48 protein-coding genes and 1 pseudogene (1 of these 49 cut by a window edge) are annotated in these 57,671 nt (G+C 36.9%); 30 read left to right on the top strand and 19 right to left on the bottom strand.

The window, feature by feature from the left end; translation table 11 throughout:
• On the top strand, positions 1–641 hold the 3' portion of the coding sequence (gene recF / locus HMPREF9083_RS03405) for a DNA replication/repair protein RecF (RefSeq protein ID WP_007556007.1). Its footprint begins 430 nt before the window's first position; the window shows 641 of its 1,071 coding nt (coding positions 431–1,071); its start codon lies off the left edge, out of view; it ends in the stop codon at positions 639–641.
• A 30-nt stretch (positions 642–671) separates the two neighbouring features.
• Here the strand turns inward: recF and HMPREF9083_RS03400 are convergent, their stop codons facing one another.
• Entirely contained in the window at positions 672–1,538 is an 867-nt protein-coding gene (locus HMPREF9083_RS03400; protein ID WP_155800595.1) for a DciA family protein, read from the bottom strand.
• A 119-nt stretch (positions 1,539–1,657) separates the two neighbouring features.
• On the opposite strand from HMPREF9083_RS03400, the gene HMPREF9083_RS03395 reads away from it, so the two are divergent.
• Entirely contained in the window at positions 1,658–1,960 is a 303-nt protein-coding gene (locus HMPREF9083_RS03395; protein ID WP_035062648.1) for a TM2 domain-containing protein, read from the top strand.
• Between the two features lie 81 nt (positions 1,961–2,041).
• Here the strand turns inward: HMPREF9083_RS03395 and HMPREF9083_RS03390 are convergent, their stop codons facing one another.
• From HMPREF9083_RS03390 to HMPREF9083_RS03380, 3 genes are read right to left on the bottom strand one after another with little or no spacing between them, the layout of a single operon-like run.
• Positions 2,042–2,485, bottom strand: coding sequence for a low molecular weight protein-tyrosine-phosphatase (locus HMPREF9083_RS03390; RefSeq protein ID WP_007556004.1), 444 nt, complete (start codon positions 2,483–2,485; stop codon positions 2,042–2,044).
• Positions 2,482–2,952 (bottom strand): hypothetical protein, encoded by a 471-nt coding sequence (locus HMPREF9083_RS03385; protein ID WP_007556003.1) that lies wholly within the window; start codon positions 2,950–2,952, stop codon positions 2,482–2,484. Before HMPREF9083_RS03385 ends, HMPREF9083_RS03390 begins: the two co-directional genes overlap by 4 nt.
• Positions 2,953–2,955: 3 nt before the next feature.
• Complete coding sequence (locus tag HMPREF9083_RS03380; protein ID WP_007556002.1) at positions 2,956–3,981, bottom strand: YitT family protein; 1,026 nt, start codon at positions 3,979–3,981, stop codon at positions 2,956–2,958.
• Positions 3,982–4,129: 148 nt separating this feature from the next.
• On the opposite strand from HMPREF9083_RS03380, the gene HMPREF9083_RS03375 reads away from it, so the two are divergent.
• Together HMPREF9083_RS03375 and ispE are read left to right on the top strand one after the other, a co-directional pair.
• Positions 4,130–5,674, top strand: a complete 1,545-nt coding sequence (locus HMPREF9083_RS03375; RefSeq protein ID WP_007556001.1) for a ClC family H(+)/Cl(-) exchange transporter — start codon at positions 4,130–4,132, stop codon at positions 5,672–5,674.
• A gap of 14 nt (positions 5,675–5,688) precedes the next feature.
• Positions 5,689–6,537 carry a 4-(cytidine 5'-diphospho)-2-C-methyl-D-erythritol kinase gene (ispE, locus tag HMPREF9083_RS03370; protein WP_035062805.1) on the top strand — a complete coding sequence of 283 codons (849 nt, stop codon included), beginning with the start codon at positions 5,689–5,691 and terminating at the stop codon, positions 6,535–6,537.
• A gap of 42 nt (positions 6,538–6,579) precedes the next feature.
• Here the strand turns inward: ispE and HMPREF9083_RS06145 are convergent, their stop codons facing one another.
• The 6 genes from HMPREF9083_RS06145 to trkA all read right to left on the bottom strand — a co-directional run bounded on the left by HMPREF9083_RS06145 (position 6,580) and on the right by trkA (position 14,942).
• Entirely contained in the window at positions 6,580–7,614 is a 1,035-nt protein-coding gene (locus HMPREF9083_RS06145; protein WP_007555999.1) for a glycosyltransferase family 2 protein, read from the bottom strand.
• Complete coding sequence (locus HMPREF9083_RS03360) at positions 7,601–8,587, bottom strand: glycosyltransferase family 9 protein (protein WP_035062801.1); 987 nt, start codon at positions 8,585–8,587, stop codon at positions 7,601–7,603. Before HMPREF9083_RS03360 ends, HMPREF9083_RS06145 begins: the two co-directional genes overlap by 14 nt.
• Before the next feature lie 11 nt (positions 8,588–8,598).
• On the bottom strand, positions 8,599–10,596 hold the full coding sequence (locus tag HMPREF9083_RS03355) for an LTA synthase family protein (RefSeq protein WP_007555997.1): 1,998 nt from the start codon (positions 10,594–10,596) through the stop codon (positions 8,599–8,601).
• Positions 10,597–10,701: 105 nt separating this feature from the next.
• Positions 10,702–12,144, bottom strand: a complete 1,443-nt coding sequence (locus HMPREF9083_RS03350) for a TrkH family potassium uptake protein (RefSeq protein ID WP_007555996.1) — start codon at positions 12,142–12,144, stop codon at positions 10,702–10,704.
• A 9-nt stretch (positions 12,145–12,153) separates the two neighbouring features.
• Positions 12,154–13,593: a potassium transporter TrkG gene (locus tag HMPREF9083_RS03345; protein WP_007555995.1), complete on the bottom strand. Its 1,440-nt coding sequence runs from the start codon at positions 13,591–13,593 to the stop codon at positions 12,154–12,156.
• A complete protein-coding gene (trkA, locus tag HMPREF9083_RS03340; RefSeq protein WP_007555994.1) occupies positions 13,593–14,942 on the bottom strand; it encodes a Trk system potassium transporter TrkA in 1,350 nt (449 codons plus the stop codon). Before trkA ends, HMPREF9083_RS03345 begins: the two co-directional genes overlap by 1 nt.
• Positions 14,943–15,067: 125 nt before the next feature.
• Between trkA and HMPREF9083_RS03335 the strand changes: the two genes are divergently transcribed.
• Together HMPREF9083_RS03335 and HMPREF9083_RS03330 are read left to right on the top strand one after the other, a co-directional pair.
• The gene (locus HMPREF9083_RS03335) at positions 15,068–15,874 is read left to right on the top strand and encodes a class I SAM-dependent methyltransferase (protein WP_007555993.1); all 807 of its coding nucleotides are present in this window, start codon (positions 15,068–15,070) and stop codon (positions 15,872–15,874) included.
• Between the two features lie 62 nt (positions 15,875–15,936).
• Complete coding sequence (locus HMPREF9083_RS03330) at positions 15,937–16,821, top strand: DMT family transporter (protein WP_007555992.1); 885 nt, start codon at positions 15,937–15,939, stop codon at positions 16,819–16,821.
• Between the two features lie 139 nt (positions 16,822–16,960).
• Here the strand turns inward: HMPREF9083_RS03330 and HMPREF9083_RS03325 are convergent, their stop codons facing one another.
• Positions 16,961–17,533, bottom strand: coding sequence for a flavin reductase family protein (locus tag HMPREF9083_RS03325; RefSeq protein WP_007555990.1), 573 nt, complete (start codon positions 17,531–17,533; stop codon positions 16,961–16,963).
• A gap of 649 nt (positions 17,534–18,182) precedes the next feature.
• Between HMPREF9083_RS03325 and bcp the strand changes: the two genes are divergently transcribed.
• On the top strand, positions 18,183–18,650 hold the full coding sequence (bcp, locus tag HMPREF9083_RS03320; protein WP_007555989.1) for a thioredoxin-dependent thiol peroxidase: 468 nt from the start codon (positions 18,183–18,185) through the stop codon (positions 18,648–18,650).
• 72 nt (positions 18,651–18,722) lie between these two features.
• On the opposite strand, the gene HMPREF9083_RS03315 is transcribed toward bcp, so the two are convergent.
• Positions 18,723–20,555, bottom strand: a complete 1,833-nt coding sequence (locus tag HMPREF9083_RS03315) for a phosphoethanolamine transferase (protein WP_007555988.1) — start codon at positions 20,553–20,555, stop codon at positions 18,723–18,725.
• A gap of 703 nt (positions 20,556–21,258) precedes the next feature.
• Here HMPREF9083_RS03315 and HMPREF9083_RS03310 point away from each other — a divergent pair.
• The 3 genes from HMPREF9083_RS03310 (at position 21,259) to HMPREF9083_RS03295 (ending at position 24,173) form a co-directional block, all read left to right on the top strand.
• A complete protein-coding gene (locus HMPREF9083_RS03310; protein WP_338084857.1) occupies positions 21,259–22,140 on the top strand; it encodes a DUF2156 domain-containing protein in 882 nt (293 codons plus the stop codon).
• Between the two features lie 26 nt (positions 22,141–22,166).
• Entirely contained in the window at positions 22,167–23,333 is a 1,167-nt protein-coding gene (locus tag HMPREF9083_RS03305; protein ID WP_007555984.1) for a class I SAM-dependent methyltransferase, read from the top strand.
• Positions 23,334–23,642: 309 nt separating this feature from the next.
• Positions 23,643–24,173 (top strand): ECF transporter S component, encoded by a 531-nt coding sequence (locus HMPREF9083_RS03295; protein ID WP_007555982.1) that lies wholly within the window; start codon positions 23,643–23,645, stop codon positions 24,171–24,173.
• Between the two features lie 47 nt (positions 24,174–24,220).
• Here the strand turns inward: HMPREF9083_RS03295 and pdxR are convergent, their stop codons facing one another.
• On the bottom strand, positions 24,221–25,309 hold the full coding sequence (gene pdxR / locus HMPREF9083_RS03290) for a MocR-like pyridoxine biosynthesis transcription factor PdxR (protein ID WP_007555980.1): 1,089 nt from the start codon (positions 25,307–25,309) through the stop codon (positions 24,221–24,223).
• A 205-nt stretch (positions 25,310–25,514) separates the two neighbouring features.
• On the opposite strand from pdxR, the gene HMPREF9083_RS03285 reads away from it, so the two are divergent.
• A complete protein-coding gene (locus HMPREF9083_RS03285) occupies positions 25,515–27,269 on the top strand; it encodes a 1-deoxy-D-xylulose-5-phosphate synthase (RefSeq protein ID WP_007555979.1) in 1,755 nt (584 codons plus the stop codon).
• Between the two features lie 143 nt (positions 27,270–27,412).
• On the opposite strand, the gene nhaA is transcribed toward HMPREF9083_RS03285, so the two are convergent.
• Entirely contained in the window at positions 27,413–28,561 is a 1,149-nt protein-coding gene (gene nhaA / locus HMPREF9083_RS03280) for a Na+/H+ antiporter NhaA (protein WP_035062642.1), read from the bottom strand.
• A 326-nt stretch (positions 28,562–28,887) separates the two neighbouring features.
• Here nhaA and HMPREF9083_RS03275 point away from each other — a divergent pair, with 326 nt between their 5' ends.
• The 5 genes from HMPREF9083_RS03275 to HMPREF9083_RS03255 all read left to right on the top strand — a co-directional run bounded on the left by HMPREF9083_RS03275 (position 28,888) and on the right by HMPREF9083_RS03255 (position 31,665).
• Positions 28,888–30,147 (top strand): GNAT family N-acetyltransferase, encoded by a 1,260-nt coding sequence (locus HMPREF9083_RS03275; protein WP_007555974.1) that lies wholly within the window; start codon positions 28,888–28,890, stop codon positions 30,145–30,147.
• Positions 30,138–30,395 carry a GIY-YIG nuclease family protein gene (locus tag HMPREF9083_RS03270; protein ID WP_007555973.1) on the top strand — a complete coding sequence of 86 codons (258 nt, stop codon included), beginning with the start codon at positions 30,138–30,140 and terminating at the stop codon, positions 30,393–30,395. Before HMPREF9083_RS03275 ends, HMPREF9083_RS03270 begins: the two co-directional genes overlap by 10 nt.
• 22 nt (positions 30,396–30,417) lie before the next feature.
• Positions 30,418–31,041 carry a DUF2232 domain-containing protein gene (locus HMPREF9083_RS03265; protein WP_007555972.1) on the top strand — a complete coding sequence of 208 codons (624 nt, stop codon included), beginning with the start codon at positions 30,418–30,420 and terminating at the stop codon, positions 31,039–31,041.
• Positions 31,042–31,151: 110 nt separating this feature from the next.
• Positions 31,152–31,409 carry a type II toxin-antitoxin system RelB/DinJ family antitoxin gene (locus HMPREF9083_RS03260; protein WP_007555971.1) on the top strand — a complete coding sequence of 86 codons (258 nt, stop codon included), beginning with the start codon at positions 31,152–31,154 and terminating at the stop codon, positions 31,407–31,409.
• On the top strand, positions 31,402–31,665 hold the full coding sequence (locus tag HMPREF9083_RS03255; protein ID WP_007554638.1) for a Txe/YoeB family addiction module toxin: 264 nt from the start codon (positions 31,402–31,404) through the stop codon (positions 31,663–31,665). The genes HMPREF9083_RS03260 and HMPREF9083_RS03255 overlap by 8 nt, the downstream gene beginning before the upstream one ends.
• 72 nt (positions 31,666–31,737) lie before the next feature.
• On the opposite strand, the gene HMPREF9083_RS03250 is transcribed toward HMPREF9083_RS03255, so the two are convergent.
• Positions 31,738–32,076, bottom strand: a complete 339-nt coding sequence (locus tag HMPREF9083_RS03250; RefSeq protein WP_007555970.1) for a branched-chain amino acid transporter permease — start codon at positions 32,074–32,076, stop codon at positions 31,738–31,740.
• Positions 32,073–32,777, bottom strand: coding sequence for an AzlC family ABC transporter permease (locus HMPREF9083_RS03245; protein ID WP_007555969.1), 705 nt, complete (start codon positions 32,775–32,777; stop codon positions 32,073–32,075). The genes HMPREF9083_RS03250 and HMPREF9083_RS03245 overlap by 4 nt, the downstream gene beginning before the upstream one ends.
• A gap of 233 nt (positions 32,778–33,010) precedes the next feature.
• Between HMPREF9083_RS03245 and HMPREF9083_RS03240 the strand changes: the two genes are divergently transcribed.
• The 14 genes from HMPREF9083_RS03240 (at position 33,011) to HMPREF9083_RS06290 (ending at position 56,385) form a co-directional block, all read left to right on the top strand.
• Positions 33,011–34,747 carry an MAG1210 family protein gene (locus tag HMPREF9083_RS03240; protein WP_050784958.1) on the top strand — a complete coding sequence of 579 codons (1,737 nt, stop codon included), beginning with the start codon at positions 33,011–33,013 and terminating at the stop codon, positions 34,745–34,747.
• Positions 34,748–34,751: 4 nt separating this feature from the next.
• Positions 34,752–35,471 (top strand): LemA family protein, encoded by a 720-nt coding sequence (locus HMPREF9083_RS03235; protein WP_007555967.1) that lies wholly within the window; start codon positions 34,752–34,754, stop codon positions 35,469–35,471.
• Positions 35,472–35,663: 192 nt separating this feature from the next.
• Positions 35,664–36,161, top strand: coding sequence for a site-specific DNA-methyltransferase (locus HMPREF9083_RS06585; RefSeq protein ID WP_007555966.1), 498 nt, complete (start codon positions 35,664–35,666; stop codon positions 36,159–36,161).
• On the top strand, positions 36,136–36,504 hold the full coding sequence (locus HMPREF9083_RS06580) for a DNA methyltransferase (RefSeq protein ID WP_035062640.1): 369 nt from the start codon (positions 36,136–36,138) through the stop codon (positions 36,502–36,504). Before HMPREF9083_RS06585 ends, HMPREF9083_RS06580 begins: the two co-directional genes overlap by 26 nt.
• On the top strand, positions 36,491–37,633 hold the full coding sequence (locus HMPREF9083_RS06140) for a DNA methyltransferase (protein WP_007555964.1): 1,143 nt from the start codon (positions 36,491–36,493) through the stop codon (positions 37,631–37,633). The genes HMPREF9083_RS06580 and HMPREF9083_RS06140 overlap by 14 nt, the downstream gene beginning before the upstream one ends.
• Positions 37,633–40,245 carry a DEAD/DEAH box helicase family protein gene (locus HMPREF9083_RS03215; protein WP_035062798.1) on the top strand — a complete coding sequence of 871 codons (2,613 nt, stop codon included), beginning with the start codon at positions 37,633–37,635 and terminating at the stop codon, positions 40,243–40,245. Before HMPREF9083_RS06140 ends, HMPREF9083_RS03215 begins: the two co-directional genes overlap by 1 nt.
• 527 nt (positions 40,246–40,772) lie before the next feature.
• A complete protein-coding gene (rpoB, locus tag HMPREF9083_RS03210; RefSeq protein WP_035062796.1) occupies positions 40,773–44,537 on the top strand; it encodes a DNA-directed RNA polymerase subunit beta in 3,765 nt (1,254 codons plus the stop codon).
• 21 nt (positions 44,538–44,558) lie between these two features.
• The gene (gene rpoC, locus HMPREF9083_RS03205) at positions 44,559–48,545 is read left to right on the top strand and encodes a DNA-directed RNA polymerase subunit beta' (RefSeq protein ID WP_035062639.1); all 3,987 of its coding nucleotides are present in this window, start codon (positions 44,559–44,561) and stop codon (positions 48,543–48,545) included.
• Positions 48,546–48,859: 314 nt separating this feature from the next.
• A complete protein-coding gene (locus tag HMPREF9083_RS03200) occupies positions 48,860–49,537 on the top strand; it encodes a hypothetical protein (protein ID WP_155800592.1) in 678 nt (225 codons plus the stop codon).
• A gap of 20 nt (positions 49,538–49,557) precedes the next feature.
• Positions 49,558–53,295, top strand: coding sequence for a phosphoribosylformylglycinamidine synthase (locus HMPREF9083_RS03195; protein WP_007555955.1), 3,738 nt, complete (start codon positions 49,558–49,560; stop codon positions 53,293–53,295).
• Positions 53,296–53,299: 4 nt separating this feature from the next.
• A complete protein-coding gene (locus tag HMPREF9083_RS03190) occupies positions 53,300–53,809 on the top strand; it encodes a hypothetical protein (protein WP_007555954.1) in 510 nt (169 codons plus the stop codon).
• A 130-nt stretch (positions 53,810–53,939) separates the two neighbouring features.
• Complete coding sequence (locus tag HMPREF9083_RS03185; protein WP_007555953.1) at positions 53,940–54,737, top strand: helix-turn-helix domain-containing protein; 798 nt, start codon at positions 53,940–53,942, stop codon at positions 54,735–54,737.
• A 155-nt stretch (positions 54,738–54,892) separates the two neighbouring features.
• On the top strand, positions 54,893–55,345 hold the full coding sequence (locus HMPREF9083_RS03180; protein WP_007555952.1) for a GNAT family N-acetyltransferase: 453 nt from the start codon (positions 54,893–54,895) through the stop codon (positions 55,343–55,345).
• A gap of 395 nt (positions 55,346–55,740) precedes the next feature.
• Positions 55,741–56,385, top strand: a complete 645-nt coding sequence (locus HMPREF9083_RS06290; protein ID WP_007555950.1) for a zinc-binding metallopeptidase family protein — start codon at positions 55,741–55,743, stop codon at positions 56,383–56,385.
• Here HMPREF9083_RS06290 and tsaA read toward each other — a convergent pair.
• The 3 genes and pseudogenes from tsaA to HMPREF9083_RS06680 form a co-directional block, all read right to left on the bottom strand.
• The gene (gene tsaA, locus HMPREF9083_RS03170; RefSeq protein WP_007555949.1) at positions 56,267–56,668 is read right to left on the bottom strand and encodes a tRNA (N6-threonylcarbamoyladenosine(37)-N6)-methyltransferase TrmO; all 402 of its coding nucleotides are present in this window, start codon (positions 56,666–56,668) and stop codon (positions 56,267–56,269) included. The genes HMPREF9083_RS06290 and tsaA overlap by 119 nt on opposite strands.
• 133 nt (positions 56,669–56,801) lie before the next feature.
• A pseudogene (locus HMPREF9083_RS06785) lies at positions 56,802–56,966 on the bottom strand (IS30 family transposase); the annotation flags it as partial.
• A complete protein-coding gene (locus HMPREF9083_RS06680) occupies positions 56,933–57,208 on the bottom strand; it encodes a helix-turn-helix domain-containing protein (protein WP_007555948.1) in 276 nt (91 codons plus the stop codon). The gene HMPREF9083_RS06680 and the pseudogene HMPREF9083_RS06785, both read right to left, overlap by 34 nt.
• Between the last annotated feature and the right edge of the window lie 463 nt (positions 57,209–57,671).

The raw sequence follows: 57,671 nt of genomic DNA, 5'->3' as shown, positions 1-57,671 counted from the left end.
CGAGATACTACTATGAATGGATAAATTACAAGCGTGCGGTACAACAAAGAAATGCCGAACTTAAAAATGCACAAATAAGAGGAATAAAACCTCAAACCGACCTATGGGACATGCAAATAGCAAAAGGTGCGGCATACATAGTAAGAAAAAGAATTGAAGCAATACAAAAACTTAATGAAAGTATAGAAAAAACTGAAGAAATACTCACAAAAAATCGTGAAAATCTGAAACTTTACTACATACAAAAAGAAAGCAAAAAAAATGAAACAAACTTCGATGTAGAATGGTATATACATAAACTTTTGGAAAAAAGACAAGTAGACATAAAATTCTGTCAAACATCCGTAGGTCCGCACAGAGATGACATACTTTTTCTCTTAAATGGAAAAGACATATCGAAGTACGGATCGCAAGGACAACAAAGAACTGCAATACTTTCCATAAAACTTTCAGAAATGGAATTTATAAAAAAAGAAACCGGAGAATATCCCGTACTTCTCTTGGATGATGTAGGAAGTGAATTGGACAGAGAAAGAAAAAAAGTACTTTTCGAATATGTAAAAGAAAAAGATATACAAACAATTATGACAATGACGGAAAAACCTGCATATATAGAAGGAAAAGAAATACAAATAAAATAAACCCGCAAAAGCGGGTTTTTATTATATAAATTAAAATTTACTTCTCGGAATATACTTCAAAGCATTATTTACTTCAAAATCGCTGATATTTTGCAAAGGCTTATGAATAAGCAAAGAAAGTAAAAATTTCTTTTCATCAACGGTATCATGATTTTTAAAAATTTTATCTTTGTAACGTGAAATCAACATATTTCTTGCATCGCTGAAAGACTCGAAAGAACAAGGAAAAATTTCATTTACCTCATTGTAATTAAGATGAGGTTTTTTCTTTAAAATAATAACAATTGCATGCTTTTTCTTTCGTTCCAAAACATTTTCGCACAAAACGCAAATTTTTTTACTCGGAGGACAAAGAGCGGAACATAAAAAACAAGGAGTATATGAAGATAAAAGCTCTCCCTTTCTTATTTTGAAAAGCCCCAACATAAAATCTTTAAAAGGTTCTTTCAAATCATCATTTTTTATATGACTGTCAATCCATCTTAAAATTTGATTTTTTTCTTTTTCATCCAAATCTGCGGAATGAATGTTTTTCAATAAATTATTATTTTTATTTACTTTGTCTATTGAAAGAAAAGGTTTTCTTTTTACAAAATTTGAACCTACCACAAAACGCAAATCCGTAAAATTGAAATTATAGGGAAGAGCATTTATTTTTGAAAGTAAATCTTTTTTCAGCATGTGTAACTGATTTTTCCAAACGGAATTTGTAACCTGAATGAAAAGAACGGAATTTACGAATTTCAAAACAAAAGACTCTTTTGCAAGGAGAGAACCTGCAATATTTTCCCAAGACTTTTGTAAAATAAAAAGTTTGTAATTTTCATTATTTTTAAAAAGGGAATCCAATAAAGAAGTTTCAAAAATTTTAGAAACTTCGACTAATTTTCTATCCATAAATCCCCCTTTATGTTTCATGTGAAACTTTTATATATTTTAACATAAAAAATCATAATTCTGTTATAATGAAAGAAAGGATATTAAAAAAAAGGATATTAAAAAAAAAGGAGACAAATATGAATGAACGTATGATAAATCTCATAAACAGTTTACCGAATGAACAGAAAAAATATGTACTTGACAATTTTGCAAATAAAGAAAAAAGTTTGTTTATAGGATATTTATTATGGTTTTTCTTCGGATGTCACTATTTCTATGTAGGTAAACCTTTTGTAAATATACTTTATATTATAACAGGCGGCGGATTTTTAATATGGGCATTTTTTGATTTGTTCAGAATGAAAAGTATAATACAAAAGAAAAATGAAGAAATAATTTTAAATTTAATTTACGAATCAAAAATGTTTTACAATACTTAAACAGTTGTAAATTTTAAAAAGTGAAAAAATCGGATAAAAAAAGAATGAAAACAATAATTTCAGCGCTTTCATTCTTTTTTTTTATAAAATTTTCAAAATTTCTTTACATGCTCTTTCTATATCATTATATGTAGATTCAAAATCTCTTGTAAACCACGGATCGGCGACATTTTTATCTTCACCGACAAAAGACAGCAACTTACGTATTTTTTTATCGGGGTCACCATTTGTTATTTTCTTTACCTGATTTACATTATTTTCATCCATTACTATTAAAATATCCGCATTGTTGTAATCATCCAAAGTCATTTTTCTTGACTGACGTTTTGTATAAGGAATATTTTTTTCATCCAAAACTTCCTTTGTCGCATAATACGTGTCGTTACCTTTTTCATCATTTGTAGCGGCAAGCGAATTTATGCTTACATTTTTTATTCCTGCTTTTTTTGCCATATCTTTCAATACAAATTCAGCCATAGGCGATCTGCAAATGTTTCCATGACAAATAAAAAGTACGTTTTTCATTTAATCTCCATATCTTCAAACTTCAAATTTTGAAAATCTACAGAATTTTTATCTACATGACTTGCATCGGTTTCAACAATTTTCCAATGATTTTCATCATCGCCCTCTTCGATATACAAAGCGTACTGCCCTACTATAATCAAAAAAGATGTTTTATCATTGTTTATTTTTTTTGAAACACGAAAATCTCCGTTACTTACATTGTAAGTTTTTTTCCATACACTTACACCGTTTTGATGGATATTTATCGTCATTTTATTTCCAACACGTTCCATGTCGAATTGTGTAAGTTTATCCATATCGTCTTTCATTATGAAAGTGGAAGTTTCACGATCCGTACTTACATCGGAAATTTTTTTCGATGTGTATGTCATTTCCTTTGAAATATTTATATTTCCGGCTTTCAATGTAAAAGGAATTGTTGTAAGTGCGAGTAAACAAAAAAATATTTTTGTATATTTGTTCATGATTTAATCCTTTTTAGATTTTTCGTTATTTTTTAAAAATTTATAATGAACTGCTTCATCGTGAAGAACATTTTCCCATGAATCAGTTGCGACCATTTCTCCTTCTTCATCTATGAAATATCGTTTCGAAGGGATTAATCTTCCTGTTTTCAAGAAATTCGGAGCGGTAAAACCTTTACCTATAACATCTGTCGCATCAATTATGAAAATAAATGCGTTTTTATCCACATCTTCCACTAATTTACGTAATTTGCTTATCTGTGTCAAGGAAATAATTGAAAAAACGATTTGCTTTTCACGTCCGCTGAACGTACCTTGACCGTAAAGAAGGGTTGCACCGTGATGGATATTTCTCAAAATAGTATCTGAAACTTCAAGAGGATAATCTGAAACTATAAATGCCGCTTTGCGTTTTGCAAAACCTAAAACAACACGATTTGCAAACATTGCATTCAAGTACATTGCAATGAGAGTGCATACCGCCGGTTCGATTTGAAATATGAACATGCTCGATAAAATTATCAAAATATTTATACATAAAACAACATTTCCTATTTCTATATTGTAATATTTTTTTATCATTGCACCGATAATATCAAGTCCGCCTGTAGAACTTCCGTAACGATAAAGAAGACCCATGGACGAACCTATAATAAAAGCACCTGCAATTGCCGAAACTATAGGAGTATGAACAGGAACAATTTTTGAAAGTGAAACCGTAAGATCCAAAAAACCTGAACAAAGAACTGTACTTATAATTGCAAAGAGCGTGTACCTTTTACCCATGTACCTGTAAGATAAAAAAAGCAAAGGTATATTTGCAAGTAAATTAGTAAGACCGATAGGAAAACCTGTAAGATAGTACAAAATCATTGCAATACCGGTAAAACCGCCTGACAAAAATTTATGTGGTAACATAAACGTATTCAAACCGATTGCATAGACAAAAGTACCTATTAAAGTCACTAAAAACTGTATAAAAAAACTTTTTTTATCAAATGTTTTAATTTTTTTTGATCGAGTAGGCATAAATCCTCCTGAAAATAAAAAATTTAAGCAACCTATATTATACAACGTTTAAAATAAAAAATCTTCTTTATGTATTATGTATGTAATATATCCATATGGTAAAATAAAAAGTGTTTTATGAAGAAGTATTAATAAAAGAGGTGAAACCTTGAACTTCGGCAAAATCGGAAAAATTGCAAGCAAAAATAATGATATGTTCAACCATTTAAATACCAAGATAATTATAGAAATGGTTTTGAAAGGTGCAATTGTAGGACTTTTCGGAGGTATCGGAGGAGCAACATTCAGATACGGAATACAATTCATGGATAGTTTCCGTGAAAATTTGATGAGTTATACAGACGTGACATCTGTAATTTTATGGATAATACTCGTTTCATTTTTAGGAATAATTGCATACTTTCTCTTGAAATGGGAACCGATGTCGGGAGGATCCGGAATACCGCAAATCGAAGGTGAAATGATGGGACTTTTCGACATGCGTGCAGTTCCGGTAGCGGTATCGAAATACCTCGGAGGACTTTTCAATGCACTTGCCGGTTTTTCACTCGGACGTGAAGGACCGTCAGTACAACTGGGCGGAGCGATAGGAAAAGGAGTATCCAAATTATTCAAATCCACACTGCGTGAAGAAAGAATTCTGATATCGGCAGGAGCCGCCGCAGGACTTACAGCGGCATTTTCGGCACCTGTATCGGGAGCTGTATTCGTATTTGAAGAAGTACACAAAAGTTTCTATCCTAAACTTGTAATACCGACATTTTCGGCGGTACTTGTATCAAACTTCGTTACAAGTGTAATATTCGACCTTAAACCCTCACTGGGATTTTCCGTAATGAAAGGACTCCCCTTATACTATTTCGGGCACCTTCTGCTTTTAGGAGTATTCGTAGGAATAGTCGGAGTAATATTCAATAAAGTATTACTTGGATACAAAACACTCTACAATAAAATAAAAATACACAATGCAATAAAACTTGTAATAACATTTATAGCAGTATCGGCAATAGGATACTCATACCATGAACTTTTGGGCGGAGGAAACTCGCTTGTAGGAATGCTCGCACAACACAGATATGCCGCAATGTACCTCTTTATGATAATCTGCGGAAAAATTTTTCTTACATCATTCTGTTTCGGCAGCGGAGTACAAGGAGGAATATTTCTTCCGATACTCGTTATAGGAGCATCATCCGGAGCATTCATGCAAGAAATAATGCTTACACTCGGAATGAGCCTTCCGCAATACCTTCCGCAAATAGTAATATGTGCAATGGGCGGAATACTTGCGTCCACAATCAGATCGCCATTGCTTTCGATACTTCTCGTACTTGAAATGACAAACAGCTTCAACAACATATACGCAATAGGAACGGTAACAATAGTATCCTACCTTGTAGCGGAACTCTTGAAAGAACCGCCCGTATACGACTCGCTGCTTTGGAGAATGATAAAAGGAGTAGTACCGACATCACTTGAACAAACATTCTTTGAAACGAAAATACCGGTCACAAGCACAAAAACAGGTAAAAAACTCAAAGAACTCGGTATACCTCAACACATACTCATAGTAAGCATAGAAAGACTCGGAGCACACATAGTACCGGACGCAAATACGACACTGCAAGTAGGAGACTCGCTATCGGTATCATGTCCGAAAAAAAGCACTCAAAGAAACAAAGAAATTTTTTAAAACATAATAGAAAAATGGAAAAAATAACAGAAAAAGCACATGCAAAAATAAATCTTACACTGACGGTAGGAAAAAAACGCAAAGACGGATACCATGAAATAGACACGATAATGCACTCAATAGACCTACATGACACGATAACACTCGAAAAAAGTGAAAACTTGAAACTTACCGTAGAAGAAGGAAAAGCACCCGAAAAAGAAGAAAACCTCATGTGGAAAACGGCGGAAGAATTTTATAAAAAAATAAAAGAAAAACCGCAAGTACACATGAAACTATACAAAAGAATACCCGCACAAGCAGGACTCGGAGGAGGATCGGCAGATGCGGCGGCAGTACTTAGAGGACTGAACAAACTTACAAAAGCAAACCTCACAAAAGAAGAACTATGTGAAATAGGTGTAAAATATGGAGCCGATATACCCTTCTGTATCTATGAAGGAAGTGCAAGATGCAGAGGTATAGGAGAAAAAATAAAACAAATAAAAAAATATGAAAATATACCCCTCATAATAGTACAAAGCGAAACTACAATAAGCACAAAAGAAGCATACGAAGAAATCGACAAAAGCGGAAAAAGAAACATAAATAAAAACGAAACGGTAATACAAGCAATAGAAGAAAGAAATATAAAAAAACTGAAAGAAAAAATATACAACGACTTCGAAAAAGCACTCTTTGAAAAAAACAAAGAACTGAAAGAAATAAAAACAGAACTGAAAAAAATATCGGAAACAGTTCAAATGTCGGGATCGGGATCCGCATTCTTCATAATATGCGAAAAAGAAGAACAAGAAAAAATAATGAAAAAATTGAAAGAAACAAAAAAATTCAAATTCATACAAAAAGCAACGACAATATAAAAAAAAGTAAAAAAAAGAGCCGAAAGGCTCTTTTTGCATGACTTATAAAGTTTTATTTTTTATTGATACGTTCAAACTTCTTTCTACGTAAAAAAGTTCTGAAAAGTAAAACATATTTATTAAAAAAACCAAAAAATTTAAACAAATTTTATTATTATTTAAAATGATATTTCTTTGAAAATTTTTTGCAAAAGGTAATTTTACATCTTTATTTTCTTTTAAATAAGTTATCATTTCGTCACATTTCTTTTGTTCAATTATATGTGTATGGTAATTCATGATTAATGCACGAACTGCGTTTATTGTAACGGAATTACGACAAATTTTTAAAAATGAAGGCATATATTTTTGAGCTAAATTTTCTCTGTCTTTCCATGCAAAGAAATTACCGTATTTTGAATTTACCAATGAAGAAATATTTGCTCCGTTTGCAAGACTGTTTACATTTTCTGCAGTGTAAAAATATAAAGGGTCTGAAATAACGCAAGCACTTTTTGCAATCATAAAAAATCTTGCACAAGCATACATATCTTCTGAAATTATTCCTATCGGAAAACGTAAATTATTCCATAATTTTTTCCGAAACAATTTACCTGCACAAAAATTCGGATATTTATTTAATAAAATTTTTTTACGTATAATTTCAAAATCAGTACTCTTTTTCTCCCAATTTTTTGATTTTACAATATACTTGTTACCATGAACCGAATAATGTCCTGAAGCTACAATATCGTAATTTTCTTCTTTTTGTACATTTATTAATTTTTCAAAAGCATTTAATGATATATAATCGTCCGAGTCGAGAAAATAAATAAACTCTCCTTTTGCAATATCCAATCCTTTATTTCTGGCTGCACTTACACCTTGATTTTCTTGATGAATAACTTTTATACGAGTATCTTTTTTTGCGTACTCATCGCAAATAATTCCGCTTTTATCTTTTGAACCGTCATTTATAAGAATTATTTCCAAATTTTTATATGTTTGATTTATTACACTGTCTACACAACGATGTAAAAAGTTTTCAGCCATGTAAATCGGAATAATTACCGATATTAAAGGATTATAAATTTTCATAAAATCTCCTTTTTATTATTTCTTTTCCTTTTTCCCATATATATATTGAATCTAAAGCTTTTTTATGAGTAACGGATTTTGCATTGTAAATAGATTTGGGTGCCCATCGTTTTAAACGGAATTCTTCATTTCTATAAAAAATATCTATTAAAGGGGTATTTGTTGCAAGTGCTAAATGTGCTGTTCCCGTATCTGCACTTATAAGTAGAGATGAACGTTTAAGTAATGCGGCTAGTTGAGGTATTGTAGTTTTATTGCTGAAATTTAAAAGTTTGTTTTTTGTGAGTTCGGGTAGTGAATTATAATAATCGTTTGATTCTTGTCCGATGCCCGTCATTATTGGTATATATCCGTCTTTATCTATAAGAGTTACTAAATCTGTAATTAATTCTTTTTTGAAATCTTTTATTTTATTTTTTGTAATAGGATTTAAAATTACAAAAGGTTTTTTTATGTTAAACAATAAATTTTCATCTACATATTGAATTGCATTTTTCGGTATATTATATTTAATTTTTAAAATTTCAAAAGGCTTTTTTGAGTATAGTTCTCCCAAGTAAGCAATTCTGTCTTGTATGTGAATATAGTTTTTAAAGTTTGTGTTTTTATTTGATATAAATGGACGACATATTGTTGATTTATATTCTGTATAAATTTTTTCAGCTCCCAAAATTTTTGATATTAATACACCTCTTAAGGGTGCAAAAGTAACGAAAGCCGAATCAAATTTATATTTACCTTTGTATTTTTTTATAAATGAAAATATACCGTTTAAACCTTTATGTTCTCCATGTTTGTCATAAATCCAAACTTCATTTACACCTTCTAAATTAATAGCAACATCGTAAAAGTTCTTGTTTACAATATAAACAATATAACAATTCGGATAAATTTTTTTCAGATTTAGACATAGACTGTTTGTCATTAAGGTGTCTCCGAAGTAGGCAACGGAATAAATTAAAAAATATTTCATAGTATCTCCGTTTATATTAAAACTTCCGGATGTTTTATTATCCATGCCGTAAGTTCGCACCATGCAGCTCTTTCGTCTGTGAATTCTTTTATTCCTTGTTTTGTTTCATTGTTTTTTCCGTTCAAATTTTGTGCCGTTTCATCTCCGTAGTAACCTATCATTTTCTGATTTAACCAGTGGAACGGGGTTACAACTTTTTCTATCGGTGTAAAGAGTGAAGGCATAATCGAGTAGTATTCGAAGTCTTTAGGTGCTATTGCTTCTATTACTGTAGGCATTATGTTCATATGTCCGGCAATATTCAATTGCGGGAACATTTCTTTTTCAAGGTCCGTATGGTGCATTGAAAATGATGTACCGTATTTTTCATGTACTGTGGGTTCTTTTTGAGGGTACATTTCCGTGTTGAAAGGAATTATAAGTCTCGGGTGATCTCCCGTTACTATTATTAAACTGTCCGGATCGAGTTTTTGTACTTTTTTTATGAAGTCGCACATGTAGTAGTCCGCATACCAATACATTCCCAAGTTGTTTACAAGTTTTTTGTTTTTCTTTATGTCGTCGGTTGTTTCTTTTAATATTTCGTCAGGTTTGAATCCGTATTTTTGTACGGGGATAGTGTATGGCGGATGATTGGATGTGGTATATATCAAGTGGAACATCGGTGTTTCTTTGTCGATTTTGAGTATTTCTTTGTACAAACCTTCAAAGAAGAGATGGTCATAGATACCGAGCCATGTTGTTGGTGCGTTTTTGTCGCAGTATTCTACCGCTCCGATTCTCATGTCGAATCCTTGTGCTTTTCCGAATCTGCCCAAGCTTGCCCATGCTGTATTTCCGCCGTACCAATAAGCTGTGGTGTATCCGAGTTTTTTCATTTGAGCGGCAAATGCGGTGGGTACTTGTTTTTGTTGGAATGAAGGCATTTCATTTATTTCGAAGTTTGCATCAAAAATTCCGGAGAAAATACTTGCAAGGGACGGTTGTGAAATCATACCGGCTGCAAGGAAGTTGGATATTGTTATTGTATTTTTTGATGAACGGAATTTTTTACCTTCGTCAACTATGTGAAGTTTTGAGTATTTTTCTTCAAACGGTGCTTGTCCGTAACTTTCTCCGATTATAAGGTAAATATGTTTCGGTTTGCGTATTCTTGCTCCTTGAGCTTTGCGTAAGAACGGTTTCCAGATGTCTTTTCCGTTTTCTTTTATATTTATAAGAGGTTTTAAAATTTCTGCAGATTCTTTTTCGGTGTGTTTAAGTATTTTTTGTTCTTGTTGTTTGAAAACGAGTTCTATTGCTATAAAGTCGTCAATTACCGCTTTTGAGAAAAATATATCATTTTTCAGTATGGTCGGCATATTGTTTCTTGACGGTTTGAAAAGGTGTGAAAGGTGTCCGCCGTAACGTATGAAGTAAAAGAGTAATACAAGTAAAATGAATATAAATGTATTGAATATGTATGCCGCTATGTTTTGTTCGATTTCAGGATATGGAATTGTCGGAGTTTGGAGTAGTATCCATGTCGATATGGCGGTTATTCCTATGTAGGGTATAAGTCCGAGAAGTATCCATATTCCATGGTATTGATTGAAAAATATGTCTGCGAAGTTACCTTTGTCGGCATTTTTTCCAAGTAGCATTGTTTGATTGAATATATCGCGAAATTCTCCGTAAAATATAATTTTTCCCATGAAAACAATATATAGTGCAATTGAGTATCCGACTACCCAGAGTATACGTACAAGGTCGCTTATATCATGGTAAAAGGAAATAAAAGATGCCGGTAAACTTATGAGAAGGAGTGATATAAGGTATACATAGGCATTGAAATCCAGTCCCCAAAGAAATCCGAACCATAATGATGTTTTGTATTTTTTGTCGTATTCCGGAATGCTTTTATCTCCGTATATTTTTATAAATGCTATACGAAGTAATGTGCATATAATCGCAGGAATAATTATCAATTTTAAGTCTTGTTGCGAGCCGATGTAGAAATTTTCAAACATTTTAAACCTCTTATATTTATTTCAGTATTGATTATATAATATATATTTAATCTGTATTTTACAAAAAATTCTCTTGCTTCAGTTGCTAAGCGAGAGAATTTTTGTTTACCATCCGCTTTTTCTCCAGAATGTCGGATAGAAGAGTATTATGAGCGGTAATGCTTCGAGTCTTCCTAAAAGCATTGAGAAGCATACCGATATTTTGCTCAGTGTCGGAAGTGCTGCATAGTTCATTGTCGGACCGAATTGTCCGAATGCCGGTCCCGTGCCGCTCATTGTCGTTATTGAAAGTCCCAGTGCATCCGGTGTCGCTACTCCGTCAAAGAGGAATATGAGTGTAAATATTACGCATAATACCGAGTATACGAAGAAGTATCTGAATACGTTCAAGAGTACGGTGTTGTCGTAGTTTTCCGTATCTGTATGTAGGTGCATTGTGAATTTCGGATTGAGTTTGTATCTTATAAGTGAGTATACGCCTTTCAAGAGTATTATAAGTCGTATTATTTTAAAGCCTCCCGAGGTGGATCCTCCGCTTCCCCCTACAAACATGAGCATGAGGCATATCCATTTCGAGAATGTCGGCCATGTGTCGAAGTCTACCGTTACAAATCCCGTTGTAGAGGATAGTGATGATGCTGTGAAGAATGTGTCGTGAAGTGCTTGCATGAAGGGTACGTCCGCTTGCGTATTGAGGTTTATTGCCATTATAAGTGTTCCGAATGCGAGCATTGCTAAGTATCCTTTGAATTCCGTATCTTTGAATATTGTTTTCCAGCCTTTTTTCCATGCTATTACGTATACGCTGAAGTTTATTGCCGAGATTGCCATAAATATCGCTATGGCGGTTTCGAGTATCGGATTTTTGAAATCCGCTATGCTTCCATTTTTTGTTGAAAATCCTCCGGTTGACGTTGCGGAGAATGCGTGGTTCAGTGCGGTAAGGAAATCCAGTCCGAGTACCATGTATACTGCCGTTGAAAGTAAGGTTGCTATCGTGTATACGATGAAGAGCGCTTTTGTCATTTCTTTTATGCGGGGCATTGCTGTTGATGATACGGGGCCGCTGCTTTCGGTGTAGAGCATTCGTGCCGTTCCTTTTTGGAATTGGGGAAACAGTGCAATAAAGAATACTATTATTCCCAGTCCGCCTATCCAGTGTGTCATGCTGCGAAAGAAGAGCAGACTTTGAGGCATTGCTTCCACGTTGTTTATTATGGTGGCTCCGGTTCCGGTAAGTCCCGATACACTTTCGACTAAACTGTCCAGGAAGGAAATTGAAAAGAATGTGTAGGGTATTGCATATAAAAGTGAGATTACTATCCAACCTAACGATGTGATTGCTATGCCTTCACGTGTTGATATTTCTACGCTTTCACGTCCGTTTTTGTAGAAGAAAAGAAATAAAAGCAGTGATATACCTATTGTTATAAAGTAAGGAGTTGAAGGTTCGTTGTAGAAAAATGCAAGCATGAGTGAGGGGATGAGTGCAAGTCCGCTTGCAAAAAGAAGTCTTGCAAGCATGAAGAAAAGCATTTCTATATTCATAGTCCCTCCTTACCAACGATTGATAATACGATCTTTAATTTTAAAGAATATAATCATTACCGGAAATATTTCACATCTTCCGATAATCATAAGTATAATTGAAAATGTTTTTATAAACGGAGAAAATGTCGAGAATTCGTTTATTCCGTAAATCATTGCTCCGCTTCCCGCACTTGTAAGGCAGCTTATGGAAATTCCAAGTGCTTCTGTCATTGTAAATCCGTCCAAAGACAGTATTGCCGATGATACGAATATTATGAAAATGTACGAAAAGAATAAAACGGGTATGTAGATGAAATCATTTACGGGTATGAGATTTTTACCGAGTCTTATGTCTGAAATTTGATGAGGATGTACCATTTGGCGTATTCCTCTTGATACAGTTTTTAAAAGTACGATAAGTCTGAAAATTCTGAATCCTCCGCCCATCGATCCTATACAACCTCCGAAGAAGAGTAAAAGAAGCATGAGGAATTTATCGAATTCGGGAAAGTTTGCAATGGATTTCGTTGCAAATCCGGTTGTAGACAGGAATGATGCACTGTAGAAAAACGCAACTTTTACTGATTGATTAAGGTCAAAATATTTCGTACTCCACATATGAATAGCAAAGAGTGATGCTATTACAAAGAATGATGCAAGGTAAATATGCAGTTCTTTGTCGTTTTTGAATGAAATATTGTAATTCTTTTTGAATAAAGGATGATAGAACATCAAGTTTGAGCCGCCGATGAGTATTGCGATTATGCAAAGTACGAGTGACGAAAGCGGCAGATTTTGTATAGTCGAGGGCATGATTGCGCCTGCGGTCGAAACTGTTCGAAGTGCAAGTTTTAGTGAACTGTATATCGGAAATCCCGCCAAGTAAAAAAGACAAAATATGATAAGTGAAAGAAGTGAATATATTTTAAAAACGTCAAGACTTATCGAAAGCATGCGGTTATGACTCGGGCGGAAAATTCCTCTTGATGACATTGAAAGTATCGATCCGGCGCGTGGTGAAAGTCTTGAAAAAACCGTCAAAAGCATAATTGCAAAGTAGAGTCCACCGCTCCATTTCAAAAGGTCTCGCCACAAAATCAAGGAACTCGGTGAATTTGTATGGTGAATTATATCCATTCCGGTAGTTGTAAGTGATGAAATGCTTTCAAAAAAAGCGTCCAAAGGTACGAGCATACCGGAAAAAACAAAAGGGAGCATACCGAAAAATGCCATCCAAATCCACAAAGAGGGCAAAAGGTATACTCCTGTCATCAAAGGAAGAGTGTAATTATTTCGTTTGTGAAAATATACACAAATCGAGCCGATTATAAATGTAAATAAAAAAGAGAACACGAAAGGAACGACATTTTCAGATAAATATAAAGCATCTGCAATTGCCGGTAAATGAAGTAGAGATTGGAAAAGGGTAAAAAGACCCAATATGTAGAAATAAACTCTGAAATCCATTACGATTCATTTCCCTTTAAAAAATCCATAATATTGGAAGCATCGGAAGATTTCGTAATAATTATTACACGATCACCGGTCTTGAGAATTGTTTTACCTTTAGGAATAAAAGCTTCTCCGTCACGTACGTAAGCGCCGATAAGGCATTCTTTCGGCATATCTATATCCATAAGAGGTTTGTCGGACACGGGTGAACCTTCCTGAAGAATAAGTTCCAAAGCTTCGACTTTTGCATCTTCGAGGAACGAAACTGAAACAAGTCCTCCTTTACGTATAAAAGCGAGAACTTCTTCCGCCGCAATAAGACGAGTTGAAAGAACGACATCGACACCTATTTTTTCCATTAAATTTACATAATCGCTTTGTGCGACACGTACAACGGTTTTCTTTGCACCGGCATGTTTTGAAATGAGTGCCATCATCATATTCAATCTGTCATCTCCGGTAGTGCAGATAACCGCATCCGCATCGGAAACGCCTTCTTCCATAAGAAGATCCATATCGGTAGCATCGCCGCAAATAACCGCCGAATTGTTTAAAATCTCGGCAGCATCTTTGCAACGATCTTCATTATTGTCAATAAGTTTTACGGAAACACCGTTTTTCTCCAAAAGAGGAGCAAGAGCAAGACCGGTACGACCGGCACCTATAACTATTACACGATTAACCGTGCCCGTATCCATCGGAACGAAAGAGTGACTGAATTTTTCTATTTCCTTGGGATCTCCTATAAAGTAGACACTGTCGAAAGGGCGAATTATATCATTACCGTGAGGAATAATCATCTCATGGTCTCTGAAAATCATGGCGGCAAGAATGGTATCCGGAAGATTCAAATCCTTCAAAGCCATATTTGCAAAATGCGACTTCTTGGGAATATTCGTTTCAAAAAGACGTACTTTCCCATTTGCGAAATCTTCAATATTCAAAGAAAGAGGAGCCATCAAAATACGATTCATCTCGTAAGCGGTAACCTGCTCGGGACTGATTGCAAGATCGATGTCGAAATTTTCACGCATAAATTCATCGGTCTCGTTAATATACTTGCTGTCACGAATGCGTGCGATAGTATGAGAAATACCCATCTTTTTTGCAAGAATACATGCAATGATATTTACCTCGTCATAACGTGTCGTTGCAACCAAAATATCTGCGGAAGAAATATCATTATCACGCAAAGTCAAAGGTGAAGATGCATCCGACTCGATAGTAAGTACATCTAAATTGTTTTTTACAAGATTAAGAGAATCTTCATCATTATCAATAACGATGACATCATGATCCTCATTTGAAAGAAGTTCGGCAATACTGTAACCTAAATCACCGGCTCCCAAAATAACGATACGCATAAAAACCTCCTCTTATACTTTATACATTTTAACATATTTATAAAATTTGGAAACAAATGAAAAAAAATATATGAAAAATAATGTGAAAAATATGATATATTGTAAATAGACAGGAGGGAAAAACTATGAATACAAAGTGGGAAGGAGTTTCGGAAACGGCACTCATCACGTTGTACATGAGAGCAAAAGATCTTGACAGCGAAAGACCTATATTGTTCGATTTCAAAGCAAAAGAAATAGCTGAAAAAATAGAAATAAACGATAAAAAATTGAAAAAAGCATGGGCATCTTACTTGGGCTGCGTAATACGTGCAAGAGTAATGGACAATGAAGCGAAAAAATTCATACAATCATACCCCGATGCAACAATAATATCGGTAGGAGCAGGACTGGATACAAGATTTTATAGAGTAGACAACGGAAAAATACACTGGTACAACATAGACTTTTTACCCGTAATACAAACAAGAGAAAAAATTTTAGGAAAACACGCAAGAGTTAAAAATATAGCAATGTCGGCACTCGATCCCTTTTGGCCCGATAAAATAAACCACAAAAACAGAAAAGTACTCATCATCTCCGAAGGAATGCTCATGTACTTTTCAAAAGAAGAAGTAAAAGAATTTTTGAAAATACTTACGGACAAATTCGACTCTTTTACCGCACAATTCGACCTGCTTTCAAAAAATGCACTGATATTTGCAGGAAAACATGATGTGGTAGATCAGAAAAAAGCACCGTTCAAATTCGGATGCAAAGACGGAAGTGAAATAACAAAAATAAATCCTCTCATAAAACAAATAGGATACACAAATTTCACCGACGAAATGGAAAAACACGTAAAAGGCTGGAAAAAAATGATGATGCCTTTCATAAGATGCGTAAACAACAGATTGGGAATATATACCTATAAAAGAAAAACGAAAGAATAAAAAATAGAGCAAACATAAAAATACCCGTTAATACGGGTATTAAATTTAAGTAGAGGAAAAACATGAGCGACAGAATAAAAGGAATATCAATGGCAGCAACAGGAGCCATATTTTGGGGAAGTTCGGGAATAGCCGGACAATATCTTTTGAATGTAATGGAAATTTCTCCCGAATGGCTCTCAACGTTTCGTATGCTGACGGCAGGCATAATTTTGCTCATTTTCGATATAACGCAAAACAGACAAAACATATTTGAAATATTGAAAAAAACAAAAAATTTAAAAGACCTGGTGATATTCGGAGTGTTCGGCGTACTTGGAGCGCAATACACATACTTCGTAACGATAAAAGCAAGTAATGCGGCAGTAGCGACCGTACTCCAATACCTCATGCCGATAATACTCGTAATATGGGCATGCATCAAAGAAAAAAGAAAACCCGGAAAAATTGAAATGCTGTGTGCAATGCTCGCCACACTCGGAACATTCTTCATAGTTACACACGGAAACTATGAAACATTGCAAGTATCTCCTAAAGCGCTCACATGGGGACTTATATCGGCATTATGTGCGGCAGTCTATACAATGCAGCCGCAAGAAATTTTGAAAAAATACAGAACCTCACTCGTAGTAGGTTGGGCAATGATAATCGGTGGAATATGCCTTTTATGCTATGCGATAACAACACCATTTGTCGGAAAAATAAATACGGAATCGGTAGCGGCATTTATCTACGTAGTCATACTCGGAACGGTAATAGCATTCGGATTGTTTCTTGCAAGCACAAAGTACATAAAACCGCAAGAAGCCGGAATAGTAGGAGCATTGGAACCTCTTTCATCGGTAATATTCTCAATATTAATATTTTCGATATCATTCGGAATATACGAACTTATAGGAATGGCACTGATAATAAGTGCGGTAATATTCGTAACAAGACAAAAATGAAAATAAAAAATAATACTCCGGACATTTTTCAATCTGAACGAAAATGACTCCGGAATATTTTTAAAACGAAAAAATGTAATTGATTTCACGCAAAAAAGCACGGAGACGAAAAAAACTCCGTGCTTTTTGAATTTCAAAATTATAAATTTTTGTACTTTTCTCCGACCTCAAATGAATTTGCAACCTTACTTCCCAAACGGCGATAAACAGAATGAACCGCATCGAAAATAACGGGATCCAACTTTTTGAAACAAATATTTCCTTTGTCATTCAAAATATTTTCATCAACGGAAATATTTACAATATCACTCACAAAATAAAAATCCTCGCCTACTTTCTCACATTTTGCTACCTTGCATTCAAGCACGAAAGGCAACTCATTGATAATCGGAGCATGAACGAAATCGCTCTTGGAAACGGTAAAACCTGCACGAGCGACCTTATCCGGCACATCATTACCCGAAATCATACCCAAAAAATCAATACGATCGATTGAAGACGCATTTGCAATACCTAAAGTAAAAGCATTGTTCAACATCAAATTTGAAGTAGTCTTGTGAGTATGAGAAAGCATAAACCCGATTTGATTCGTATCATAAATTCCACCCCAAGCCGCCACCATGGCATTTGGAACATTATCCTTATCAAAAGTGGAAATAACCATAACCGGCTGAGGAACCAACCAAGTCTTGGGCTCAAAATTTTTACGCATGAAAATCCCTCCCTTTAAAAATATTTTACTATAGAAAGAATAAAATAAAAACAGTAAAAATAGTATGATTAATTTAATATAAAATATTTGAAACAGTCAAAGTCAATAAATACAAGTAGGAGGGCAAAATGAACGTACAAAACAAATCGAAAATGAAACAAATGCAAGAATTGCAAAACTTGAAGCGCAAATTCAAGTGTTGATTGCAGCGAGATAAAAAGTTTTACCCTCTTTACCATATGGTAGGGAGGGTATTTTTAAGGTTGAATATTAATTAACAAAATGATAAAAATATAAATTCCGGAAGAAAAGTTTGTTTATTATACAAAGTGTCATCAAACATACAAGATTATAATATTTAAGATAAATACGATAAAATGTGTTTATTTTTTAAGCATTAGAAAAATAAACATAAAATAAATTAAAAAATAAAAGTATAAATATTCATATTTCGGTTGTACTTTCCACTTACATATGGTATATTACAAAACATCAGTAAAGCCTATCCTCTTTACTGAAAACGCTTAATTTTTCATTTTAAGCGCTCCGCAGATTTTATAGGTGAGAAAGCAGGTTAACTCCTGCTTTTTTGCTTTTTTATGAATAAATGTGTTATATCTATATAAAACAGAAGTGAAAGGGTGATACTATGAGTAATGCCGTTGTGGGTGAAAAAGCTCCGCTGTTTACTTTGCCTTCAGATAAAGGGCATGATATTTCTCTTTCCGATTACAAGGGAAGAAAGGTAATTTTATATTTCTATCCGAAGGATAATACCTCCGGTTGTACATTGGAGGCTATGGCATTTAGAGATCGTTTCGAAGATTTGAAACGTTTGGGATACGATGTCATAGGTATCAGTCGTGACAGTGTACGAAAGCATTGTAATTTCAGAGATAAAAATTCTCTGAATTTCCCTCTTTTGTCCGATGAGAATGAAGAGGTTTGCAATATGTACGGTGTTATGAAGGAAAAAAGTATGTACGGAAGAAAGTACATGGGTATAGAGAGGTCCACTTTCATTATTGATGAAAAAGGCGTTTTGATTGCCGAGTATCGAAAGGTGAAAGCTTCTACACATGTGGAGGAACTTTTCAAAGAGTTGTCCGGGAAATAAATAATCCCCGTTTTTATGATTTTCATTTTGTATCGTTTACGATATTTATGAAGTCATTTGACGGGGATTTTTTTATTTGTTCGGGAAGTTGGGATCTTTTGAGATTTCAACTTTTCCGTAAAGTGTCAAAAATCTGTGAGGGTCGTCATCGTATGAATTTTTTGTGATGTCGTTTGTACTTTCATAGATGCCGCCGAGTTTTATATCCATTATCGAAAGCAAAGTGTTGAATATCAAATCGTTTGTGAAATATGTTTTTTCATGTTCTTTCAATATGTTTATCGTTTCCTTGCGGTTTTGCATATAATCGTCCGAGAATGTCATGAACATAGGTATATATGTCATTTCCGGCACGAAAAGTGTCGCATCGTGTGCAAGTCCCTGATCTACCGCATCGGTATGGTCGGAGAAGTATATTATGCCTTTGAAGTTAGGTATTTCTTTTGCCGTTTCATAAATATTTTTCAAAACTTCGTCCGTATAACGTATGCTGTTGTCGTACTTGTCTATGGAGATGTCGTTTCCTTTGTAGTAATCGTATCCGTCGGGGTATCTTGCTCCGTAGGGTGTGTGGTTTCCCATGAGGTGTATGACGATGAGCATTTTGTCGGTCTTCGGAAGGTTTTTCAGCTCCGTTACAAGATTTTCATCGTAATCTCCTTTACGGTTTCGATTTTTGTCTACTTTTTCGGTCCATTCACGTTTTGTTTCGCCTGCCGTTTCGTTTATGAATTTTTGGTATTTAGCATCCGATGCGATAACGGTAATCGGCGTGTTGAACATTCCGTATTTTCCTTGGTTGCTGAGCCATGCCGTAGTGTATCCTGCAGCATTTGCGACTTCGAGTATCGAGGGCGCTTCTTTCATTTGTATACGGTTGTATTGATTTTTGGCGGTGAGTGCAAATGTGAGTACCTGTACGGTTTGAGTGTGGCACGATCTTGCATGGTCGAAGAATATGAAGTGCGGATCGTTTTTTATACTTGAAAGGAAAGGAGTTGTATCACGATTGTATCCGTATACTTGCATATGGTCACGATTTTGGGATTCGCCTATTATCAGAACGTATACGCCTTTTTCGTCTTTTGCCTGTAAATTTTGCTTGATAAATTGTTTTCGTGCTTCTTTATTTTCGGCAAATTCTCTGTATTTGTCCATGTATTCTTTAGTTTGTATAAAAGGTGCGGCTATCGAGTTGCGTGATGTGTGAAATATCAAAAGTCCGTGTAAAAGTAAAAGTAAAATCGCAATCACAACGGAATATTTCGGAAGATTTGTATTTTTTACAAGTTTTTTATAGGACAAAATTGAAAGTCCTAAGACAATAATCGGAAAAAGTATAAGAAGTCCGTAAATATTTGAGTTGAACATACCTTGCATATATGCAGAAGCTTCGCTGAAGTCGGTTTGACTTATGGCGAGAAAAGTTTCCGGAAGCATCAATTTTTTTGTTATCGTCCAGTATCCCCAAAGAATTGCAACGGGAAGCAATGTAATGAAAAATGTCACGAATGCAGCAAAGATATGTGAAATTTTGTTTTTTACAAATCTTAAAATTATAAGTAAAGGATTGTAGATGCAAAGTGTAAAGCCCGCAAAACGGTAAAAGTCTTGTGCATCATATGTAAGTCCGGAAAATCTGCGGATAAGGTATGCGGATGCAAATAAAACGAAAAGCGGCAGAAGTGTAATCAGGTATGATTTACTTTTACCGAAGTAAAAATATGTGAGTGATACGGAAATTGCCGCATACAGAACATAGCTTTCATTACCGCTGATCGGAGTGTATCCGTTTATCAGTGCGGATATGATAAAAATAAATATGAAACCGATGAAAACGGAAAATAAAAATTTCATCAGATTTTTTAAATTATTTGCGTTTAAAATTTTTTTTATGAAAGTCATATAAAATACCTTTTATTATAATTTTTTTTAAATTCATAACTGATATTTTAATACAAATTTATGAAAAATGCGACAACTGTGGTAATATATAAATATAGATTATTTTCGATATGTTTAAATGAGAATAACGAAAACAAAAACGGAAGTTTGTATTTTCCAATGTGTAATTTTTTGAAAACAAAGATGTAAAAAATGTGTAAAATACGCAGTTATTCACCTTTTTCACATACTTATTCACAGTTTTCCACAAGTTGTGACAATAACAAATTTATAAATTGAAAAAAAACAGTAAAAATGCATTTTTTGTGAATTGTTTACAAGGAGTGTACAAAAATACAGGTTTAAAAATGTGAATAAAATTTTCGTCGTTTTAATTGAGAATAGCAAAAAAACTTTATTTTGTCGAGTTTTTTAAGATGTGGAAATATGAAAAATATTTGTGAATAACTGTGAATAACTTTTTATTTTACAAAATTAAAATGCAGATTTTATTGATTTTAATGTTGTATTTTTTGTAAAAAACACGTAAAAAAAGGAGTTTTTTTATTTTAACGAACAAACTTTCCTGTTTTTGTATTTTCGTTGTGAACAGTTGCGTAAATTTTCTAATATTATAGTTTGATTTGAAAATTTTCCGATAAAGGTTTAAATTATGGGTAGGACTTCGGTATAATTTTTATTCGAAGGTCGGAGGGAGGCGAAAATCATAGAATTCCGACGGTTTAATATAGACGATAAGGAAAGAATAAATGATTTTTTCAAGGTTCATCATTATGAGCAATGTGATTGTTCGTTCAACACATTATTTTTATGGCAAAATTCTTACAATACGATGTGGGCAGAGCAGGACGATATTTTGTTCATACGTGCAGGAAGGGGAACTCAAGTCTATTTCATGCCGCCGTTTGCAAAAGAAGGTGCTTCTTTTTCTCACGGTTTGGAATTAATTCAGCATGAGTTTGATAAAACAGGTCATCCTTTCATGTTGATGGGTGCCTCAAAAGAGGTTGTAGAAAAAATTGAGACGCAAGTACCGGATAAGTATCTTTTCACGCCCTTTCGTGATGATTGGGAGTATATTTACAAGACGAGTGATCTGATCAATCTTTCCGGAAAGAAATTCAGAATGAAAAAGAACCACCTGAATCATTTTTTAAGAGAATATGGTGACTATGTGTATGAACCCGTAAATGATACAAATATGGAGGATGCTCGTAGAGGAATAAGTGAATGGTTCGTGCGTCATGGTGATATTGAAAAAGAGGAAGAGGCCATAAATCTCGCTTTCGACAATTGGAAGGCGTTGGGCTTAAAAGGTGCCGTTATTCGTATTTATGGCAAGGTAGAGGCTTTTACTTGCGGAGATTTGCTTAATGAAAATGTCGCACATATACATTTTGAAAAGGCAAATCCTGAGGTGCGCGGTTTATATCAGGCGATAAACAGAGATTTTATTCTTAATGAGTTCAAAGATACCGAGTTCGTAAATCGCGAAGAGGATTTAGGTATTGAAGGCTTGAGGAAAGCAAAAAACGAGTATCATCCCGATCATTTTGCAGAGAAGTACAATGTCACGCTTAAGTAAAAAAAGTGTGAAGGGATGTGTATCGGATGTCGATGCTTGATTTATTTTTGATTCATTATTTGCAGCGTTTCGACAAAGTTTGTTTTAATGTAAGTTTACATGGAAAAGTTTATAAAATCGGAGAAGGTGAGCCGAAATTTACCGTCAAGGTAAATAAAGATATTCCCAAGAAGCAGTTGTTTTCATCTACTTCGCTTGCGCTCGGAGAAGCATATATGCGCAAGGATATCGAAATTGAAGGCGACCTTTACGAAGCTTTGTATGCAATTTTGAGTCAAACAAATCAATTTTCATTGGACAAGGGTGCTTTGGGCAGTATTCTGCATACATCGGAATCCAAAGCAAATCAAAAAAAGGAAGTTTCTTCTCATTATGATTTAGGAAACGATTTTTACTCTCTTTGGCTCGATCCGTCAATGAGTTATTCGTGTGCTTATTTCAAAAATGAAAAGGATACTTTGGAAGAAGCACAGCGTAACAAGGTGCATTACATACTTGAAAAGTTACATCTTGAAAAAGGCATGAAAATTTTGGATATCGGTTGCGGCTGGGGATATCTTTTGATTGAAGCTGCAAAGAAGTACGGTGTTTCCGGTTACGGTTGTACTTTGAGCAAGGAACAGTGTAAAAAAGGTCGTGAACGTATAAAGGCTTTGGGACTTGAAGACAAAGTACATATCGATCTTGTGGATTATCGTGATTTGGAATCAAAAGGTTTGATGTTCGATCGTATAGTAAGTGTAGGTATGATTGAGCATGTAGGTCGTTCGAATTATTCACTTTATATGGAAACGGCAAACCACCTTTTGTGTGATGGAGGAGTTTTCCTCTTACATTACATAAGCGGTAATACCGAAGGATCGAAAAATCCGTGGATGCGTAAGTATATTTTCCCGGGCGGAACGCTTCCGTCACTTCGTGAAATGATATACCGCGCATACGAGAATGATTTCCGTGTGCTTGACGTTGAAAGTTTACGCAGACATTATTACAAGACTTTGAAATGTTGGTATGAAAACTTCCAAAAAGTTCGTGAAAAAGTCAAGAGTGAACGTGGTGAAGAATTCGTTCGCATGTGGGATTTATACCTCTGCGGATGTGCCGCCGCATTCAAGCTCGGTAATATAGATTTGCATCAAATTCTTATGACAAAAGGTGTAAACAACGATTTACCGATGACAAGATGGTATTAAAAAAATAAAAACGGTTAAGGAAATTGAGTCGTCATTAAAAACGATGAAGATTTATTTCTTTATCCGTTTTTATTTTGCGTTTTATGAAATATTTGTACTTTGTAAAAACATGTCGGATGAAAATATTTGTCTTAAATTTCTAAGTGCATTTGATATTTCAATATGTATTTTGTTTTTGTAAAAAAAAATTACATTTAAAACTGGTATTATAAAATTATTCAATTTTGGCAATTTTAAGATTTCAAAAAATATTTTATAATGTTTTAAGAATGAACGCCATGGGTTCAAAAATACTCTTTGGAGGTATATATGAAACATGAATATGGAAGTTTGCCGCATAATACACAGTGGCTTTGTTTGACTGCACTTATGATGGCGATAAATGTAATTTTAAGTTCTTTCAGTATCCCTGTTCCGGGCGGTCATTTTTATTTTAATGAAATCATTATAACCATTGCCGCAATTTCATTGGATCCGGCAGGAGCGTTTGTCGTTGCGGGTATCGGTGCGTTTTTGGGAGATTTCTTCTTCTATCCGGCTCCGATGTTCGTATCTCTTGTAGTACACGGTATTCAAGGTGTCGTGATTTCGGTGATTGCACGCAAATGCCTTACCGATAAACCGATTGTCGCATCGGTTATGGGTGTTACGGCAGGTCAAATCATCTCATGCATCGGATATTTCTTGGGAAGATCATTCGTATACAGTACTATGGAATACGCAATGATTAAGATACCTTTCGATTTGTTGGAAGGTGTAATTGATTGTGTTATCGGTCTCTTCATTTGTTGGAAGTGGAGTTTCCCTTCAATTGTACAGAGAATTATTATTAAGAAATAAAAAAAAGGCTTACTCAATCGGGTAAGCCTTTTGAATTGCCTGATTTTCTAAAAGTTCTTTTCTTTTTTTCTTCGTATACGGTTTATGTGACGTTCAAAACTTCCGTTTGATATGAATTCGGCAAGCACCAATTGGTCGAATACCGGAACCGTACATGAATAAAAACCTATATTTCTTTCAAATTTTTCCGTCAATCTTTTCGGTATTACCATGTAACCTACACGTATTGACGGTGCTATGGTACGTGAGAACGTATTCATATATATTACCGAATCGGGAGCCAATGAAAACAGTGTGTCTTCAGCTTTTGAAAGTAAGGTGAATTCCGAATCGAAATCGTCTTCAATCAAAATTCCGTTACGTTTTGATGCCCATTTAATGTATTCTCTTCTTTTAGAAGCGCTTGCAGTTACTCCGCTGGGATAACTGTTGTAAGGTGTTACATGCAAAACTTGTGCATTACTTTTTTGCAGCGCCTCCGTTTCTATACCTTCAATGCCCATTTTCAGTTTTTCTATTTTCGCACCGTTTGCCAAGTATACCTGTTCGATTTTTTCGTATGAGGGATCCTCAAGACCGTACAAAACGTTTCGCCTTAAAGCTTGTACCGTAAGTCCGTAGAGGTATTCCGCACCGGCACCGATGAGAATTTGATCTTCATCTACAATTATATCTCTGCTTCGTGCCAGGTACTCTGCAATTGCTCTGCGAAATTCCGGCTGTCCCTTGTTGGGTGAACGGCTCAATATTTTTTCACCGTACATTGTAAGTATACGTCGCATCGTTTTTGCAAGAATTGAAAACGGAAAATCTTCACGTGAATAAAGACGTCCCTGCTCGATTTCTATGTTTTTACGCATTGAAGGGGAAATATTTATCGGCTTTTTTCCCACCGCAAAAGAATTGTCTTCATTGTAAATTACAAAATATCCTCTACGTTGACGCGGCTCTATATATCCCTCTTCCGCCAAAAGTTCATACGCATGCTCAACCGTTATGACACTTACTCCCATTCGTTCGGCAAGCTGACGTTTTGAAGGTAATTTACTTCCGTACTTGTAAACTTTGCCGGTTATCGAACTTCTGATTTTTGTGTACAAACGCATATATGCGGATATTTTCTTATCGTGTTCCATTTTTTACCTCTTAACAAAACAGAATACTTAATTAGAATAATATTATACTTGATAGTAACATAGTATATGTTCAAATTCAAACAAAAGTATATAACCAAATAAAAGCAATTCGTGAAATTTATTTATATATCGATTTAAATATAAGGAAGCGGTGTGAATTATGGTATACTATACTTATACTTGTTGAAATTTGAAAAGGAATAATATGTACATAGAAAAAATAAATACTCCCGCAGATTTGAAAAAGATGACTGCGGAAGAAAAGCAGGCTCTGGTTGATGAAATCAGAACTCTTTTAATTCACAGAATGCCGACAACCGGAGGACATGTAGGACCGAATTTGGGAATGATAGAACCTACGGTCGCTTTGCATGACGTATTTACGATGCCTTACGACAAAATTGTTTTTGACGTATCTCATCAGACATATACACACAAAATACTTACGGAACGTAAAATCGCATTTACCGATCCCGATCACTACTTCGATTTATCGGGATTTACAAGTCCGGATGAAAGTGAATACGATCTTTTTACAATCGGACACACATCCACATCGTTGAGCTTGGCGTTGGGACTTGCAAAAGCACGTGATATGCGTGGAAGTGATGAAAATGTAGTGGCGATTATAGGTGACGGCTCACTCTCGGGCGGTCAGGCACTCGAATCTTTGAGCATTGCCGGCGAACTCGGTACCAATTTAATAATGATAGTAAACGACAACGGAATGTCCATTGCCGAAAATCACGGAGGATTGTATGAAAATTTGAAAAAACTTCGTGAAACGAAAGGCGCTTATCCGTGCAATATTTTCAAAGCGATGAATTTGGATTACATTTTCGTTGAAAACGGAAACAATTTGAAAGAAATCACCGAAGTGCTTAAAAGAGTAAAAAACATTTCAAAACCTGTTGTAATACACATGGTTACACAAAAAGGCATGGGATATGATTATGCCGAAAAAGAAAAAGAAGTATGGCACTACCACCAACCGTATGACGAAAAAACGGGTAAAAACATAAACAACACCCAAATTGAAACGTACACGACACTCACAAGAGATTACATACTTGAAAAGACGAAAAAAGACAAAGAAGTTACGGTAATACTTGCCGGTACACCCAGCGTTGTCGGATTTTGGGACAAAGAACGTAAAGAAGTCGGCAAACAATATATGGACGTAGGAATTGCCGAAGAAGCCGCAGTATCAATTGCAAGCGGAATGGCGAAAAATGACGGCAAACCGCTCCTTGCGATATACAGTTCCTTTTTGCAACGTGCATTCGACCAACTTTCTCAAGATGTATGTATAAACAAAACTCCGATAACAATGCTCGTAAACAACGCATCATTGTACGGAACACGTGACAAAACGCACTTGGGAATATTCGACATACCGCTCATATCACACATACCCGAACTCGTATACCTTGCACCGACAAATGCAAACGAGTACATGGCGATGCTCGAATGGTCGCTTGAAAACAAAAAATTTTCCGTAGCGATAAGAATGCCGGTAGGAAAAACGAAGTACACGAAAAAAGAAGTAAGAAAAAATTATGACGAAATAAATAAATCGGAAATAATACAAGACGGAAATACCGTAGCGATTTACGCACTTGGACAAATGATGACGAAAGGCGAAGAACTTGCCGAAGAAATACAAAAAACGCTCGGCATAAAAGCCACCCTCATAAATCCGATTTACATAACGGGAATTGACGAAAAAATCGCACAAAAAGTAAAAGAAAAACACAAAATAATAATCACACTTGAAGACGGAATAAAAGACGGAGGATACGGAGAAAGAATAGCGGCATACTTTTCATCTACCGACATAAAAGTAAAAATCTACGGATTGGCAAAAGAATTTTTGGACAGATACGACATCGAAGAAATATTGAAACAAAACGGAATGACGGTTCCGCAAATAATTCAAGACATAAAAGAAATTTTATAAAAAAGAACCTCGATTTGAAAACAGATCGAGGTTTTTATTTTGAAAAACGAAAATAAAGACAAATCGTAAAAATATTGAATAAAAAACAAACGTAAAAAAACAATAAAAAACAGCCCTGTTTTTTAAACAAGACTGTATTTTATTTATGATTTATGCAATTTCTCATCGACTTTGAAAAGAACCATACCGATTATACCGGAAATGAGAGAAGCGCAAAGTATGGAAAGTTTCGCAACTTCCAAGTGATGAGGAGTATCCATTGCAAGAGATGCTATGAATATCGACATTGTAAATCCTATACCTCCCAATGCGCCGGTTGCAATCAACTGCAATTTACGTGCTTTGCCGGGAATATCTCCCTTGAAAAGTTTTTTAATAAGCATAACCGCACCGCAAATGCCCAAAGGCTTTCCGACACAAAGACCGAGTATGATACCTATACCGATAGGCGAAAATATATCTCCGATACCTCCGCTTACCGAAACACCGGCATTTGCAAGAGCGAAAACCGGCATTACGAAAAATGAAGACCACGGAGCAAGTGCATGCTCAAGTTTTTCAAGCAGTGAATTTTCACCTGCGGGAATTGTAAATCCGAGCAATACACCGGCAATCGTAGGATGAATACCGGCATTCAGGAAAGCATACCATGCAACAAGTCCGGCAAGAAGGTAAGGAATAAATGATTTTACCTTCATACGATTGAAAATGAAAGCTACAAGCAATGCCGCAAGTCCGGACGCAAGAGCGATGAAAGACACATCGGTACTGTAGAAAAGCGCAATAACGACAATTGCACCCAAATCATCCACAATTGCAAGAGCAGTCAAAAACACCACAAGACCGGGAGGTGCATTACGTGCGACAAGCATTATTACACCGAGTGCAAAAGCTATATCGGTCGCCATAGGAATACCCCAACCGCCGGCAGTCGGAAGACCGGCATTAACTGCAAAATAAAGAATTGCCGGTACAATCATACCGCCTATAGCTGCGGTAATCGGCATAATTGTCGCAGAAAGCGACTTCAACTCACCGTAAAGAAACTCACGCTTGATTTCCATACCTACAACAAAGAAAAAGATAACCATCAATCCGTCATTAATCCAATGAAGGAAAGACATTTCAATTCCGAAAGAAGAGAAACCGAGAGTAATTTCCTGATGAAGTAAATGTTCATAAAAATGTGCGAGCGGAGAATTTGCGATAATAAGAGCCAACACCGCAAAAAACAACAATATCATACCGCCGGCGGCTTCGTGATTTATAAATGAATTAATTAACTTTTTCAAAACATACTCCTTTTTCAAAAAAGGGAAAATCCCGTTAAACAGCAGCTTAATTATATCATAAAAAATAATATATTGATATACTTCAATTTTAGTTATAATAAACAAAAAGTAATATGTATAAAAATTATAAACAAAAAGTCATGAAATAAAAATGCGGAATAAATATTTCAAAAACAAAAATGAAATTGCACTTGAACGTAATGAAAAATAAAAGTATAAATGCAACTAAACGTGTACGAAATATTGTAAATCTTCCAAAAATTAAAGACAATTCAATTTGTTTTGTGTATACTGTATAAAAAGTATTTACAGAAAAAGGAGCATATATGCAAGTTCGCAGAGCAAAAAAAAGCGATGAAAAGTCAATAGAAGCGTTATGGGATTATTGTTTTGAAAAAAGAGGAGAACCGTTTTTTGATTGGTACTTCAACGGAATATGTGACGTGAAAGACGTTTTGATCGGTGAAGAAAACGGTAAAGCGGCATGCAACTTACACTGCAGACCCTATAAAATACGATTGAGAAACGAAATATTCAATGTAGACTACCTTGTCGGACTTGCCACACATCCTGCCGCACGAGGAAAAGGATACGCAAAAGAAATCATACGCTCGGCACTTCGTCTTGCGTGCAAAAAAGGACAGGCGATTACAATACTTATGCCGTCCGATGCATCAATTTACTATCCTTTAGGATTCGGATTTTATGCCTTTCAATGGGAAAGAAGTGCAAGCCCCGAAGATTTGAAAAAAATCTCCGAGCGTGCATTTAAAACTCAAACGATAGAAGATACAAAAGAATGGAAAACACTGGATTTCATATACAGAACATATACAAAAGACTTTGAAGGTTGTACAGTGCGAGATGAAAAAGCATGGAAAAATCATATAGAAGGACAACTTCAAGAAGGATACATTGCAATAATGTATGACGAAGAAAATCCATGCGGATACATTTTCTATGCAATAGTCGAAAACTCCATTATATGCAGCGAAATCGCATTCACAAACGAATACGGCAGACGTGGAGTTTATGCATACATGGCATCACATATAGGACAAGTCGAAAAATGCACATGGTACGAACCGATAAGCGACACATCATACCTCTACTGGAATGACGGCGCTGAACACAAATACATAGAAAACCGTACATTTCCGTTCATGATGATGCGTATAAACGATCCGGTAATGGCAATTGACGGACTTTCGTGCAATCCTTTGCTCGAAGGAAGTCTGAGCTTTATCGTGACGGACCCCTTCCTTTCGGAAAACAACGGAATTTACCATCTTCGTGCAAGAAACGGATATATACACGTAGTAAAAGAAGACGTAATCTATGACCTGAAACTTCACATAGAAGAAATATCCGGACTGAAAATGGGAGACCAAGTACCCGAACCGTATTTTTGCATAAAAATCGGAGACCTTTCACAAATTCTTGCAGGAACGACAGACCTTAAAACACTCTCCGAAAAAGGACGTATAAAATGGTTGACGGAAGAAGAACAAGACAGGAGATCTGCAGTACTTTTCTGTGAAAATATGTTTCCGCATGCAAAAACATGGATAAGTGAATGGTACTGAAAACAATGAAAGAAAAGAAATACTTCACATACATGCTGAGATGCTGCGACAACAGTTTGTACAGCGGATACACAACCGACCTTCAAAAACGACTTGAAACGCACAACGAAGGAAAAGGAGCGAAATACACAAGAAGCAGACTTCCCGTCACTCTGGTATGGTACAAAGAATGGAAAGATGAACACACTGCAAGAAGTGAAGAAATAAAAATGAAAAGACTCACAAAAGAACAAAAAGAAGAAAAATAAAAAAATTCGGAAAGGCGACAGAATGAATACATCTGTATTGAAAGCGAAAAAACTGACGGAAGCATCATTGGCAGCGGCAATATCGGCAATACTCGTACTTTTGAAACTCATAGCACCGTTCTTCGTATTCATTACTATGTTGATATCCCCCGTTCCGATAGCGATAATATGCGCATTCAGCGGAATGAAATGGGGAATTGCGACATCGGTAATAGTAGTACTTCTGGTAAACCTCATCGGCGGACCGGAAATAGGACTCACAACGGCATTCTATGCGGCGGCACTGGGACTTGCAATGGGATACGCATTTCACAAGAAATGGTCCTATGTAAAAACACTGCACATCACCGCACTTGCATACATAATCGAAATGAGTTACAAAATAATATTCTCAATCTACATACTGGGAATAAAAGACATACTTACAACATCTATAGAAAGACTTGTAAAAATAATAAAATTCATTTGGATACCGCTCGCACAAATGACAGGCTTCGATCCGGATCCGGCAAAATCGGTAAATACGACATCCGGAATAATAGCCGTAACGGTAATATTCATAATAAACGCATATTGCTATGCATATTTCAATCAGGAAATAGGAAGAGAAATATACAAAAAACTGAAAGAAGCATTAAGAAGATAAAAAGAACCTTATCGACGATACTCAAAAGAGAAATCGAAGATAAAGTTCTTTTTTTGACAAATTTCAGAAAAATATATACAATGTATTTATGATGTATATGGGAGGTAAGTATGGAACAGGCAACAATTAATTTTCGCATAGATAAAAATATAAAAAAGAATATGGAAAAAGCATGTAAAAGTATGGGACTTACCATGACGGCGGCATTTACTTTATTTGCAGTAAAAGTTGCACGTGAAAATCGAATTCCGTTTATGATAGAAGCGGATCCTTTTTATAATGAAAAAAACATGAAAAGACTTAAAAAATCTATAGAACAACTTGAAAACGGAAAGGGAACAATTCACGAGGTGGAGTTCTATGATTAAATCGTGGTCTGACGAAGCGTGGGAGGATTTCAATTATTGGATAAAACAAGATAAGAAAACATTGAAAAGAATTTTGATGCTGTTGAAAGATATAGACAGAAATTTGTACGAAGGAATTGGAAATCCCGAACCGTTGAAAGGCAATTTTTCAGGGTATTGGAGTAGGAGAATTGACAGTAAAAATCGTATAGTATATAAAATAAAAAACGATACCGTTTTAATAGCACAATGCGGTTCCCATTATAGAGACAAGTAAAAAGAACCTTATCGACGATACTCAAAAGAGAAATCGAAGATAAAGTTCTTTTTTATTTAAGTCTTTATATTTCTAAATGAAAATCATCTGTACGGAAATCATGTAAACAATTGTACCGGCAACCATTGAAATCATCATATTTTTCTTATAAAGATGAACTGCAACCGTTACCACGATACCTATGATTTCCGGTATACCGTAAGGATACTTGCAAACGGGAGTATTTCTCAAACAATACACGACAATCATACCGAAAACCGCACCGGGGAGAACTTTTCCCAAGTACTCCATATAAGGCGGAAGCGGCTTATCCGGCTTGAAAATCAAAAAAGGAACAACTCTGGTGGCAATTGTAACGACGGCACAAATCGCTATAACTGCAATTTGCTGATAAAGGGGCATACTTGTCATTTTTCATACCTCTTTTCAATTTGTTTACGGAAAATTGTAAGTAACGCTACAAGAGCAATCATAGTCGGAATTGTAAACGAATCGGCACCGAAAATAACAAGACAAATCGCCGAAACGAAAAGACCCATGTATGAAGACAACTTACTTCTTTCATTTCTCATATGATTTAAGAATATTACGATAAACAAAGTAACGATTACAAAACTCAAACCGTTTGTATTGAACGTAATGAGATTACTTAAAAGACCGCCGAGAAAAGCTCCGCTCACCCAATATATATACAAAAGCAGCGAAATCCATAAATAAAACCATGAACGATCTACATCCTTGGGAATGCGTGCCGAATAATTCAAAGCGAAAGCTTCGTCACTAAGCCAAAAAAGTAAAAACGGCTTTTTCCTACCTGTTCCACTGTACTTCTCCAAAAGAGAAAGACCGTAAAAAAGATGCCTTGCCTGAATTATAAACGCAATCAAAGCCGTTTCCAAAGGAGCGAAAGAAGAAAGGAGCATTGAAACGGTTACAAACTCCAAAGACCCGCCATAAATAATTGCTGCCATAAGTGTAGGATAAATAAAATTGAATCCCATTGAATGCATATAAACACCGTAAGAAATACCCACAAACCAAAAACCGGCAAAAAGAGGTATAGTATACGGAAAAGCCTCCTCAAAAGCCGTAAATGCCGCACTCTTATGCAATATAACGCCCCCTTCGGTCTGTAAAATAAAACATGAAAGTGCCTACAAGAAAAAAACGATTTATGCACTTTGAACTCAATTGAAAATTTTATAAAACAAGTAAAAACTTTCGTAAAAATGTATATAAAATTGTAATACATTCTTGCAAAACAGTAAAGAGATAAAAATAAAAAACAAAATGAATGTTTACAAAGAAATGTTGTATAATATACACAAAATTGAAAGAGGATAATATGCGAAACTATGACGAAGGACTTCTCGAACCGGCGAAATATTACAGAGAACAATTAAAAGACAAATTCAAAAACGAAACGGAAAAATATTTTGACGAACTCGTAAAAAAATCCGGTTTGAATATGGAAGAAAACAGAAAACTTATAAAAGAATATGACGAACTCTACCAAGACAGTCAAAAACTTTCGAATGCGAAAAAAAGTCGGGAAAATATTTTCGGACTATTTGCACTCTGTCTTTTTATTGCAATCGGAACAGGACTTTGGTTTTACTTTATCGACAAAAATCAAAATCCTATAAACTACATAATTATTTTGATTGTAATAATCTTAAGTATTATAGGAGCGATAAACTTCAAAAAGAAAGCCAAAATTTTCGCAAACCTTTTGCAACAAAAAGAAGAAAACCTCATGCAAAAACAAAGAGAAGCATACAAACAAATGTATCCTTTGAACTCGCTGTTTCATAGAGAAATGACACACTTTCTCATACGAAAAGTAATCCCGTTCATAAATTTGGACTACAACTTCAATATGAAACGCTTTGAACAACTTGTAACAAAATACAACCTATACGAAACGAAAAATGAAGACTACTCCACACTCGATCTCCTCTCGGGAGACATTCTGGGAAATCCGTTCGTATTCATAAAAGAACTCGTACACAGCATAGGCATATACACATACACCGGACAAAGAACAGTATCATACACCGTATACACCACCGACTCACAAGGGAAAAGACACTCAAGAACCGTCTATCAGACACTCACGGCAAGCGTAGAAAAACCCGGACCCTACTACAACGAACAAACGACACTCGTATACGGAAACGATGCTGCGGCAAACCTTACATTCTCACGCATTCCTCATAGCAAAAAAACTACACTCTTCGACATAAAACAAAAAAATTTAAAAATAAGAGAAATGACCACAGACGGAAAAATACAAGGAATGTCAAACGAAGAATTTGATGCGACATTCAACGCACAAAACCGAAACAACGAAGTAGAATTCCGCCTTCTCTTCACACCGCTCGCACAACAAAACTTCAAAGAAATATTTGAAAACTCCCCATATGGAGATGATTTCATATTCAGAAAAAACCGGAAAATAAACGAAATAGAAGCAAAACATATGAGAAACTGGGCAATGGACACAACACCGGAAAACTACATAGACTTCTCATATGATCGAACACGCGAAAAATTCATAAACTACAACTGCGAATACTTTGAGCATATGTTCGCATCATTCATGCCGCTGCTTTCAATCCCCTTGTACCAACAAATGAAATCAAGCGAATACATCTACAAAAAACGCTACAACTATAACTGCAACACATACCTTATGGAAATGCTTGCAAACCTTCTTGACATAAATCTGCTCAAACCGGCAAACGCGGTAAATGTACGAACAATGTTGAAAACACGCATACGAGAAGAAAAAAATGAAAGCGACATCGTAGAAATAACCGCACACTCATACAAAACGAAAACTCACACAGACTACATACCGAGAATGGCGGGAAACGGACGAATTTACTCCGTACCGGTACAATGGGAAGAATACATACCGATACAAAAAACAACACAAATAGAAATAAAAAAAGTAAACACCGACGCAAGCGAAAATGATATTATAAAAATAGCAAACGAATGCGAACTGAACAAAACAAAAGGAAGAAAAATATACAAAGACTACTACACCGCACAAATTTATACGAAAAAGAGGTAAAAAAATGGCAAATCAATTAGACGAAATGAACAGCGAAATAATGAAAGAAGGACGAGAAATACACGTTATACCCAAACAAATCGCAGTAACCGCGACAAGCGGCGAAAAAATATTACCCTACATAGTAATACTCGTAGGAATACTACTCATCGCATACGGAATATACTCCAAAGACTACATAGTAGGAGCAATCGGCCTCGTCATAGGAATATACCCGTGGTGGGCAATGGGAAAAATCAGCGCACACTTCAACGCAATGGAACAAAGAATACAAACGGCAGCATCCGAAATAGACAACTACATGGAACAAAGAGTAATAATACTTGAAAACCTTGCAAAACTCGTAGAAAAATCCATCAATACCGATGAAAAAATATTAACCGATATAGCAAAATACAGAAGCGGAAACTTCACAGACGAAACAAGAAACGAAGCCGACAGAAAAATGAACATTGCAACCAAAAACATAAATATAGCACTCGAAAACTACCCCGAACTCAAAAGCCAAGACACCATACAAGACGCAATACAACAAAACTCATACCTGCAAAGAGAAATCACTGCGGCAAGAACACTCTACAACGATGCGGTAAACACATGGAACAGAGAAATATTCGAATTCCCGCTGAAAAAAATAGTAGCGGCAAAAGAAGGCAGAACAACACGCATACCGTTCATCGCAAACGAAGAAATAAAACAAAAATCAAAAGAAGTATTCTTTTGAAAAAAGAAAAACTGAAAAAATTTTCATAAAAACACAAAAGGACGAACAGCAAACTCGTCCTTTTACATTGCAAAAAATAAAAATTTGAGTGAAATTAAAATAAAAGGTAAAATAAAAGGTAATATGTAAAAAACAGTGTTTATTAGAATATTAATTTACGATAAATAGTAATTTTTGAGAAAAGGTGCAAAAATGAGCAGATTTTATGATAAACTCGAGAACTTACTCAAGAGTAAAGAGAAATATATTGCCGAAGACGGTACACTTCTGAAAGCGAAAGTGTATGAAGATATTCAAACAATGAACAAAGAGTTTATAAAACTTTTGCTTTCCGATGAAGAAATCAAAAAAACGTTTTTTGTTGATGTAGACGGAACTCTTGTGTTCGATAAAAGTAAGACGGCATGGACTGTTGAATCAAAGGAATTTTTACCGGACTCTTATACCGCATATGCAAACAAAATAGGACTTACAGTACATGGAGAATACTTAAGCGGGAAAAACGATGTAGTTTTAGATTTTCCGTATAAAGACTGCATACTCGAAGGCGGACAGACAAAAGACGATCAAAAAAGAAGTGAAATATTTTATAATGAAACACTTGCAATAGATGAAGTACGAAGACTTATGGAACCGAAAGTCTTCACGCATGCTGCGTGGTACAGTGTGGGGGGGGGTAAAACCTTGTAAAACTTTTTCGGAAGATGACAACCTTATCATAAAAGGAAATAATCTGCTCGCACTCGCATCACTTCTGAAACGTTACGAAGGCAAAGTAAAATGTATCTATATCGATCCGCCGTATAATACGGGAAACGACAGCTTTAATTACAACGACAATTTCAATCACTCTACATGGCTCACATTCATGAAAAACAGACTCGAACTCGCAAGAAAACTACTAAGAGATGACGGAGTAATTTTCGTGCAATGTGACGACAATGAACAGGCATATCTAAAAGTGCTTATGGACGATATTTTTGGGAAAGAAAATTTTGTAAATAATATAGCTGTAAAAAATGTCACCATCTAGCGGTGTAAAAAGAAGATTTGCAAATATTAAGTTTATAAAAAATAAAGAATTTATTTTGTTATATAAGAAAAATACTATAAATTTATCTAAAATAAATGATGTAATGAGTGAGTATGAAGTAAATTATACAATTTATTTTGATGGTGAAACTTTTACTTCTTTAAGAGATAAAATAATTAAAGTTTTTGAAAATTATGAAAATATAGATATAAAAAAATATTTTGACTTTAAAGATATAAAAAAATATATACAAAAAAATCATGAAAAAATATATAGAAGAGATAAACCTTCAAAGTGGGCTGTAGATAGAATAGATGAAAAATTTAAGATATTTGAACGTAAAGAAAAAAGTAAATCAAGAAATTATGTTTATAAAGTTTTTAAAGAAAATAGTGATGAATATGAATTAATATTTGATACTGATTCAGGGTATGAAAGAATGGAACCTTTGAGTTGGAAATTTAATGAAGATAAGGAGTTGACTATTTTAAGAGGTGATTTTTGGGATGTAGGCTATGAGAAAGATATGGGAAATATTAATAAAGAGGGAATAAAAGGGTTTGGAGAAGGACAAAAGCCAGAGAGATTAATAAAGGATATTTTGTTATCTTCAACCAAAGAAAATGATATCGTTCTCGATTTTAATTTGGGTTCCGGTACTACCGCTGCCGTTGCTCATAAGATGGGACGTCGTTATATCGGTATAGAGCAGATGGACTATATAAAAGATATTACCGTCGAAAGACTGAAAAAAGTTATCGAAGGTGAACAAGGGGGTATATCGAAAGCCGTAAATTGGCAAGGCGGAGGTTCATTTGTATATTGTGAACTTTTGGAAGACGCACAGTACCTTGTAAATAGAGTGCAAAAGGCGAGCGGACATAATATTTCACAAATAAAAGAAGAAATTTACAATGATAAACGCATTGTGCCGTATATTACTAAAGCTGATTTACAAAAGGCTGAAGAAGAATTTGAAAAGGCATCACTTGAAGACAAGAAGAAAATTTTACTCTCTCTTATCGACAAGAACAAACTCTATGTAAATTACTCCGAAATGGAAGACGAAGAGCGACATGTGTCCGAAGAAGATAAAGTATTTACACGCTCATTCTATGAGGTGCAATGATGGATACGAAATTTTTGTACAAAACATTGGACGCATTGAAAGAATCCGGCAATTTGAAAGATGTTCCATATTTTGTGGAAAGTTCGCTTTCGTCACGTATAAATTTGAGAGATTATCAGAAAGAAGCGTTTCAATATTTCATTACGTATTTTGAAAATGAAAATTTAAGGAAAAACAAACAAGTGCATACACTTTTCCATATGGCGACCGGTTCGGGGAAAACGGTTATAATGGCGGGGCTTATATTGTACTTGTACATGCACGGTTATCGTAACTTTATTTTCTTTGTAAATCAGACGAATATTTTGGAAAAAACTAAGGATAATTTTTTGAATGCTCTTTCATCTAAGTATCTTTTTGCAAATGAACTTGTTTATGCCGGTGAAAATATAAAAATCAATTCCGTTGCAAATTTTTCGCATGTTTCGGAAAATTCCGGAGATATAAATATTTGTTTCCTTACAACTCAAAAATTACACATGGATTTAAGCGTACCGTCGGAAAATTCTCTTACTTATGAAGATTTTGAAAATAAAAAAATCGTTTTTATTTCAGATGAATCTCATCATGTAAATTCAGCGACGAAAAAGAAAACAAAGTCGGAAACGGAAGATGAAAATTCTTGGGAATATTCCGTTTTGCGTGCTTTTTGTGCAAATCGTGACAATATAATGCTCGAATTTACGGCGACATGTAATTTAAAGGATAAAAACGTTCTTGCAAAGTATATAGATAAGATGATTTATAATTATCCTTTGAAAGAATTTCGTAAGTCGGGATATACAAAGGAGTTTGACAATTTCCGTACAAATTCCACTTTGTGGCAACGCGCATTGATGGCAATTATTATGAGCGAGTACAGAAAGTATCTTTTTGCCGATGCCGGTGTGAATGTAAAGCCGGTCGTACTTTTCAAGTCGCAAATAATTAAAGAGTCCAAGGCTTTTTATGTAGAATTTTTTGAAAAATTGAAAAATCTTTCGTCTACCGATATCGAAGAACTTTATACGGTAGGTATCGGGAGTCTGAGGAATGCTTTGGACTTTTTCAATCAAAGGGACAAGACTTTTGCATTTCTTATAAATTCCTTGCAGGATTCTTTTGATGAAGAAAAATGTATTATTATGAACGGAAACGATGACAATACCGTAAAAAAGCAATTGCTTGTAAATTCACTTGAGGATAAAGATAATAATATTCGCTCCGTTTTTGCTGTAGATATGCTCAATGAAGGTTGGGACGTTTTAAATCTCTTCGATATCGTGCGTTTGTACGATACACGTCAGAGCGGTAAGAAAATTTCTCCTTATACTATAAGAGAAGCTCAGCTTATCGGTCGTGGTGCGAGATATTGTCCGTTTCAATTAGACTGTTCTCAAGAACGTTTCAAGCGTAAATATGATTATGATTTGGATAACAAGTATCGCATTCTTGAAACGATGTATTTTCATTCAAAAGATGACTCGAAATATATTGCAGAACTTAATCGTGCATTGGTTGAGAGCGGTATGGCGGATGAAAAGCCGATTATAATAAAAAATATTTTGAAAGCATCATTTATGGAGTCGGATTTTTACAAAAAAGGCGTAGTTTTTTCAAATAAACGAATACCTAAAGACAGAAGCAATATTACCGAATTGGAAGATAATTTTAAAAACAAGCCGTATTTTTATAATGTTCCTGATTCACAAGGAAAAATCTCAAATTTGTTTTCCGTAAGATTGAAAAAAAGGCAAGAGAACGGTAAGAGTAAAGTTTTCAAGTTTTCCGAAATTCCCTACAATATTTTATGCGGAGCTTCGGAGTGTTATCGTGAGCTTCGTTTCAATGTATTGAAAGAAAAATATCCGCATTTGAAATCGGTACGTGAGTTTTTAACCGGTGAGAAATACTTGGGAAATAATTCGTTGGAACTGTGTTATTCTTTAGATTTTACAAGTCGAGATATTTTCAACGGTCTTGTAAAAGAGGCGTTTTCCGATATTTCGTCACGTATTTTGAATTTGAAACCGGAGTTTGAAGGAAGTCGAGAGTTTTATCCGCATAAATTGTCCGATATTATACGTAGCAAATCGATACAGCTTTCTCATATTGATGAAAACGGGGGTAAGGGCGAATCGCAAAATGAAAATTCCAATGAAAAGTATCAAATGAATTTATTTAATAATTCATGGTTTGCATTTGAAGATAATTACGGTACAAGTGAAGAAAAACTTTTCGTGAAACGTTTCGATCAATTTATAAGACCGAAGATTCAAGAAAAGCAATTGAATTTTTATCTTATACGCAATGAGCGTGTGCCGGAGCTTGCGATTTATTCATTTGCAAACGGTAATCGCTTTGAGCCGGATTTCTTGCTTTTTATTGAACGTAAAAATAATTACGGCAATGATAAAAATTACCAAGTATATATCGAACCGAAGGGTGAACTGTTTTTTGGAAAAGATAATTGGAAAGAAAAATTTTTACTTGAAATAGAAGAGAAACATGAAGTTTTGCATAATGCATTAACTGTAAATTCCGATTATACGATAATAGGTATACCGTTTTTCAACAGTAAAAAATCTCAAGAGTTTGAGAAAGCACTTCTTGAAAAGATTGAGAAGTTATAAGAATTTGATTGTTTGAATGCGTGAGTGATTTTGTTTTGAAAGGACGTATGAATTTATTTTGTACGTCCTTTTGTGTTTTTACAAATATCTTTGTTTTTTTGATGTGCAATTTGAGTTTCGTTTTTTATTTGGAATTTTCTTTGTTGAAATTTTTGTGTATGTTTTTATTTGTGCATGTTTTATATAAGGTTTTATAGTGCATTTTGTTGTGCGTGGTATTTTTTTGTTTATTGTGTTATTATTATTTCAGTATGTTTATGGGAAAGAGGTTCATTTGATAAATATTTTTTTAGCAAATAACGTTTTTCGTTTAAAATTTAATATGAAAAAACAGAATGTCAATTTATTCTAGAAGTTGACATATATTTGTCGTGGTGGTAAAATATTCTTTTGTAATGAATTTTATTTTGCAGAAAGAGGTTTACAGATAAAAAAGCAAGGTTTATAGTGTGAGGACCTTGCTTCGTTTTTTCATCTGATATCGGTGTTGTGTAGAAAGGGTGAGGCACGGAATGCCCAAGAGCAAAATGTTCAGACCTGTTCAGGTCGGTAAGAGAAAGAGATATACTTACGCGAGGTCGCAAGAGGTTCTGGAAATGCCCCATTTGTTGGATCTTCAGACTCGTTCTTATGATTGGTTTAAGGCTGAAGGTTTGAAGGATGTATTTGCGGATATTTCTCCGATCGAAGACGGTGCACATAAGTGGGCACTGTATTTCGGTAGTTATTCTTTCGGTGAGGAAAAATATAATATTGAGGAATGTAAGTCTCGAGATGCGACTTATTGTGCTCCGCTTCATGTGCAGGTGCGTTTGGTAAATAAGGAGAGCGGTGAAATCAAGGAACATGAGCTTTTCATGGGTGATTTCCCGATTATGACCGATACCGGTACATTTATTATCAACGGTGCGGAACGTGTTATCGTTTCTCAGCTTGTTCGTTCTCCGGGTGTGTATTACAAGAAAGAGTTGGATACTTTCGGTAAGGAAATTTACAATGCGCAGATTATTCCTAATCGCGGTGCTTGGATTGAACTTGAGACGGATGCCGGCGGTGTGATTTCCGTACGTATCGACAGAAATCGTAAGATGCCTGTGACCGTACTCGTTCGTGCGTTGGGTTATTCTTCGAATGATGAAATTTTGAATTTGTTCGATCACGATATTCATATTATCAAGACTTTGGAGAAGGATTCGACTACTTCTACCGAAGAGGCTTTGCTTGAAATTTACAGAAAGCTTCGTCCGGGTGAACCGGCTACCGTTGAGAGCGGTACTACTCTTTTGAATAATTTCTTTTACGATCCTCGCCGTTATGATTTGGCGAAGGTTGGACGTTATAAGTTGAATAAGAAGTTGTCTTGGAAGAATCGTTTGCTCGGCAATCGTACCGAGGGACCGATTGTAAATACCGAGACGGGCGAGATTGTTATCGATGCCGATTCTTATATCGACAAGGAAGCTATAGAGCTTTTGGATAAGAGCGGTGTTTTTGCAAATACCGATCAGGTTGAGGTTATGACTCAGAAGGAAGACGGTACTCCTGTAAAGGTTATTTGTTCTTCCGGTAACAGAGAGGATAATTTCCGTATTTTGGAACGTGCGGATATTATCGCTTATATCGATTATCTTTTGAATATGATGCAGGGTTACGGTTCCGTGGATGATATAGATCATTTGGGAAATCGTCGTGTTCGTTGTGTGGGTGAGTTGCTTCAGAATCAGTTCCGTATAGGTCTTTCCCGTATGGAGCGTGTTGTTCGTGAGCGTATGACTACTCAGGATCAGGACAAGATGACTCCTCAGGTGCTTGTAAATATTCGTCCGGTTGTTGCCGCTATCAAGGAATTTTTCGGCAGCAGTCAGTTGTCTCAGTTTATGGATCAGACGAATCCTTTGGCGGAGCTTACTCATAAGCGTCGTCTTTCGGCTTTGGGTCCGGGCGGTCTTTCTCGTGAACGTGCAGGTTTCGAAGTTCGTGACGTGCATTATTCTCACTATGGACGTATGTGTCCGGTTGAAACTCCTGAAGGTCCTAACATCGGGCTTATTTCGTCTTTGTCCAATTACGGTATTATCAACAAGTACGGTTTGATTGAAACTCCGTATCGTCTTATAGATAAGAAGGCTCATCGTGTAACGAATGAGTGTAAGTACTATACTGCGGATGTTGAGGATTCTCTTGTAATTGCTCAGGCGAGTGAACCTTTGGATGAAGAGGGACGTTTTGTACATAAAAATGTAGCAAGTCGTCATGGTGCGGATGTTTTGGAAGCAGATTCCGCAGAAGTTGATTTGATGGACGTTTCTCCTAAGCAGGTCGTTTCTATCGGTACGTCTTTGATTCCTTTCTTGGAACACGATGACACGAACCGTGCATTGATGGGTGCGAACATGCAGCGTCAGGCCGTTCCGCTTTTGCGTCCGGAAGCTCCTCTTGTAGGTACCGGTATGGAATGGGTTGCAGCTCAGGACTCCGGCGTTTGTCTTTTGGCAAAACGTTCCGGTGTGGTTGAAAAAGTCACAGGAAAGAAGATTATCGTGCGTGCGGATAACGGTGAGCTTGATACTTATGAGCTTACCAAGTTCTTGCGTTCAAACCAGTCTACCTGTATAAACCAGCGTCCTCTTGTTTACAAGGGAGATCGTGTTGAAACCGGTTCGACTTTGGCTGACGGTATGGCTACCGACGGCGGTGAACTTGCATTGGGTCACAACGTTTTGGTTGCGTTCGTTTCTTGGGAAGGTTACAACCACGAAGACGCAGTTTTGATTTCAGAACGTTTGTGTAAGGATGATTTGTACACTTCAATTCATATTGAAGAATACGAATGTGATGCCAGAGATACGAAGCTCGGCGAAGAAGAAATTACACGTCAGTTGTCTTCCGTAAGTGAAGATGCCGTTCGTTACTTGGATGAAAACGGTATTATTATGGTCGGCGCAGATGTACGTCCGGGGGATATTTTGGTAGGTAAGGTTACTCCTAAGGGTGAAACCGAACTTACTCCGGAAGAACGTCTTTTGCGTGCGATTTTCGGCGACAAGGAACGTGAAGTGCGTGATACATCTCTTCGTGTACCGCACGGTGAATTCGGTAAAGTTGTCGATGTCAAGGTATTTACACGTGAAAACGGAGATGAATTGGCTCCGGGTGTAAATAAGCTTGTACGTGTTTATATAGCTCAAAAACGTAAAATTCGTGAAGGTGACAAGATGGCAGGTCGTCACGGTAACAAGTGCGTATGTTCACGCATTTTGCCGGTAGAAGATATGCCTTTCACTCCGGACGGTCGCCCTGTGGATTTGGTATTGAATCCGTTGGGTGTTCCTTCCCGAATGAATATCGGTCAGATTTTGGAAATACACTTGTCTTGGGCATGTCACATGCTCGGTGAAGAAATCAAGAAAAATCCGAAGGAAGTTGAAAAGAGACTTCGTGCTTTGGGTTACGATTTCGACAAGTACGGAATGCCCGAACCGGATGAATCCGGAATTCATATCGCAACACCGGTATTTGACGGTTGTCGTGATGAAGATTTGGCTGCAACTTTGAAAGCTGCAGGTTTACCGGAAACGGGTAAGAGTGTTATCTATGACGGACGTACCGGCGAGAAGTTGGACGGTCCGGTTACAATCGGTTGGAAGTACATGCTTAAACTCCACCACTTGGTAGATGACAAAATTCACGCACGTTCCACAGGTCCTTACTCACTTGTTACACAGCAGCCGCTCGGAGGTAAAGCTCAGTTCGGCGGACAGCGTTTCGGTGAAATGGAAGTTTGGGCATTGGAAGCATACGGTGCGGCATATACATTGCAGGAAATTTTGACAGTTAAGTCCGATGATGTCGTAGGACGTGTAAAGGCTTACGAAAAGATTGTAAAGGGTCAGAATATTCCTTCTCCGGGAGTTCCGGAATCGTTCAAAGTATTGATGAAAGAATTGCAGTCAATCGGTTTGGATGTTCGTGTATTGAATGAAAACGGTGACGATGTAATTTTGAAGGAATTGGACGAAAACGAATATGATTCCGGCAATGAGCATGAAAAGCTTTATAAAGCTCCGGAAGAAAATAAAGAAGAAAAAGAAGATATAAAGAAACTTATTGAAGGTGATGATGCGCTCATTCACTCACGCTCGGTATTTGAAACAGGTATGTCGGGTGAAAATGTTGTAGAAAACAACGATGTGGCATCATTCAACGATGTGCAAAATATGGATACGGATGCGCCGTCGGACGGCGGATTCGTACCGGGTGATTTTGAATCTGACGACGGTCAGGATTCATAAGTACGGAAAGGGGTGCTGTAATTGTTGGATGTAAATGAATTTGACTCTATGAAGATAGGCATCGCCTCTCCGGAAAAGATTCTTGAATGGTCTCACGGAGAAGTTACCAAGCCGGAAACAATCAACTACCGTACACTCAAAGCTGAAGCGGACGGACTTTTCTGCGAAAAGATTTTCGGACCGACAAAAGATTGGGAATGTAAGTGCGGTAAGTATAAGAAGATGCGTTACAAGGGTACGATCTGCGACAAGTGCGGCGTGGAAGTTACAAGTTCCAAAGTTCGTCGTGAACGCATGGGACATATCAGCCTTGCGTGTCCGGTATCGCATATTTGGTATTTCAAAGGTACACCGAGCCGTATCGGATTGATTTTGGATATTTCTCCACGTCAATTGGAACGTGTACTTTATTTCGCGGCTTATATCGTTTTGGACAAGGGTACAACAAACCTTGAAGAAAAACAGATTTTGAATGAACAGGAATATCAAGAAGCCGTTCAGATGTACGGAAGAGGCTCTTTCAAAGCTCAAATGGGAGCCGAAGCCGTACAGGCATTGCTCCGCAGACTTGATTTGCACAAATTGGAAGCGGAACTTAAAGATGAAGTAATAAACGGAAGCGGTCAGCGTAAAATCAGAAGCATTCGCCGTTTGGAAGAAGTGGAAGCATTCATTTACTCCGAAAATAAACCGGAATGGATGATTATGAATGTACTTCCGGTAATTCCTCCGGATTTGCGTCCTATGGTTCAATTGGACGGCGGTCGTTTTGCAACAAGCGATTTGAATGACCTTTACCGCAGAGTTATAAATAGAAATAACAGATTGAAACGTTTGCTCGGACTCGGCGCACCTGAAATCATCATTCGTAACGAAAAACGTATGCTTCAGGAAGCTGTAGACGCATTAATCGACAACGGCCGCAGAGGACGTGCCGTAAGCGGTCCGGGAAACAGACCTTTGAAATCTCTCTCGGATATGCTCAAAGGTAAGCAAGGACGTTTCCGTCAGAACCTTTTGGGTAAACGTGTAGACTACTCGGGACGTTCCGTTATCGTTGTAGGACCGGAACTCAAGATGTACCAATGCGGTCTGCCCAAAGAAATGGCAATCGAACTTTTCAAACCGTTCATCATGCATGAACTCATTGAAAGAGGAGTTGCCGGAAATCTGAAAATTGCCCGTAAAAAAGTAGATAAACTCGCTCCGGAAGTTTGGGATATTTTGGACGATGTAATCAAGGAACATCCGGTACTTTTGAACCGTGCTCCTACATTGCACCGTTTAGGTATTCAAGCATTCGAACCGATACTTTGGGAAGGAAGAGCAATCAAGCTTCATCCGCTCGTATGTCCGGGATATAATGCGGACTTTGACGGAGACCAGATGGCGTGCCACTTGCCGCTTTCGGTAGAAGCTCAAGCGGAAGCAAGAACATTGATGCTTTCCATCAACAACATTCTGTCCACAAAAGACGGAAAACCGGTTGCAATTCCGTCTCAGGATATGATTTTGGGATCATACTATCTCACAATCACAAATGAAAGTCCGGAAGAAGAAGCTGCTTTGGATCCGCGTACGTTACACGCATTCACCGGCTATGACGAAGTAATGACGGCATATGCGTTGAAAGACGTAGGAATACATGAATTCATTCTGGTAAGAATACCGGGACACGGAAAAGTAGTTACAACACCGGGTCGTTTGATATTCAACTTTGCAATTGCCGAACCTCTCCGTTTCTACTACAAGAGAAGTGACGGATACGAAGGTCTGGGAATTACAATCGACAAAAAGAAAATGGGTAAACTTGTAAATGATTGCTTCAAGAAACTCGGCTTTACAAAAACCGGCGAACTCTTGGACAGCATCAAGGCCCTCGGATTCCATTATGCATTGGTATCCGGTATTTCAATCGGTATCAATGACGTAGCGGTTCCGGAAAGCAAGAACGAAATACTTGCCGACAGCGACAAGCTTGTAGAAAAAGTAAAGAACTACTACAGAAGAGGTTTAATGACCGAAGAAGAACGTTACAAACGTGTAGTTGCAATATGGAGTAAAGCAACCGATCTTGTAGGTGCGGCAATGAAAGAATCCATGAAGAAATTCAACCCGCTTACGATGATGGCACAATCCGGTGCCCGTGGTAACGACAACCAGATTCGTCAGCTTGCAGGTATGCGTGGGCTTATCGCCGACACATCCGGTAAGACTGTAGAACTTCCGGTTAAAGCAAACTTCCGTGAAGGACTTACCGTATTGGACTACTTTACATCTTCACACGGTGCCAGAAAAGGACTTGCAGATACGGCGCTCCGTACTGCAGACTCCGGATACCTCACACGTCGTCTTGTAGACGTATCACAAGACGTTATCGTACGTGAAGAAGACTGCGACATAAAAGTATTGAACTTCGACAAAGAATTCAAAAACATCGCAATCGAAAAGAACTCCAAGAAAGTAATGGAAGAAATACGTGAAACCTTAATCGGTACAATCACACAGGAAGATATTTGCGATCCTCGTACAAAAGACGTGCTTATAGTAAAAGGCAAAGCACTCGACATGGAAGACACATACATTATTCAGCGTGCATTGGTAAATCAAATCTCCGTCTTGAAACAAGGTGAAGACGGAACATCCGAAATCAAGGATATAGATTTGGGAACAAGCGGAATAATTGAAGAATACAAGAAAGCGATGAATCACAGACTTCACGCAAACTATGTAGGTAAAAAACTTGAAAGTGCCGTATACGACAAAAAAGGAAAACTCGTAATCGGCAGCGGAAGCGTCATCACAGACGAAATCGCAGACACACTTCTCGATGCAAATATATCGGAAATCCGTGTACGCATGGAACAATCCGAAGGCGTAGAAGTAAAGAAGATAGTGGAAACGGGTGCATTGATCGAATCCCTTGCAGACCGTATTACCGGACGTTGTCCGCTTGAAAACGTAATCAATCCGGAAACGGGCGAAGTATTGGCCAAGAAGAATGAAGAAATCAGCGACGACGTAGCGGAAGAAATTGAAAAACACTATGACTCGCTCGTTGTACGCTCCGTTCTTACCTGCCATGCGGAACAAGGTGTATGTGCAAAATGTTACGGACGAAACCTTGCAACCGGTCGCCACGTTGAAATCGGAGAAGCGGTCGGAATTATTGCGGCACAATCAATCGGTGAACCCGGTACACAGCTTACAATGCGTACCTTCCACACCGGCGGTGTTGCATCTGCAGAAGATATCACACAAGGTTTGCCGCGTGTAGAAGAATTGTTCGAAGCACGTAAACCGAAAGGAAATGCAATTATATCGACAATTTCCGGTACAGTTGAAATTTCCGAATCCGAAGACAATGCAAATGTAAAAGTTGTAACCGTAACAAACGAAGAATCATCCGACAGCTACAAGATACCGTTCGGAAAGAGAATTTCCGTAAAAGACGGAGAAGAAATCAAAGCCGGAACACGTTTGATAGAAGGTAACGTAAACCCGCACGACATACTCAAAGTACTCGGTGTACAAGCAACACAAAACTACATCGTAAAAGAAGTACAAAAAGTATATCGTTCACAAGGTGTAGAAATTAATGACAAGCACATAGAAGTCATCGTACATCAGATGCTCAGAAAGATAAAAATTATCGACTCGGGCGACTCGAAATGGCTTCCGGGCGAAGTAGTCGACACTGTCGCATACCGTAGAGAAAACAACCGACTCGAAGACGAAGGAAAAGCAAAAGTACAAGGCGAAAACCTGCTCTTGGGAACAACCAAAGCGGCACTTGCAACAGACTCCTTCCTCTCGGCGGCATCATTCCAGGAAACGACAAGAGTACTCACCGAAGCGGCAATCAAAGGAAAAGAAGATCCGCTCTTGGGCTTGAAAGAAAACGTTATCATCGGTAAACTTATACCGGCAGGAACGGGAATGGCGAAATATCGCAAACTCGAACTTGAACGAAAAGACAAAAAAACCGTTCAACCGTTTGAAGAATAATGAAACAAAACCGAATTCTTATAAAAGGAATTCGGTTTTTTTCTTGTATAAATTTCATATAAACCTTACAATATAAAAGGAAAGATATAATTTGGAAATATATAATTTGGAAATATAATTTGCGCCGTTTCTCATAATAATGCCGACAAGTGCGGCACTTAATACTATATACATGGAAAATCTATTTTAAAATACAAAAATTACAAATACAAACGATAAAAGACGGTGACAAATATTTATCCGAAAAAGTAAAATTATCTGAAGTCATGTGGTATAAAACGCCAACTCAAAATGTACAACATAAGGAGTACAATATGAATTTGAAAAAAATATTTTATACCGTAATCTGTCTTGCATTTACCGTGTCGATAACTGTCGGAGCATCATTCAAAACGATTACGGAAAAAATATCGAACGACTTTTATAAATACGAAGAAGATGTGACACTCGGAGAACTTGAATTCGACAAAGAAACATACAATTACACCTCCGGCGAACTTATAGGACAAGACGAGCGGCACAAAATATTTACCTGCGGACACATTCTGCAAACGCAACTTTCCGAAAAAGACAAAAAAGAAATCGCTCCGTTTTTCAGAATGAATCTCACAAAAGACCAATGGCTCGAACTGTCGAAATTCAATGTTTCGATAATGAAAGACGGAAAAAATTTCGGAGAAATCGCACGAAATATATTGACGGTGAAATCGAAAGACGAAAACGAAAAGAATTTTTACGAAAACGCAAAAATAAATTTAAAAGAAATCGAACCGGTACGAAAAATAAATTCCGGCAAAAAATACATATACATCTCGGGAGGTATATTCGACTTTGAAAATGAAGGCAAGAAACTTCCCATTTACATGAAAATTTATATATATCCGGAAAAAGACGATATGAAAGTTGTAATTTTAGTTGCGAAAGCTGAGGAAAAATCTTTACTTTTATACGCATTCGACAATGTTGTACTGCGCATGGCAAACGGTGAATAATCTCAAGAAAAGAGGACACTATGATACAAAGAATTTACGTAAGAAAGAAAAAACAATACAGACAAGCGGAAGAAAGATTGAAACTGAAACTTGAAGAAATAATCAAAGGGAAAATCGAAAGTGCAGGAATTTACAACCGTTATGAAGTGGAAGGTATAACGGAAGAAGAATTTGTAAAAGCGACCGCAACGATATTCTCGGAACCGCCGGTAGACAATATTTATAAAGACGCACCGAAAGGAAATATAATTATCGGCGTGGAAACACTTCCCGAACAATTCGATCAACGTGCGGACTCGGCAAAACAATGCGTTACCGTACTTACCGGAAAAGATGATGTAGCGGTACGATATGCCGCAATATATGCACTTTGCGGAAACTTCAAAAAAGGCGATCGTGAAAAAATCGTAAAATTCCTTATAAATCCGGCAGAATGTAAAGAAGTCGATCTCGGTATTTCAGAAGACTTTGAAATAAAAGAAAGCGAAGAAAAAACCTCATCCGTTATAGAAGGATTTACATTCATGAGTTCGGGAGAACTTCAGACACTCGGAGAAAATTTGAACTTGGTAATGAACATCGGAGATTTGAAATTTATCGCCGAATACTTCAAATCACGTGAACACAGAGATCCCACGATAACCGAACTTCTGATTTTGGATACATTCTGGTCGGATCATATACGTCATACGACATTCAAAACCAACGTGAAAAATATAGAAATTCAAGACGGAAAATACACGCAACCCATAAAAGAAGCATTTGACGCATACTTGGATATGCAAGAAGAAGTATACGGGAAAAACAGAAAACATCCGATAACATTCATGGACATGGCGACATTACCCATGAAAGCACTTCAAAAAGAAGGCAAACTCGAGAGGCTTGAAATAACGAAAGAAGTAAATGCCGCCGGAATAAGAACGGATGTCGAAGTGGACGGAAAAAACGAAAAGTGGATAATGTTTTTCAAAAATGAAACACACAACCATTTAACGGAAATAGACCCGTTCGGCGGAGCCGCAACTTGTCTCGGAGGATGCATACGAGACCCGCTTTCGGGACGTGCATACGTATATCAGGCGATGAGAGTAAGCGGCGCCGGAGATCCTCATGCACCGTTTGAAAAAACACTTGAAGGCAAGCTCCCTCAAATGAAAATCGTCACCGAATCCGCAAAAGGATTCAGTTCATACGGAAACCAAATCGGAATTACGGCAGGACAAGCACAGGAATACTACCATGACGGATTTATAGCAAAAAGACTTGAAGCCGGAGCGGTAATTGCTGCAACGAAAGAAAAAGACATTATATTTGAAAAGCCGAAAGAAGGAGATCTCGTCATACTTCTGGGCGGACGAACCGGACGTGACGGAATGGGCGGAGCAACCGGCTCATCGGCAAAACGTGATAGCAAAAAAATAAAAGACTTTTCATCACAAGTACAAAAGGGAAATCCTCTTACCGAACGTAAAATACAATGTCTGTTCAGAAGAAAAGAAGTAACGAAACTCATAAAGAAATGCAATGACTTCGGCGGCGGCGGAATTGCGGTAGCCGTAGGTGAACTTGCGGACGGAGTATACATCAATCTCGACATGGTGCAAAAGAAGTACGAAGGACTGTCGGGAACGGAACTCGCACTTGCCGAATCACAGGAACGTATGGCGGTAGTAGTCGACAGAAAAAATGCACAACAATTCATAAAATACGCAGGAGAAGAAAACCTTGAAGCATCCGTCATAGCGGAAATCACCGACAGTCACAGACTTGTAATACATATGAAAGGTGAAATTATAGCCGACCTTTCAAAAGATTTCATAAATACAAGCGGCACAAGGTACTGTCGAAACGCAAAAATAATTGACGCAAAAGAAAACGGATATTTCAAAACAAAAAATATAAAAGACATCAAAAAAACATGGATAGACTCCATGAGCGAACTGAACAACGCATCGCAACAAGGTATGGCGGAACATTTCGACTCGACAATAGGAGCTAATACGGTCATAATGCCTTTCGGCGGAAAATACCAAAAAACACCCGCTGACGGCAGCATTGTAAAAATACCGTTGGTAAAAGGTACGACCGACACGGCAAGTTACATGACACACGGATACGACCCCTATCTTGCAAGCTGGAGTCCGTTCCACGGAGCGGCATATGCAATTCTCCTTGCACTCACGAAACTCACTACATTGGGAAGCAACTGGAGAAATGCACACCTCACATTGCAAGAATACTTCAAAAAACTTACAAGCGAACAAGACTGGGGAACTCCGGCAGCGGCACTCTTGGGTGCATTTTACATGGAAAAAGAACTCGGCATAGCATCTCTCGGCGGAAAAGACTCCATGAGCGGAACCTATGACGACATACACGTACCGCCGACACTCATCGCATTTGCGGTAAACATCGGAAAAGCATCCGAAGCGGTAACACAGGAAATAAAAAAAGAAGGAAACGCACTCGTACTCTTCAAACAAACAAGAAAACAAGACGAAATGCCCGACCTTGAAATATTCAAAAAACATGCCGACTTCATTTACAAAGAAGTACAAAAAGGAAATATACAATCCATGAAAGCGGTAGATGCCGGCGGAATTGCGGTAACACTTGCGAAAATGGCATTCGGAAACCGTATCGGAGCAAAACTTACGGATGAAATAAAAGCGGAAGAATACTTCACGAACTCATACGGCTCTATAATTGTCGAAACCGACAATGAAAACGCAAAAAGATACTTGCAAGAAGAAGAAACCGTACTGCTCGGAACTGCAAAAGCTGGAATATTTGAAATCGGAACTGAAAAAATAACACTCGAAGAACTTCAAACTTCATACGAAAAAACGATGAACGATATTTTCCCGCAATATGCAAAAGACGAGAAAAAAGACGTACCGGAACTTCCCGAAAATGAAACTAAGTACAAAGCGAATATAAAAATACACACGGAAAAACCTCAAGTATTTATACCCGTAATGCCCGGCACGAACTGCGAAGTTGACGTGGCAAGAGCATTTGAAAAAGCGGGAGGTAAAACCGATACATTCATACTAAGAAACAGAGATGCAAAAGAACTCAAAGAATCCGTAAAAGAAATCGCAAACCGTATACGAAAAGCACAAATAGTAATGTTCCCCGGAGGATTTTCAGCCGGAGACGAACCGGACGGCAGCGGAAAATTCATAGCGGCAGTATTCAGAAACACACTCATAGAAGAAGCATTCGAAGAACTTCTGCACAAACGTGACGGACTGGTACTGGGAATATGCAACGGATTTCAAGCCATAATAAAACTCGGACTTGTACCCTACGGAGAATTCAAACCGCTCAGCGAAAATGCACCCACACTCACATTCAACACCATAGGACGACACGTATCCAAGTATGTAACCACCAAAATAGTATCCGTAAAATCACCGTGGCTCTCACTCTGCAAAGTCGGAGAACTCCACAACATAGCGATAAGTCACGGAGAAGGGCGACTGGTAGCTTCAAAAGAACAAGTACTCGAATGGGCGAAAAACGGACAAATCGCAACACAATACACCGACCTTGAAGGAAAAGCCACATACGACCCCGTATACAATCCGAACGGATCCGTATATGCGATAGAAGGACTTACAAGCAAAGACGGAAGAGTACTGGGAAAAATGGGACACAGTGAAAGATGCGGAACGAACATTGCAAAAAACATAACAGGCAAAAAATATCAACCGATATTTGAAAGCGGAATAAAATATTTCAAAGGATAAAAATATGAAAAAAACTGTAAAACGTTGGAAATTCAAAGCAGGAAAGAAAAACAGTACAACCGTACTCGGCTCGGCATTTGCAGGCTCACTCATACTTACGGCACTCGTAATCTCGATGCTTGTAGCAAATATTTCACCCGAAACGGCAGTAAAAATGTCGGAAAACTCAATCACCGGATTTATGTATGCCGGCGCAATAATCGGAATGCCCGCCATAATAGTGTGCGTAGTTGTAATGCGACAACTTAAAAAAATATACATAGTCGACTACAAAATAGAAACTGACGGAAAAGAACTCGTAGTAATGTACGAAAACAAAAGAATAAAACTTCCGCGCGAAGGAATGAAAACCAAGTATCGTGAAAAACGAAAAGGCGGACGTGCGCAAATCGGAGAACTTTTCATACAAAGCGAAGGAAAAACATACAGCATAATAGGAAGATGCGACATATTCGGAAAAAGCAAAGAAATCGATCTCGCAACAATGCGGCGCATAGCGGAAACAATCGGCTGAAAATTATTGAAGATATTCAAACGAGTATCTTCAATTTTTTTGAAACCGACACAACGAAATAAATATTTCTTTCTTGAACTTCATACAACGAAGTAAATATTTCAGTGTATAATCGAAGAAAGGAGAAAAAATGAAAATAAAAACAAATATAAAAGACACAAAAATCGCATACAAAGCACTCCAAGACTACCTGATTTACAGAAAAAGCGAAAAAGACATAATTGCGCACTCCACACAAATAATACTCACCGAAAACGCAAAAATTAAAACGGGAGAAACACAAGAAATACAAGGAATAAAAATAATCGGAACATACCCGAAAATGAAAACACAAACGATATACAAAGCATACATGGAAGGTCGACCCATAGCCGGAGGCGCCGAACTCCTCGTAAAAAACGGGAAAATATACATATACGAAAAAGAAGACGAAGAAAAAACCGATGATCTTAAACTTCCCGAAAACATAATAAACGAAGTCATGACGGACAAAGAAATAGAAGAAAAATACGAAGTAAATGCAAAACAATTCAAAAACGACATATCGGAAATAAAAGAAACGGAAAAACACGAATACAAAAACACAATACTATTGACAAAAAACGCAATCGTGACACTGTATAAAAAAGAAAAAACAAAAATCGAAACCGAAATCAATCCGCTCCTGTTCATACTCACTACACAAGAAGCGGGATACATATGGAACAAAAATCCGCAAGAAGTACGAGCATCGGCAATAGGTTCCGGACATAGAAACGCACGACTTGTCGAAGGAAAAGACTGCAGAAAAAGCGGCAAAACATGGCTCATTACGACAGAAGCAATGTATAGACTCTTCGGAATGCCCGACACACAAAAAATAAAAAAATATTATGAACGATTTGCAAATACAGCAACGAAAAACCGAAACTGTGAAAATCATAAATAAAATCATCTAAAGTCCGATGAAATACAGAAACGCATTTAAAAATAATTTAATATCAAACAATAAAAAACATAAATTTGAACAGGACGAAAAAAAGGACTATATTTAATATGTAATACAAGGTGTATTAAAGTGTTTGATACTACAGGAGGCATATTATGTCAGTAGAAGTAAGAGCTATAAAAGAGGAAGATATTGCACAAGCATGGGAACTCATGAAAGGCTTGGCGATATTTGAAGATTACATAGGAACATTTGTGATAACTCCCGAACTCGTAAAACAGAAAATGTTCAAAGAAAAAGTTGCAAATTGTCTTGTGGCGGATGTAGACGGAGAAATAGCCGGCATACTCGTGTACTTCTTCCAACAATATACGGCACAAAACAAACCGTACATGCACATGAAAGAACTCTTCGTAAAAGAAGGATTCCGTGGACAGAAAATCGGAACGAAACTCATTCAAAAAGCAAAAGAAGTGGCAAAAGAACATGGCTGCTGGAATATAAAGTGGACAGTTGCAGACTGGAATACTAAAGCAAAAGAATTCTACAAAAAGCAAGGTGCAGAAGAAGATCGTGTATGGCTCAACTACGCAATCAAAATAGATTGATGAGCATAAAAATTTATAGAATACAAAAAACATTTCGGAAAAGTTTCGAGATGTTTTTTTTGCATATAAAAAAATTTGCAGAAAAATATGGAAATATAATGATGTTCTTACCATAGACCTGGACGAAACCAGTTACAAAAAGACCACTGACGGCCATGAAATTCTTGAACTTGTAGCGGTTGAAAAATTGGCGGACGGCACCTGCACCTATACCTATGTATATGACAGAATCGCAGGCACTATCCAGGTAAAGGAAATGGAAAAATCCACCAAAAAACTGCATTACAAGAGTAACTTCTCTCCAGCTTCCGTCAATTCCACGAACCCCGTCATTTGCGAACGGGCCCGCATGGCAGAAGCTGTTTACCGGAGAAAAGTCAATAAAGTAAAATAATATGGATATATCTTTTGAAGAAACGAAAGGGGATTTACTGCACTTTATCAGTAAATCCCCTTTCGTTTTTCATGCGGTCCGTTATATCAAAGCAGCCCTTCTCTATGCAGGATTCACGGAAATCCGTGAAGAAGATTCCTGGCAAATTAAGCGGGGCGGAAAATATGTAGTCACAAGAAACGGTTCTGCCCTGATTGCCTTTTCCGTTCCCGAAGACGGAGACAATACTTTTAAAATCACTGCCGCACACTGTGATTCGCCTACTTTCAAGATTAAAGAAAATCCTGAGATGCGGGACGGCAAATACACCCGTCTCAATGTAGAAGGCTATGGCGGAATGATTATGAGTACCTGGCTTGACCGCCCTCTTTCCGTAGTAGGACGTCTGTTTGTAAAAGATAACAGGCAAATTATTTCCAAGCTGGTATCTCTTGACCATCCGACGCTTTTGATTCCGTCCGTGGCCATTCACATGGACAGGACCGTCAACAGCGGACATGCCTGGAATATACAGAATGATTTATTGCCTACGCTTCCGCTTCATCCAGTTCTTTCACATAGGGTTTTATGTCAATCAGGCTGCTTCCGTCAACGGCATCCAGCCCGATTACAAAAAGCCTGTTCTTTTCCCGCCTTACCAGCTTGACCACGCATAAATTGATGGGATTCGGCCGGCGCGGCGAACGGCAGGCAAATACGCCGTAAGGTTCCTTTGCCCAGGGCGGCACTGTTTGCAGGGTCGTGCGGTCAGCTTCGTGGGCAAAATATAAAACCACATAATATCTCCTTTCATCCACATGAAGCAGTGCTGCTTCATAAGCTGGAAAGATTTCAATCTCACAAGATTTATCAGAAAACTTTCCCTGCCGCGGTGCTTCTTTTACTGTTTTGTAAGGACTGTGTATTTTCCCTATTTCTTTTAATTCCATTCTTCCTCCTTAAGTCAAATAGAAATCATTACTAAATTGCAATATTAAATCGGACATTCACTCAGAAAAATTATGTAGCGGATGAAAGTCGAGCAATCTGCTCCTTGAAAAGTTCTTCGTATTCTGGTACAGCACTTATGTCCTTCCCTTTGGGAATGAAGCGGCGTACCGGGGAGTTATGCTTCTCATTTGTTCTACGCTCCCCTGAGGAATATGGATAGGCAAAATGGACTTTTCCTTCCTTAAATAATTCGCTTAAACCACTTAACTCACTTCCGTTGTCTCTGGTAATACTCCGGTCATGTAGACGAGTTGTCCTGTATCAGCAAAGTATCTCTTGTAGTATGTCAGGTCACTGCGCATCTGGTCTACAGTACCGTGTTTCAACTCTTCGTATAGGGTAGAACGAGCAATCCCAACTTGCTTTGCAATATGGATTTTGGAAATTCTTTGTTCTATAAGAGCCTGGATTTGCCAGCGCTGATAAGGCGTCAAGTGCTGGAAAGAACGTTTCTTTGTGTTAGAATGCTGTTGAGACATGCAGGATACCCCTTTCAGCAGATATATTGGTCAAATTCATATTACTGCAGGTTTTCTTGCTTGTATTTTTATGTGTCCGATTTCATTTTACAACTAACCAAAATATAATTTGCTCACACAGAGTGAGAAAAGCATGTTGTTTTTCCCGAAAACTAAGTGGAAATTTTACGAAATAATGGTTTCATCCGAAGCTCCTTCTCGTTGAATTTTTATTTAATTATAACATAAAAATAAAAAAAGGAACTACATACAAAATATAGTTGTATAAAAATAGAGAAATACTAGTTGCAGTATGTGCGATAAAAAGAAGTGAAATGAGTAGAAATATAAGCAAAAAAAAGCTTGACGAAAAAAACTATAAGTGATATTATTTCTTTTGTCGTCACTCGACGGCATGAATCGGTAAAAAAACGAGTTGACAGAAAATGTCAAAAGTGTTATACTGATTAAGTCGCATGAAGAG

The sequence above is a fragment of the Dialister micraerophilus DSM 19965 genome, from assembly GCF_000194985.1.
GTDB lineage: Bacteria > Bacillota > Negativicutes > Veillonellales > Dialisteraceae > Dialister > Dialister micraerophilus.
This window is presented reverse-complemented; position numbering and strand designations above follow the sequence as displayed.

Excerpts from the sequence above, each read along its gene's own strand:
- HMPREF9083_RS03400 (WP_155800595.1), bottom strand. The coding sequence starts at position 1,538 with ATGGATAGAAAATTAGTCGAAGTTTCTAAAATTTTTGAAACTTCTTTA.
- HMPREF9083_RS03395 (WP_035062648.1), top strand. The coding sequence starts at position 1,658 with ATGAATGAACGTATGATAAATCTCATAAACAGTTTACCGAATGAACAG.
- HMPREF9083_RS03390 (WP_007556004.1), bottom strand. The coding sequence starts at position 2,485 with ATGAAAAACGTACTTTTTATTTGTCATGGAAACATTTGCAGATCGCCT.
- HMPREF9083_RS03385 (WP_007556003.1), bottom strand. The coding sequence starts at position 2,952 with ATGAACAAATATACAAAAATATTTTTTTGTTTACTCGCACTTACAACA.
- HMPREF9083_RS03380 (WP_007556002.1), bottom strand. The coding sequence starts at position 3,981 with ATGCCTACTCGATCAAAAAAAATTAAAACATTTGATAAAAAAAGTTTT.
- ispE (WP_035062805.1), top strand. The coding sequence starts at position 5,689 with ATGGAAAAAATAACAGAAAAAGCACATGCAAAAATAAATCTTACACTG.
- HMPREF9083_RS06145 (WP_007555999.1), bottom strand. The coding sequence starts at position 7,614 with ATGAAAATTTATAATCCTTTAATATCGGTAATTATTCCGATTTACATG.
- HMPREF9083_RS03360 (WP_035062801.1), bottom strand. The coding sequence starts at position 8,587 with ATGAAATATTTTTTAATTTATTCCGTTGCCTACTTCGGAGACACCTTA.
- HMPREF9083_RS03355 (WP_007555997.1), bottom strand. The coding sequence starts at position 10,596 with ATGTTTGAAAATTTCTACATCGGCTCGCAACAAGACTTAAAATTGATA.
- HMPREF9083_RS03350 (WP_007555996.1), bottom strand. The coding sequence starts at position 12,144 with ATGAATATAGAAATGCTTTTCTTCATGCTTGCAAGACTTCTTTTTGCA.
- HMPREF9083_RS03345 (WP_007555995.1), bottom strand. The coding sequence starts at position 13,593 with ATGGATTTCAGAGTTTATTTCTACATATTGGGTCTTTTTACCCTTTTC.
- trkA (WP_007555994.1), bottom strand. The coding sequence starts at position 14,942 with ATGCGTATCGTTATTTTGGGAGCCGGTGATTTAGGTTACAGTATTGCC.
- HMPREF9083_RS03335 (WP_007555993.1), top strand. The coding sequence starts at position 15,068 with ATGAATACAAAGTGGGAAGGAGTTTCGGAAACGGCACTCATCACGTTG.
- HMPREF9083_RS03330 (WP_007555992.1), top strand. The coding sequence starts at position 15,937 with ATGAGCGACAGAATAAAAGGAATATCAATGGCAGCAACAGGAGCCATA.
- HMPREF9083_RS03325 (WP_007555990.1), bottom strand. The coding sequence starts at position 17,533 with ATGCGTAAAAATTTTGAGCCCAAGACTTGGTTGGTTCCTCAGCCGGTT.
- bcp (WP_007555989.1), top strand. The coding sequence starts at position 18,183 with ATGAGTAATGCCGTTGTGGGTGAAAAAGCTCCGCTGTTTACTTTGCCT.
- HMPREF9083_RS03315 (WP_007555988.1), bottom strand. The coding sequence starts at position 20,555 with ATGACTTTCATAAAAAAAATTTTAAACGCAAATAATTTAAAAAATCTG.
- HMPREF9083_RS03305 (WP_007555984.1), top strand. The coding sequence starts at position 22,167 with ATGTCGATGCTTGATTTATTTTTGATTCATTATTTGCAGCGTTTCGAC.
- HMPREF9083_RS03295 (WP_007555982.1), top strand. The coding sequence starts at position 23,643 with ATGAAACATGAATATGGAAGTTTGCCGCATAATACACAGTGGCTTTGT.
- pdxR (WP_007555980.1), bottom strand. The coding sequence starts at position 25,309 with ATGGAACACGATAAGAAAATATCCGCATATATGCGTTTGTACACAAAA.
- HMPREF9083_RS03285 (WP_007555979.1), top strand. The coding sequence starts at position 25,515 with ATGTACATAGAAAAAATAAATACTCCCGCAGATTTGAAAAAGATGACT.
- HMPREF9083_RS03275 (WP_007555974.1), top strand. The coding sequence starts at position 28,888 with ATGCAAGTTCGCAGAGCAAAAAAAAGCGATGAAAAGTCAATAGAAGCG.
- HMPREF9083_RS03270 (WP_007555973.1), top strand. The coding sequence starts at position 30,138 with ATGGTACTGAAAACAATGAAAGAAAAGAAATACTTCACATACATGCTG.
- HMPREF9083_RS03265 (WP_007555972.1), top strand. The coding sequence starts at position 30,418 with ATGAATACATCTGTATTGAAAGCGAAAAAACTGACGGAAGCATCATTG.
- HMPREF9083_RS03260 (WP_007555971.1), top strand. The coding sequence starts at position 31,152 with ATGGAACAGGCAACAATTAATTTTCGCATAGATAAAAATATAAAAAAG.
- HMPREF9083_RS03255 (WP_007554638.1), top strand. The coding sequence starts at position 31,402 with ATGATTAAATCGTGGTCTGACGAAGCGTGGGAGGATTTCAATTATTGG.
- HMPREF9083_RS03250 (WP_007555970.1), bottom strand. The coding sequence starts at position 32,076 with ATGACAAGTATGCCCCTTTATCAGCAAATTGCAGTTATAGCGATTTGT.
- HMPREF9083_RS03240 (WP_050784958.1), top strand. The coding sequence starts at position 33,011 with ATGCGAAACTATGACGAAGGACTTCTCGAACCGGCGAAATATTACAGA.
- HMPREF9083_RS03235 (WP_007555967.1), top strand. The coding sequence starts at position 34,752 with ATGGCAAATCAATTAGACGAAATGAACAGCGAAATAATGAAAGAAGGA.
- HMPREF9083_RS06585 (WP_007555966.1), top strand. The coding sequence starts at position 35,664 with ATGAGCAGATTTTATGATAAACTCGAGAACTTACTCAAGAGTAAAGAG.
- HMPREF9083_RS06140 (WP_007555964.1), top strand. The coding sequence starts at position 36,491 with ATGTCACCATCTAGCGGTGTAAAAAGAAGATTTGCAAATATTAAGTTT.
- HMPREF9083_RS03215 (WP_035062798.1), top strand. The coding sequence starts at position 37,633 with ATGGATACGAAATTTTTGTACAAAACATTGGACGCATTGAAAGAATCC.
- rpoB (WP_035062796.1), top strand. The coding sequence starts at position 40,773 with ATGTTCAGACCTGTTCAGGTCGGTAAGAGAAAGAGATATACTTACGCG.
- HMPREF9083_RS03200 (WP_155800592.1), top strand. The coding sequence starts at position 48,860 with ATGAATTTGAAAAAAATATTTTATACCGTAATCTGTCTTGCATTTACC.
- HMPREF9083_RS03195 (WP_007555955.1), top strand. The coding sequence starts at position 49,558 with ATGATACAAAGAATTTACGTAAGAAAGAAAAAACAATACAGACAAGCG.
- HMPREF9083_RS03190 (WP_007555954.1), top strand. The coding sequence starts at position 53,300 with ATGAAAAAAACTGTAAAACGTTGGAAATTCAAAGCAGGAAAGAAAAAC.
- HMPREF9083_RS03185 (WP_007555953.1), top strand. The coding sequence starts at position 53,940 with ATGAAAATAAAAACAAATATAAAAGACACAAAAATCGCATACAAAGCA.
- HMPREF9083_RS03180 (WP_007555952.1), top strand. The coding sequence starts at position 54,893 with ATGTCAGTAGAAGTAAGAGCTATAAAAGAGGAAGATATTGCACAAGCA.
- HMPREF9083_RS06290 (WP_007555950.1), top strand. The coding sequence starts at position 55,741 with ATGGATATATCTTTTGAAGAAACGAAAGGGGATTTACTGCACTTTATC.
- tsaA (WP_007555949.1), bottom strand. The coding sequence starts at position 56,668 with ATGGAATTAAAAGAAATAGGGAAAATACACAGTCCTTACAAAACAGTA.
- HMPREF9083_RS06680 (WP_007555948.1), bottom strand. The coding sequence starts at position 57,208 with ATGTCTCAACAGCATTCTAACACAAAGAAACGTTCTTTCCAGCACTTG.